At 72.7% G+C, this 55,582-nt stretch carries 60 protein-coding genes; 48 read left to right on the top strand and 12 right to left on the bottom strand.

The features are described 5' to 3' along the window. Positions 1–22 precede the first annotated feature (22 nt). The 9 genes from AB0C76_RS33145 to AB0C76_RS33105 all read left to right on the top strand — a co-directional run bounded on the left by AB0C76_RS33145 (position 23) and on the right by AB0C76_RS33105 (position 9,649). On the top strand, positions 23–202 hold the full coding sequence (locus AB0C76_RS33145) for a hypothetical protein (protein WP_359972730.1): 180 nt from the start codon (positions 23–25) through the stop codon (positions 200–202). Positions 203–640: 438 nt separating this feature from the next. Next, entirely contained in the window at positions 641–3,244 is a 2,604-nt protein-coding gene (locus AB0C76_RS33140; protein WP_359972728.1) for a hypothetical protein, read from the top strand. 586 nt (positions 3,245–3,830) lie between these two features. After that, a complete protein-coding gene (locus AB0C76_RS33135) occupies positions 3,831–5,117 on the top strand; it encodes a 3'-5' exonuclease (RefSeq protein WP_359972727.1) in 1,287 nt (428 codons plus the stop codon). A 288-nt stretch (positions 5,118–5,405) separates the two neighbouring features. Further along, the gene (locus AB0C76_RS33130; RefSeq protein ID WP_359972725.1) at positions 5,406–5,843 is read left to right on the top strand and encodes a hypothetical protein; all 438 of its coding nucleotides are present in this window, start codon (positions 5,406–5,408) and stop codon (positions 5,841–5,843) included. Positions 5,844–5,987: 144 nt separating this feature from the next. Further along, positions 5,988–6,482: a hypothetical protein gene (locus AB0C76_RS33125; protein ID WP_359972723.1), complete on the top strand. Its 495-nt coding sequence runs from the start codon at positions 5,988–5,990 to the stop codon at positions 6,480–6,482. A gap of 73 nt (positions 6,483–6,555) precedes the next feature. Beyond that, on the top strand, positions 6,556–7,191 hold the full coding sequence (locus AB0C76_RS33120) for a hypothetical protein (RefSeq protein WP_359972721.1): 636 nt from the start codon (positions 6,556–6,558) through the stop codon (positions 7,189–7,191). 86 nt (positions 7,192–7,277) lie between these two features. Continuing rightward, positions 7,278–7,448: a hypothetical protein gene (locus AB0C76_RS33115; protein ID WP_359972718.1), complete on the top strand. Its 171-nt coding sequence runs from the start codon at positions 7,278–7,280 to the stop codon at positions 7,446–7,448. 186 nt (positions 7,449–7,634) lie between these two features. Continuing rightward, positions 7,635–8,600 (top strand): ParA family protein, encoded by a 966-nt coding sequence (locus AB0C76_RS33110; protein ID WP_359972716.1) that lies wholly within the window; start codon positions 7,635–7,637, stop codon positions 8,598–8,600. Next, entirely contained in the window at positions 8,597–9,649 is a 1,053-nt protein-coding gene (locus tag AB0C76_RS33105) for a hypothetical protein (protein ID WP_359972714.1), read from the top strand. The genes AB0C76_RS33110 and AB0C76_RS33105 overlap by 4 nt, the downstream gene beginning before the upstream one ends. A 92-nt stretch (positions 9,650–9,741) precedes the next feature. Here AB0C76_RS33105 and AB0C76_RS33100 read toward each other — a convergent pair whose 3' ends face one another. The 7 genes from AB0C76_RS33100 to AB0C76_RS33070 form a co-directional block, all read right to left on the bottom strand. Then, positions 9,742–10,707 (bottom strand): hypothetical protein, encoded by a 966-nt coding sequence (locus tag AB0C76_RS33100; RefSeq protein ID WP_359972711.1) that lies wholly within the window; start codon positions 10,705–10,707, stop codon positions 9,742–9,744. 356 nt (positions 10,708–11,063) lie between these two features. Further along, positions 11,064–11,621: a hypothetical protein gene (locus AB0C76_RS33095; protein WP_359972709.1), complete on the bottom strand. Its 558-nt coding sequence runs from the start codon at positions 11,619–11,621 to the stop codon at positions 11,064–11,066. 50 nt (positions 11,622–11,671) lie between these two features. After that, positions 11,672–12,496, bottom strand: a complete 825-nt coding sequence (locus AB0C76_RS33090; RefSeq protein ID WP_359972707.1) for an ATP-binding protein — start codon at positions 12,494–12,496, stop codon at positions 11,672–11,674. A gap of 106 nt (positions 12,497–12,602) precedes the next feature. Beyond that, a complete protein-coding gene (locus AB0C76_RS33085) occupies positions 12,603–13,019 on the bottom strand; it encodes a hypothetical protein (RefSeq protein ID WP_359972704.1) in 417 nt (138 codons plus the stop codon). Between the two features lie 63 nt (positions 13,020–13,082). After that, positions 13,083–14,090 (bottom strand): hypothetical protein, encoded by a 1,008-nt coding sequence (locus AB0C76_RS33080; protein ID WP_359972702.1) that lies wholly within the window; start codon positions 14,088–14,090, stop codon positions 13,083–13,085. 201 nt (positions 14,091–14,291) lie between these two features. Then, complete coding sequence (locus tag AB0C76_RS33075) at positions 14,292–14,576, bottom strand: helix-turn-helix transcriptional regulator (protein WP_359972700.1); 285 nt, start codon at positions 14,574–14,576, stop codon at positions 14,292–14,294. Between the two features lie 102 nt (positions 14,577–14,678). Continuing rightward, complete coding sequence (locus tag AB0C76_RS33070) at positions 14,679–15,452, bottom strand: GntR family transcriptional regulator (RefSeq protein WP_359972698.1); 774 nt, start codon at positions 15,450–15,452, stop codon at positions 14,679–14,681. A 306-nt stretch (positions 15,453–15,758) separates the two neighbouring features. On the opposite strand from AB0C76_RS33070, the gene AB0C76_RS33065 reads away from it, so the two are divergent. The 19 genes from AB0C76_RS33065 to AB0C76_RS32975 all read left to right on the top strand — a co-directional run bounded on the left by AB0C76_RS33065 (position 15,759) and on the right by AB0C76_RS32975 (position 32,659). Continuing rightward, positions 15,759–16,373, top strand: coding sequence for a hypothetical protein (locus AB0C76_RS33065; RefSeq protein WP_359972696.1), 615 nt, complete (start codon positions 15,759–15,761; stop codon positions 16,371–16,373). Next, a complete protein-coding gene (locus tag AB0C76_RS33060; protein WP_359972694.1) occupies positions 16,373–16,792 on the top strand; it encodes a WhiB family transcriptional regulator in 420 nt (139 codons plus the stop codon). Before AB0C76_RS33065 ends, AB0C76_RS33060 begins: the two co-directional genes overlap by 1 nt. 142 nt (positions 16,793–16,934) lie before the next feature. Further along, positions 16,935–17,291 carry a hypothetical protein gene (locus AB0C76_RS33055; protein WP_359972692.1) on the top strand — a complete coding sequence of 119 codons (357 nt, stop codon included), beginning with the start codon at positions 16,935–16,937 and terminating at the stop codon, positions 17,289–17,291. Next, a complete protein-coding gene (locus tag AB0C76_RS33050; protein WP_359972690.1) occupies positions 17,288–17,539 on the top strand; it encodes a hypothetical protein in 252 nt (83 codons plus the stop codon). The genes AB0C76_RS33055 and AB0C76_RS33050 overlap by 4 nt, the downstream gene beginning before the upstream one ends. After that, positions 17,536–18,363, top strand: coding sequence for a hypothetical protein (locus AB0C76_RS33045; protein ID WP_359972689.1), 828 nt, complete (start codon positions 17,536–17,538; stop codon positions 18,361–18,363). Before AB0C76_RS33050 ends, AB0C76_RS33045 begins: the two co-directional genes overlap by 4 nt. A 162-nt stretch (positions 18,364–18,525) precedes the next feature. Beyond that, complete coding sequence (locus AB0C76_RS33040; RefSeq protein ID WP_359972687.1) at positions 18,526–20,115, top strand: hypothetical protein; 1,590 nt, start codon at positions 18,526–18,528, stop codon at positions 20,113–20,115. Between the two features lie 224 nt (positions 20,116–20,339). Continuing rightward, entirely contained in the window at positions 20,340–20,894 is a 555-nt protein-coding gene (locus tag AB0C76_RS33035; RefSeq protein ID WP_359972685.1) for a hypothetical protein, read from the top strand. A gap of 132 nt (positions 20,895–21,026) precedes the next feature. Beyond that, positions 21,027–23,165 carry a hypothetical protein gene (locus AB0C76_RS33030; protein WP_359972683.1) on the top strand — a complete coding sequence of 713 codons (2,139 nt, stop codon included), beginning with the start codon at positions 21,027–21,029 and terminating at the stop codon, positions 23,163–23,165. Then, positions 23,165–23,539 (top strand): hypothetical protein, encoded by a 375-nt coding sequence (locus tag AB0C76_RS33025; protein ID WP_359972681.1) that lies wholly within the window; start codon positions 23,165–23,167, stop codon positions 23,537–23,539. Before AB0C76_RS33030 ends, AB0C76_RS33025 begins: the two co-directional genes overlap by 1 nt. An 11-nt stretch (positions 23,540–23,550) precedes the next feature. Next, on the top strand, positions 23,551–25,809 hold the full coding sequence (locus AB0C76_RS33020; RefSeq protein WP_359972680.1) for a type IV secretory system conjugative DNA transfer family protein: 2,259 nt from the start codon (positions 23,551–23,553) through the stop codon (positions 25,807–25,809). Between the two features lie 113 nt (positions 25,810–25,922). Then, positions 25,923–26,810 (top strand): hypothetical protein, encoded by an 888-nt coding sequence (locus AB0C76_RS33015; protein ID WP_359972678.1) that lies wholly within the window; start codon positions 25,923–25,925, stop codon positions 26,808–26,810. A 505-nt stretch (positions 26,811–27,315) separates the two neighbouring features. Further along, positions 27,316–27,783 carry a DUF4326 domain-containing protein gene (locus tag AB0C76_RS33010; RefSeq protein ID WP_359972676.1) on the top strand — a complete coding sequence of 156 codons (468 nt, stop codon included), beginning with the start codon at positions 27,316–27,318 and terminating at the stop codon, positions 27,781–27,783. Further along, positions 27,780–28,424 carry a hypothetical protein gene (locus tag AB0C76_RS33005; protein WP_359972674.1) on the top strand — a complete coding sequence of 215 codons (645 nt, stop codon included), beginning with the start codon at positions 27,780–27,782 and terminating at the stop codon, positions 28,422–28,424. The genes AB0C76_RS33010 and AB0C76_RS33005 overlap by 4 nt, the downstream gene beginning before the upstream one ends. Before the next feature lie 33 nt (positions 28,425–28,457). Next, a complete protein-coding gene (locus tag AB0C76_RS33000; RefSeq protein ID WP_359972672.1) occupies positions 28,458–28,820 on the top strand; it encodes a hypothetical protein in 363 nt (120 codons plus the stop codon). Further along, positions 28,817–29,572 (top strand): hypothetical protein, encoded by a 756-nt coding sequence (locus AB0C76_RS32995; protein ID WP_359972670.1) that lies wholly within the window; start codon positions 28,817–28,819, stop codon positions 29,570–29,572. Before AB0C76_RS33000 ends, AB0C76_RS32995 begins: the two co-directional genes overlap by 4 nt. 16 nt (positions 29,573–29,588) lie before the next feature. Next, on the top strand, positions 29,589–29,783 hold the full coding sequence (locus AB0C76_RS32990; protein ID WP_359972668.1) for a hypothetical protein: 195 nt from the start codon (positions 29,589–29,591) through the stop codon (positions 29,781–29,783). A gap of 191 nt (positions 29,784–29,974) precedes the next feature. Continuing rightward, positions 29,975–30,757 carry an SAM-dependent methyltransferase gene (locus tag AB0C76_RS32985; RefSeq protein WP_359972666.1) on the top strand — a complete coding sequence of 261 codons (783 nt, stop codon included), beginning with the start codon at positions 29,975–29,977 and terminating at the stop codon, positions 30,755–30,757. Between the two features lie 278 nt (positions 30,758–31,035). Next, positions 31,036–31,815 carry a hypothetical protein gene (locus tag AB0C76_RS32980; RefSeq protein ID WP_359972664.1) on the top strand — a complete coding sequence of 260 codons (780 nt, stop codon included), beginning with the start codon at positions 31,036–31,038 and terminating at the stop codon, positions 31,813–31,815. A gap of 232 nt (positions 31,816–32,047) precedes the next feature. Continuing rightward, positions 32,048–32,659, top strand: coding sequence for a hypothetical protein (locus AB0C76_RS32975; RefSeq protein ID WP_359972662.1), 612 nt, complete (start codon positions 32,048–32,050; stop codon positions 32,657–32,659). Between the two features lie 163 nt (positions 32,660–32,822). Here the strand turns inward: AB0C76_RS32975 and AB0C76_RS32970 are convergent, their stop codons facing one another. From AB0C76_RS32970 to AB0C76_RS32955, 4 genes are all read right to left on the bottom strand, one after another. Beyond that, positions 32,823–33,071 carry a hypothetical protein gene (locus tag AB0C76_RS32970; protein ID WP_359972660.1) on the bottom strand — a complete coding sequence of 83 codons (249 nt, stop codon included), beginning with the start codon at positions 33,069–33,071 and terminating at the stop codon, positions 32,823–32,825. Continuing rightward, positions 33,068–33,754 (bottom strand): hypothetical protein, encoded by a 687-nt coding sequence (locus tag AB0C76_RS32965; protein WP_359972658.1) that lies wholly within the window; start codon positions 33,752–33,754, stop codon positions 33,068–33,070. Before AB0C76_RS32965 ends, AB0C76_RS32970 begins: the two co-directional genes overlap by 4 nt. A gap of 129 nt (positions 33,755–33,883) precedes the next feature. After that, the gene (locus AB0C76_RS32960) at positions 33,884–34,396 is read right to left on the bottom strand and encodes a hypothetical protein (protein WP_359972657.1); all 513 of its coding nucleotides are present in this window, start codon (positions 34,394–34,396) and stop codon (positions 33,884–33,886) included. Positions 34,397–34,502: 106 nt separating this feature from the next. Further along, complete coding sequence (locus AB0C76_RS32955; RefSeq protein WP_359972655.1) at positions 34,503–34,637, bottom strand: hypothetical protein; 135 nt, start codon at positions 34,635–34,637, stop codon at positions 34,503–34,505. A 76-nt stretch (positions 34,638–34,713) separates the two neighbouring features. Here AB0C76_RS32955 and AB0C76_RS32950 point away from each other — a divergent pair, with 76 nt between their 5' ends. The 3 genes from AB0C76_RS32950 (at position 34,714) to AB0C76_RS32940 (ending at position 38,899) form a co-directional block, all read left to right on the top strand. Beyond that, positions 34,714–35,943: a helix-turn-helix transcriptional regulator gene (locus tag AB0C76_RS32950; RefSeq protein WP_359972653.1), complete on the top strand. Its 1,230-nt coding sequence runs from the start codon at positions 34,714–34,716 to the stop codon at positions 35,941–35,943. Further along, on the top strand, positions 35,940–36,491 hold the full coding sequence (locus AB0C76_RS32945) for a flavoprotein (protein ID WP_359972651.1): 552 nt from the start codon (positions 35,940–35,942) through the stop codon (positions 36,489–36,491). Before AB0C76_RS32950 ends, AB0C76_RS32945 begins: the two co-directional genes overlap by 4 nt. Positions 36,492–36,610: 119 nt before the next feature. Further along, positions 36,611–38,899, top strand: coding sequence for a type IV secretory system conjugative DNA transfer family protein (locus tag AB0C76_RS32940; protein ID WP_359972650.1), 2,289 nt, complete (start codon positions 36,611–36,613; stop codon positions 38,897–38,899). Positions 38,900–39,208: 309 nt separating this feature from the next. On the opposite strand, the gene AB0C76_RS32935 is transcribed toward AB0C76_RS32940, so the two are convergent. Further along, positions 39,209–39,685 carry a helix-turn-helix transcriptional regulator gene (locus AB0C76_RS32935; protein ID WP_359972648.1) on the bottom strand — a complete coding sequence of 159 codons (477 nt, stop codon included), beginning with the start codon at positions 39,683–39,685 and terminating at the stop codon, positions 39,209–39,211. A gap of 193 nt (positions 39,686–39,878) precedes the next feature. On the opposite strand from AB0C76_RS32935, the gene AB0C76_RS32930 reads away from it, so the two are divergent. The 17 genes from AB0C76_RS32930 to AB0C76_RS32850 all read left to right on the top strand — a co-directional run. Then, entirely contained in the window at positions 39,879–41,054 is a 1,176-nt protein-coding gene (locus tag AB0C76_RS32930) for a conjugal transfer protein (RefSeq protein WP_359972646.1), read from the top strand. A gap of 88 nt (positions 41,055–41,142) precedes the next feature. Then, the gene (locus AB0C76_RS32925; protein WP_359972644.1) at positions 41,143–41,397 is read left to right on the top strand and encodes a hypothetical protein; all 255 of its coding nucleotides are present in this window, start codon (positions 41,143–41,145) and stop codon (positions 41,395–41,397) included. After that, entirely contained in the window at positions 41,397–41,951 is a 555-nt protein-coding gene (locus AB0C76_RS32920; RefSeq protein WP_359972642.1) for a hypothetical protein, read from the top strand. Before AB0C76_RS32925 ends, AB0C76_RS32920 begins: the two co-directional genes overlap by 1 nt. Positions 41,952–41,975: 24 nt before the next feature. Further along, positions 41,976–44,519, top strand: coding sequence for an ATP-binding protein (locus AB0C76_RS32915; protein WP_359972640.1), 2,544 nt, complete (start codon positions 41,976–41,978; stop codon positions 44,517–44,519). Next, a complete protein-coding gene (locus tag AB0C76_RS32910) occupies positions 44,516–45,133 on the top strand; it encodes a hypothetical protein (protein WP_359972638.1) in 618 nt (205 codons plus the stop codon). The genes AB0C76_RS32915 and AB0C76_RS32910 overlap by 4 nt, the downstream gene beginning before the upstream one ends. Continuing rightward, the gene (locus AB0C76_RS32905; protein ID WP_359972636.1) at positions 45,130–47,214 is read left to right on the top strand and encodes a hypothetical protein; all 2,085 of its coding nucleotides are present in this window, start codon (positions 45,130–45,132) and stop codon (positions 47,212–47,214) included. Before AB0C76_RS32910 ends, AB0C76_RS32905 begins: the two co-directional genes overlap by 4 nt. Positions 47,215–47,218: 4 nt before the next feature. Beyond that, positions 47,219–47,989 (top strand): hypothetical protein, encoded by a 771-nt coding sequence (locus AB0C76_RS32900; RefSeq protein WP_359972634.1) that lies wholly within the window; start codon positions 47,219–47,221, stop codon positions 47,987–47,989. Continuing rightward, on the top strand, positions 47,989–49,236 hold the full coding sequence (locus tag AB0C76_RS32895; protein WP_359972632.1) for a peptidase M23: 1,248 nt from the start codon (positions 47,989–47,991) through the stop codon (positions 49,234–49,236). The genes AB0C76_RS32900 and AB0C76_RS32895 overlap by 1 nt, the downstream gene beginning before the upstream one ends. 15 nt (positions 49,237–49,251) lie before the next feature. Beyond that, positions 49,252–50,217 (top strand): hypothetical protein, encoded by a 966-nt coding sequence (locus tag AB0C76_RS32890; RefSeq protein WP_359972631.1) that lies wholly within the window; start codon positions 49,252–49,254, stop codon positions 50,215–50,217. A gap of 114 nt (positions 50,218–50,331) precedes the next feature. Further along, entirely contained in the window at positions 50,332–50,580 is a 249-nt protein-coding gene (locus AB0C76_RS32885) for a hypothetical protein (protein ID WP_359972629.1), read from the top strand. Positions 50,581–50,707: 127 nt separating this feature from the next. After that, positions 50,708–50,923: a hypothetical protein gene (locus AB0C76_RS32880; RefSeq protein WP_359972627.1), complete on the top strand. Its 216-nt coding sequence runs from the start codon at positions 50,708–50,710 to the stop codon at positions 50,921–50,923. A 265-nt stretch (positions 50,924–51,188) separates the two neighbouring features. Next, complete coding sequence (locus AB0C76_RS32875; RefSeq protein ID WP_359972625.1) at positions 51,189–53,129, top strand: hypothetical protein; 1,941 nt, start codon at positions 51,189–51,191, stop codon at positions 53,127–53,129. Position 53,130: 1 nt separating this feature from the next. Then, positions 53,131–53,670, top strand: a complete 540-nt coding sequence (locus tag AB0C76_RS32870) for a hypothetical protein (RefSeq protein WP_359972623.1) — start codon at positions 53,131–53,133, stop codon at positions 53,668–53,670. A 152-nt stretch (positions 53,671–53,822) separates the two neighbouring features. Then, complete coding sequence (locus tag AB0C76_RS32865) at positions 53,823–54,098, top strand: hypothetical protein (protein ID WP_359972622.1); 276 nt, start codon at positions 53,823–53,825, stop codon at positions 54,096–54,098. Continuing rightward, positions 54,095–54,469, top strand: a complete 375-nt coding sequence (locus AB0C76_RS32860) for a hypothetical protein (RefSeq protein WP_359972620.1) — start codon at positions 54,095–54,097, stop codon at positions 54,467–54,469. Before AB0C76_RS32865 ends, AB0C76_RS32860 begins: the two co-directional genes overlap by 4 nt. Continuing rightward, on the top strand, positions 54,466–54,639 hold the full coding sequence (locus tag AB0C76_RS32855) for a hypothetical protein (protein ID WP_359972618.1): 174 nt from the start codon (positions 54,466–54,468) through the stop codon (positions 54,637–54,639). Before AB0C76_RS32860 ends, AB0C76_RS32855 begins: the two co-directional genes overlap by 4 nt. 590 nt (positions 54,640–55,229) lie before the next feature. Further along, positions 55,230–55,582, top strand: a 353-nt coding sequence (locus AB0C76_RS32850; RefSeq protein ID WP_359972616.1) for a helicase-associated domain-containing protein, incomplete at its 3' end; no start/stop codon positions are given.

The following is a 55,582-nucleotide window of genomic DNA, read 5'->3' as shown; positions in this document are numbered from 1 at the left end:
ACAGAACGCGAGAGGAGAGCACGTGAAGAACGGCCTCGTTCGATGGGGCGGCGCCGTCGCCGTCCTCGGTGGCGGTGTCGCGATTGCTGGCGCATCCGCGCTGGATCACGTCGCGGCCGGCTGGTGGGTTCTGTGGGGAGCGTGCGCGCTCGCCACGGTTGCCGGCTACGTCGTCCGTCACCGCGCGCGTCGCCGGCCCTAACCCGCCGGCGTTCCGCCGGGCCGGCGCGACCCTGTAGCGCCGGCCCGACCGCACAGCCAGCACGATCCAACGGCCCTGCCATCGGCAGGGCCGTTGCCCGTTTTCGGTGCAGCGGGAAGGCGGCCGGCCTGTGGTCGCGGGTGCTGTCGCGTCGGGCGCAGGGGTGGGGGTCGGGGGTGTTTCCGCAGGTCACACCGCGCGACAGGGGGTGGCGCGACAGCTGGCGCGACAGCCGACGCGACAGTGCCCCCCATCGAATGGCTAGCGGAAGTTACGTAACTTCCGCCGCTTCGAGGATTGCGGAAGTTACGTAATTTCCGCTAACTTGGAGTTGTGCCGCTCCCCGGGAATCCGTCCGGGGTCGAGTTGAGGAGTCGCCTCATGTCCGTTGCATCTGCCGTTCGGTCGTCCCGCGAGATTGCTTCGTACAACCGTGAGATGGCCGAGGTTCCCGCAGACCACTTCACCGACGTTGGTCTCACGTGGCGCAGCTTCTCGGGCAGTCACATCGTTACCGCCACGTGGCGGAGGATGGAGTTCAAGGTCGAGGAGCGTGGGACGCTCAAGGCGAACCGCCTCTACGTCACCCGCAACGGTCGTCCGGTGCGCCTGCCCGGGTGGCGTGAGGCGTACGTCATTGGTCGGGAGGACGCCGAGCGCGCGATCCGGGCGCACATCGAGAAGCGGCGCGCCGTCGAGCTGGACGCCCGTGCCGCGGTTGCGGCGGCGGCCGACAAGCCGGCGAAGAAGTGGCGCCCCGCGCGCGTCACGCCGCTCAAGCTCAGCACCACCCCGGACAGGGACGGGTTCAAGATCAACGAGTTCGCGCCCGGTGACGTCATCCGCTGGGCGAAGACTGACGGCCGGTACTCCGTCGAGTGCATTGGGCAGGTTTGGAGCGAGGCGGGCAGCGACTACACCCGCAACGACCGCACCGCCATGACCGGGTATTTCGTGGTGGTGCAGTCAGAGGGCAAGCGGACGCTTTCCCGCCCGCGCGCCGTGCGCATGATCTTCGCGTCCACCCCTGGGGGCACGGTCGGATGGTTCATCGGCGACGCGCAGGTGACGTCGCTCGGCGACGCCGGACACGCACAGCTTGACCTGTTGGAGGAGTTCACCCGGGCGCAGTCGGCCCCGGTCGAGCCGGTCGTCGAGACTCCGGCCCCGGCCGTCGAGGCGGCCCCGGTGGCGCAGCCGGTCGAGGACGTGCGCGACCGGTTCGAGCGCGGGGCCGCTGTGTGGGTCGCGCCGGAGGGTGGCGCGACTGACGGGCGGTATGTCGGTGAGGTGATGGGCTACACCCGTAACGGGTGCTTCCGGGTGCGTGAGGCGGGTTACGGCACGTCCGTTGACGTCCCCGCCGACCGTCTGTCGTCCGCCACGGAAGAGGAGGCGACGGCGGACCGTGCGCGGCAGCGGCAGGAGTGCGAGGAGCGCGCGGCCGAGAAGGAGCGGCGCAACGCCGAGGCACGGGAGCGCGCGGCGGCGGCCGAGGCCGAGTTCGCCGCGAAGCGCGAAGCGCGGGTTCCCTGCCCGCGGTGCGGCGTGCGACTCGTCGGGCGGGCGGGCGCGGGCATGGAGAAGTGCGGCAACCCCAAGATCGGCCGGTGCGGGTACGTGATCGGGTCGTGGAGCGAGTACACGTGGCGGGACGGGTACACGCTCGGATTCGTGGACGGTTACCTGTCTTACGTGCCCAAGACCGCCGAGGAGCTGGCGGAGGATGCCCGGCTCGACGCCATGGGCAAGACGTTCCGCAGCGCGCGCGTGTGGGCCCGGAAGCGGACCGACAAGGACACCGCGAAGGACTTCGCCAAGGCGTACGCGACGGGCGGCGGGGTGCTGCCGGTGGACGAGTCCGCGTGGCTGCGGTGGTGCGAGGAGAACGGGAAGACCCCGGCCGCGCCGGCGGAGAAGTCCGCGGAATCCGCAGGACTTGACAGGGACACCACCAATGCGCGACCGGCCGAACCGGTGGACGCCGAAGAGGCGGCCCGGGCCGCCCGGGCGTTGTGCCCGGCGTGCAAGTGCCGCGAGATGGTCGTCGAGGATGGCCGGTGCCAGGAGTGCGGGCACGTCCCCGCCCCGGCGGCGGCCCCGGTCGAGCCGGTCGTCGAGGCGGCCCCGGCCGGGGCGGAGCCGACCCCGGAGGCGGTCGCCGAGGAGGAGGCGCGCCGCCGGCGGCGCGCGGCCCACCGGATCACCGCCGAGGCGGGGCGGGCCGCGCGGCTGGAGGCGGGCGCCGCGATCCAGGCGCGGCGGCGCGCCGAGCGCGGCCCCGACCCGGAGTTCCCCGGGGTCTTGGTCGGGGGAGAGGACGTCGAGCCGATGAGTCCCGGTTGGGCTCAGACGTGGTGGTTGCTGCGCGAGTCGCACGGGTTCGGCTACGAGATCAACCAGCGGCGTGACCGCTGGTACGTCATGGCACAGGTGGGCGTGATCCTGGGGACCACCATCCCCGCCAACCTGGCCGACCTCGGCCGCTTCGACACCGTCGAGGAGGCGCTCGCGGCGGCCCGCGAGCACGCGCAGCAGCGGGCGACGGCGGAGGCCGGGACCATGCTCGTCGAGCGGGTCCGCCGTCTGGCCGCTATGCCGGTGCAGTACTCGACGGCCGAGGTCGAGGCGGGGCCGGTCGCGATTCCTGCGCGGGTCGCCCCGGCGGTCGAGGCGGCCCCGCCCGCGGGCGACCGCGCCCCGGTCGGGGGTGCGGCCCGGCCCGGCCCCGTGCGGGCGTCTGACGGCCCGGCCATGGCCCGTACGGACGGCACCGCCTCGGTGCTGCCGGAGGGGGTCGAGGCGGTGATCGAGCGGGCCGTCGAGGCGGCCGTCGAGGGAGTGCTCGCTCGGTTCGGGCAGGGCCCCGGGGCGGTCCCGGCGGCGGCCGGCGCCCCGGCCGAGGGGGTGGCTGCCGAGCCCGGCCCGGGGGTCGCGCGCGCGGGGGCGGGCGCGCCCGGGCGGGCAGGCGGGCGCACCCGCACCCGGCGCGGGCCTGGGCGCCGGCGGGCTCAGCGCACCCGGTGTACCCGGGGCCGGTAGTTCGGCAGACCGTCCCCGCGGCGCCCTGTCGGGGTGCCGCGGGGGCTGAAGGTCCGGAGACCCCCTGATTTGACATGAACTCAGCTGGTCGCGACAGGCCTCGACTGGGCATCGCGGAAGATTCGAGGACTTGACAGGGATGCGCCAAATCGGCGACAGGGGCCAACCTCGGCGCCACTGGTTGCGGGTGCTGTCGCGTCGGGCGCAGGGGCGGGGGTCGGGGGTGTTTCCGCAGATCACGCCGCGCGACAGGGGGTGGCGCGACAGCCGACGCGACAGTGCTCCCCATCGAATTTGGCGGGTTGGCGCCGGAGGCGGCCCGGCGGCGGCGTAGTCGGCTGGCCGGCGGACGGGCCCCGGCGGGGGCCGGTTCCGCCGGGTGCATGCGGTGCCCGGTCCTCTCCGGAGGGCTGGGCATCGGCGCGTTCCGGGCGCCGTCCGGCACTACCCCGATCGGGTGAATCCGGCCTCGCGTACGCGAGCGCAGTAAGGGTGTATTCGCCCAACTTGGTTTCGAAACGCGGTACTTGACGACGATTTTCGCGCAATGTCACATTGCATCCAACCCCGACGAAGGGAGCTCCACATGACCGCCGACCACGACCCGATCCCCACCTTCCGCGGCGCCCCGGTCTACGCCCCGCGCCAGGCGCCCGACCACCTGCACACCCTCCGGCAGCTCGGCGCCCGGCGCCGCCGGGTGCTGTCCGACACCAAGCCGGCCGCCTGGCTCAACCTGCCGATGCCCTACCGCGGCGCCGACTACGTGCCGCTGTTCGACCTGAAGGACTCGATCGGGCTGCGCGCCCTGTCGCCGGCCGAGCTGCGCGCCATGGCCGCTCGGCGGACCTGCGAGGCCTGCGAGACGGTCTTCGAACAGCCCGTGCGCGGAGGCTTCGTGGAGTCGCTGCGCCGGTGGGCGCGGTGGTGCCGGCTGTGCCGCAGCGACGACCTGGACAGGCACCTGCGCACCTGCTCCCGCTGCCGGACGCTGTTCGAACAGCGGGAGAGCGTCGGGTACCGCGGTACCTGCCTGGCCTGCTCCGAGCACCTCGACCGGGCCCGGGCCGTCGTCCGCGCGCTTGAGGACCGGTCCTGTCCGCGCTGCACCGTCACCACCGCCACCGCGGCTGAGGTCGCCGCGGCCCGGTCCGCCGAGAAGGCCCGCGCCGGGTACTCCTGGTGGCCTCCCCGGACCTGCGAGCCTTGCACGGCCGCGCAGGCCGCCGAGCGCGAGGAGGCCGAGCGCCGTGCCTGGCGTCGGCGCTGGGCCGTGGTCGAGCCTGTGCGCGCCTGGGCCCGCGAACTGCTCGCCGACCCGGCAACGGTCATCCTCGACACCGAGACGACTGGGCTGCACGACGCAGCGCGGATCGTGGAGATCGCCGTGTACAGCGCGACCGGCGAGAAGCTCCTCGACCGGTTGGTCGATCCGGGCGAGCCGATTCCGGAGGCGGCGAGCGCGATTCACAGGATCACGGACGCCGACGTCGCCGGTGCCCCCACCTTCGGCGAGCTGCTGCCCGAACTAACCGACGTCCTCGCCGGGCGCCGCATCGTGATCTACAACCGGGCCTACGACCGGGCGCGCCTGGCGTACGAACTCGACCGCTGGCACCGGGAGATGACGCCACTGCACCCGCCGCTGATCCTGACGCAGTGGGACGACCACCCCGCCGTGGTCGAGTGGATGCAGGCGCAGCGGTGGGAGGAGTGCGCTATGGCGCAGTACGCGGTGTATGTGGGCGAGTGGAGCGACTACTTCGGCGACTACCGGTGGCAGCGGCTCAACGGCGGCCACCGTGCCGGCGGAGACTGCCTTGCCGTCGCTGACCGGCTGCGCGAAATTGCCGCTGCCCCCGACCCGCTCTGAGAGCGGCGACCGCTTCCACCAGCACATGTGAACAGGGCTCGCCGAATGCGAGCTCTGTTCACATCGCCTGGTCGCGGGGGGTGCAGCGGCATGGCGGGTACGGGGGCGAAGGGGTGCAGCATTTTGGCGGTCACGGTCCCACCTGCGAAAACGCACGCCGCCCGGCGGGTCCCCACCCCGCCCGTCGACCGGACGCCGCAGGCCGCGCAGCACCGCCACCGGACCGGCTCGTTGTCCCCGGTGCGCCCTGCTGCACCGAACCCGCCACCAAACCCCCCGGAGACCACCGTGACCCCGGACGACAACAACCCCTACGGCGAGGAGATCGAGGTCTCCCCCGAGCACATCGCCACCGTGCTGCGCACCGTCGACCGCTCCGACCTCCTGAGCACCGGCATGGACGCCCACGTGCGCGCCGCCGTCGTCGAACTGGCCGCGTCGGTAGTGACCCGGCCGCCCGGCGCCGAGGTATGCAGGGTTCAGGCCTGGGCCGCGTGCGTGGTCGCGTTGCACGCCGACGCCGCCGAGCTGCTCGACCTGGACGAAGGCGACCGCGACACCTACGTTCACCCGGCGATCGTCGCCGAGGAGGAGCTCCGCCGGGCCCTCGCCGAACAGGCCCCGCGCACCCTGGCCGCCTTCGAAGTCGCCGCGGAGGCGCAGCACATCGTGACGTACGCGGGTTGGGGCGGCGAAGTGGCGGAGGGCGGCGGATTCCTGCAGTGACAGGACGTTGGCCGTCGAGCTGTCGTCGTAGTGCTCCTGGACGGCCTGCACCCTGGGGGGCTGTCCCCTCGCCGTCGCCTTCCCGGGCCCGCTCGCTACGCGGCGCCGGCGGGGAGGCCCGGCGGCAGCCGATACGGTCGGCAGATGAATCCTCGCAACGATGTCCCCCGCGCTGCGTCCCTTAAGGACAGCACCATCGAGGAACTCGTCGAGATCGCGCTCGACGCGACGGTGCGCACGGGTGCGCCGGCTGCCGGCCGACGTCTGGTCGAGGAGCTCGGCCACCGTGGCGACGATGCGCTCTGGAACGCTGCGCTGCTCCTGCTCGGTCTCCTGGCAATCCGGCCGGTCTACGGACTCCGGGAGCATCAGGGCGTCGAGCAGCTGCGGCGCGTCGCGCGGACGGCGGATCCCGTGACCGCCCTCGTGCTGGGAGTGCAGGCCGTGCATCGCGCCGACGGCGCCGCCGCTGCCCGAGAGGCCTGGAACCAGGACAGTGCGGGGATCCGTTCGGCCGCTCTCTCTCAGCTCCTGATCACCACCGCCTTCGTCATCGGCTCGGGCGAGGAGCAGCTCGGCCCCCAGCAGACCGTGCGGTTGATCAAAGAGGTCGTGATCGCGCCCCGCTCACAGCGGTGAATCCGGTATCGGCGGCGCTCTCCAGCGGAAACGGCTCGCACCCGGGACCGGCGGACCTCTACGCTCCACAGCCATGCCAGATGTCTCATGGGCCGAAGGCCTCAGCACGGGCGCCGCCCTCTTCAGCGCCGCCGCCGCCGGTCTTGCCCTGAAAATCTCCAACAGCGCGACCAAGGCCGCCGAGGCCTCGACCACCACGGCGCAAGCCGTCGCGGCGATCGAACGCCAGCGATGGCACCACGACCTGACGCCCCAGATCAGCGCCACCATCACCGAAGCCGGCTCGGACCAGGCCAACCTGCGCCTGACCTTCGAGGGCCCGGCCTCCCTGCTGCGCCTCGACGCGGTCGAGATCAGCATCCGTGACGACGGCTACACCCACATACCGAGCACCGCGGGCGGGCCGAGTCAGGAAGACCTGGACGCCCACGTGTGGGGGCCGTACCGCTTCAAGCCGGGCATCGACGAGGCCTCGGCCGACGGGCGCAGCGTCCCGGCGGTGCCCGTGGAGCTCGGCGCGTGGCGTCAGCTCCTGCTGGAACGCACCCGCCCGCCGCTGTGGCAGGGGCCGAACAGTGACGGCTACTGGCGCAGCCAGTACGACGGAGCCCCGGTGCGGCTGTGGGTCCGCTGCCGGCGGGAGGGGCATGAGCCGTGGCTCCTGACCCTCAACGTCCCGGTCCGCGACGTGCCTCCGCAGGGCGACTAGTACCCCCGGGCGACGTTCCCGCGGGACCCGGGCGCCCGTGGGCGCGGCGCACGCGCCGAGGCGGGGCGCCCGGGCACTGTGGGACCGTGATCTACGACCCGCTGACCGGTCTGCACTACTGCCTCGACCCGTGGTGCGACAACCCCGACCCCGACCGCATCGACGCCCCGTGTGGCTGCGGCATCCTCCCTGAGCGCGAGCTCGAACAGCGCAAACGGGAGTACTTCGAGGCTCGGGGGCGGACCGGCGACGCGTGAGGACGACCGGCGCCTCCGAACCGAGAGGACCCGGACGGGACGGGCGGTGACGCGGTGTCCGGAAATCCGGACACCGCGTCCCGCAAGGGATCCGAGCGCCTCGCCCGGTCTCGATCAGGGGACGAAAGGCCAACTAGCGGGGCGCGGGTTCCATCCCCGGAGCCGATCATGGCTACCGTCTACGCCATGACGACAGCAACGATCCCCATCCCGTCCCTCGACGACGTCGCGCTCGACTTCCTCGACGTGGTCACCGAGTGGGACGTCGAGGCGCCCTACCAGTCGTGGGGCCCGGCCACGCTGGTGCCGGCCACCTTCCAGCCCGCGACCGCGCCACGCGTGTTCGTGGTCGCGAACAACAAGGGCGGCGTCGCGAAGTCGACCACGGCCGTCGAGCTCGCCGCGGCGTGGGCCGCCGCCGGGTTTCGGGTCCGGCTGATCGACGCCGACACGCAGGGCGACTCCCTGAGCGACTGGATCGAGCCGCTCTACCCCGAAGACCTGCCGTACGACCAGCGGTTCAGCCTCCGGCACGTTTTCCTGGGCACCGACGAGGACCCGGTCCGCGGGATCGCGTCGCGCCGGGTGGGCATCGACGAGGCCACGTGGCCCACCCGGTTCGCGAACCTCTACCTGGTCCCGAGCTATGGCGACCTCACCCGGGTCGAGTACGAGCGCAAGGGAACCACCGAGCACGCGCTGAAGCGGGCGCTCGCCGAGTCGAAGGAGCACTTCGACGTGACGGTGATCGACGCGTCGAGGTCGATGTCCCTGGTCGTCCTGGCCGCGCTGATCGCCGCCGACGACGTCATCATTCCCGTCAAGATCGGCGTCTCCGACGCTCGGGCGGTCGGCTCGCTGCACGCCACCCTGGTGCAGGTCCAGGAGTACGACAACCCGAAGCTGCGCGTCGCGGCCATCCTGACGACCATGTGGACGAAGTCGAACCTCGCCCGGCAGGTCGAGGAGCAGCTCGCCGAGGACTACCCGGACGCCATGATCTCCCCGATCCGGGAAATGATCCGCGTCGCCGAGGCGGCCGCCACCGGCATGCCGGCGCGGATGCACGCGCCCCGCTGCACCGCCACCGCCGACTACCAGCAGGTCGCCCGCCTGCTCCTGCCCCGCCTTCCTCGGCAGGCCGGCGCATGACGCCGCCGCGCAGCCGCACCGGCCTGTCGTTCAGCACCAAGTCGCCCGGCAGCGGCCGGACGGCGACCGCCAACGGTCGACAGACGGCCGCCACCGCCACGGACACGAACACCGGGACGGCGCCCACCACCACAGCGACGGCCGAGCAGCCGACCGCCGCGCCTTCGCAGCAGGCCGCCGCCGTCCAGTACCTGCTGAACGTCCCGGCCACGGTCGCCGACCCCTTCGCCCCCCGCCTGCTCGACCCCGAGCAGGTCACCGGTACCCCCGCCGAGCAGCTCGCCGTCCTCGAAGCCGCGATCGAAACCTCCCGCAGCACCGGCCTCGCCAGCATCGCCCGGGCCAAGTTCCGGGCGGAGGTCGAGATCGGCTTCCTGCTGGGCGTCATCCGCGACCGCCCCGACCTCTACGTCCCCGCCTACGGCACCATCGAGCGATACGGCGAACAGCGGTGGGGCTACAAGCGCAGCACCCTCTACGAGCTCATGGACACCGCGCCCGTGCGCCTGGCCATCGCCAACGGCCGCGTGTCCGGAAATCCGGACACCGGCGACCGCAAGGCCATCGCGCCCCCGCGACGCGCCGACGACGCCCCGGCCGCTGCGCCGTCGGTGCAGCCCGCGCCGGTCATAAGGGCGGAGATCAGCAAGTCCGTCGCCCTCGAACTCCTGCCGGCGTGGCGGGACGGCGAGGACACCGCCGTCGAGATCCTCGCCGACGCCATGAAGCGCGCCGAGCAGCGCGGCAAGCGGATGACCGCGGCCGACGTGCGCGCGGCCCGGGAGGACTGGGGCGTCGAGCGCGAGGACCGTGGACTCACCCCCTCGCAGGAGGAGCAGCGTCGGGCCGTCGACAAGACGCTCGGCGACGCCGTCGCCACCGCCGAGAAGCTGATCGACACCCTCGACGGCCTCGCCAAGGCCGGCGTGCCCCCACTCGACGCCGAGGCCGCCGAGCGGCACGTCAAGGCGCTGCGCGCCGCCGGGCGCTGGCTGAACGCCAAGGCCCGCGTCCCCGAGGAGATCCTCGACGCCGAGGTCGTCTCCTGACCGGCCCCGCCAACGACCAGGCCCCCGCCACGGCGGGGGCCTGTCGCGTGTTCGGACCACCGAGCGGCGGGGCGCAGCGCGTCCGCCCGGCATCAGATCCCGGAGGGCTCCGGCCAGGGCGACACGGACTTCGCGACCGGCACCGGCGCGCCGGCGTCAGCCGGACCGGCGGCCGCGGCGGCCAGGGAGTCGCACTCCGCCGAGCAGAACTCCGCCCGGTAACTCACGGCCCACGCCGACAGCGGGAACAGCTCCTCCCCGCACCGCGCGCACTTCATCTCCCGCCGGATCCGGCGCACCTCCGCGTCCGCGACGGTCGACAGGCGCAGTCGCTCACGCTCGATCGCGTGCCGGGCCCGCATCGGCACCTCCTCGTCCCACGTGCCTTCGGCGAGCGCGTCCGGATCGGGGAAGCCGTAGAGGAGGAGGGTGTCGATGACCGCCCTGGAACACCCGCAGGCCGCGGCGGCCTTCACCAGCGTGTCCGCTGTGGCGGCGCCGCCGCACCGCTCCGGGTCCCAGTCGACTTCCTGCTGCCGGTCCGACGCCCAGGACCGCGCCACCGACACCAGGACGTCGCTCTCGCGCCCGGTCAGGTGGTCGGAGCACCACGTGACCGTGAGCCCGGCCGCCGGGCCGTCCCCGCACCCCGGCTCCCGGCACAGCTCGGCGACCCAATGGTCCTGGGAGAGCACCACCTCGAACCGGCGGCCGCCGCACACGAGAACGGCGACTTCCCCCGGGTGCACCGACTCGACGCCGAGCGCCACTCCGATCCCCTCGTGGGCGAGCAGGCCGGCCAGCGTCAGTACGGCACTGTACGGAAGCTCGACGCCCAGCAGCCGCGAGGCGAAGCGCCGGGGAGGGTCGTAGAGAAGGTCCGCGGACGGCACCGACGGCGCCAGCGTCGCACACTCGGCCAGCAGGCCCGCCAGCGTGCACCCGCCGCCGCCCGGCGCCACCGGCCCGTCCAGCTCGCGGGCCAGCGGCGTATACCGGCGGCCGGTCGCCTGCTTCGCGTCGTGCACGGCGCGCTTGCGCTTCTTGTCCCGGGTCATCGACGACTCCCTTCGCGGCACGCCCACGCCCGCGCCTCGGCAGGAAGACAGAAGAAGAAAGGGTGTTCGCACGAGTCCGTGACCCTTGTCCGCTTCCCGGGGCGTGGGTGCTCATCCGGGTGGGAGTCTGGCAGGTGCGCTCTGCCGCGCGCCCACCCTAGCGCACCGCCGAGTGCCCCCGCCCCGCCCGGAGTTGGCGCGGGAAGGACCGGAACGCACGACGGCTCCGGACGCCATGGCGGGCGTCCGGAGCCGTCGTGTACCGCTGTTCCCTGTGCCTGTCGGATGCCTCGGCGGACCCGTCTCGCTGGCGCGGTCGCCGGCAGACAGGGACGAACCCGGCCCGACGCCTGTGGTCAGATACCGGCGAGGCGTCGAACCTCGGGCTCACCCAGGCTGTTGCGCAGGTCGAGTTCATAGGCGACCGCCTCGACCGCCCGCCAGTGCCGGCTTAGCAGCCGGTCCGCGCAGTCGCGGGCGTCGCGCAGCGCCGTGTCGGCGTGGACGCCCTCGGCCTCCGCGGTGCGCCTGAGGTCGTCCATGTCGGTGGCGGCTTGCCGCTGGGCGTAGTCGCGGGCCAGGCGGCTCGCGTCGATGGCGTCGAGCCAGCGCAGTTCGGCCTGAATCCCGGCCGTGATCATCGCGAGGTGCTCGACGACCAGCAGCCCACGAGCACCGTCGTAGCTCGTCTGGGCGTGGTTGAGCCCGTTGCCGGTGAGGCTCATGCCGGTGATGCGGTGGCCGGTGGCGAGGCCGACGACCGCATGCCCGGCCTCGTGGATGGTGACGGCGCGACCGAGTCCGGCCGGCCCCAACTCGTCGATGATCCTGCGCATGCGGTCGTTGCTCGGGAACAGCTCGACGCCCTCCCAGGCGGCCGTGTTGAGGCGCAGTCCGGCGTGCAGGCGTGCCATGGTGATCGTCTCCTCGGTGGTCGGTGCGACGGTCGACAAGCCGTGCCCGGCTAGTGCCTCTGGCCGCACCGGAAGCAGAAGGCCTCGCCCCCGCTGCCGGCGACCGCGGCCGTCAGCTCCCGCAGGCCGTGCCCCGCGGCCCACACCGGCTCCGTGCAGCCGGGGGTGCCGCAGTCGACCCGCACCTCGAAGCGGTCCTCGCCGGGGATCCAGCGCAGCCGGATCTCCTGGCCGCCGGCCGCCACGGTGCCCGTGCGGTACCGCGGTTCCCGGCTCGGCCGGTCCCACTCGAACAGCGCGGCGAGATCGGGCCCGAACACCGTCTCGACGACGCGGTCCTCGTCCTGCTGTTCGGTCAGGCGCTGCAGGACCGTGGTCAGAACCGGCAGCTCGGCCGCCGTGCGGACATGGACGAAGCCCTCCATGCGCAGGTCCTCGGCGGACAGTGCGGACAGCGCCGCGTGCTGCTCGGCGACGACGTCGTCGGGAACGTGCCGGGTGTCCAGGCGCCAGGTGTTGCGGGACCGGGCGGTGTCGAGCGGGGCCTCGACGCGCAGTGCCACCGGCGTCATGCCGTAGTAGCGGGCGGCGGTGACGAACTGGACGCGCACCCACCGCTCGGTGTGGGTGGCGTCCACGACGCACGGGCGTCCGCGGCGCATCCGGGCGTTGAGCCTGCGCTTCAGCAGGTCCCAGGCATCCCCGGAAGCGGACTGGTCGCCCGGGTCGTCCGAGAGGGCCGCGCGGTACTCGTCGGCGGACAGTACCCACCCGGGCGGGAACATCGCGGCGACGCGGCTCTTGCCCGACCCGGCGCAGCCCAGGAGGGCGATCACCGAGTTCGGCGGCAGGTCGAGGTGTGCGAGAACGTCCATGATTCGGCTCCTTGCCAGGGCGTGCGGATACGCGAAGGGGCGGCCGGGCGCGTGTTCGGCGCCTGGCCGCCCCTTCGGCGGCTGCATGGGTTGGGTGGTGACGGGTCTACGACGGGGGAGGCATGCGGTGGTCGGCCTGTTCGAGCATTTCGGCGGCCTCGCGCAGAGCGGCCGCCAGCCCCCGGCGGCCCAGCGCCCCGTACACGCTGAGGCGCAGATAGTCGACTTCCACAAGGTCCGCGGTGGCGGCGACCTGCTGCAACGCGCACGGGTCGCCGGCCACCGGCTCATCGACGAAGTGGCGGCTCCGCGCTCGCATGGTGGACCCCCAGGCGGGGTCGACGTACAGCGTCACGTCGACCTGCTCGCGGTCGGTCTGCTCGGTGGCAGCGACCGTCACCACCCCGATCGGGCCGGGGCTCAGGTCCGAGTGCGCGGCGAACTGCCACCCCTTCGCGGTGCGGTCGGGTGTGGCGTACATGCCCTCGGGGGGCGGATTGTCGATCGGCAGGTACCTGGTCATCGCTCTCCACTTCGACTGTCAGGGGAGACCGGGTCTACCGCGATGCGCACCTTCGGCTGCGGGTCACGCCCAGAGCTGTTGACGTTCATCGCTCTCCCGGTCCCAGGGGGCGGGTGCCACCTGCTCCGTCGCCCGGCCGCTTTCGGCGACCCGGACGGCGTGCAGCGTGAGTTGGGCCGGCAGCTCGGCGAGCGCGGCTTCCCGGCACGGCCCGCACAGCGGCTTGCCGGGGCGCGTCGTCCAGAACGCGCGGTCGCACTTCGGGCAGGTGAGCATCCGCTCCTCGGCCGTGTCCTCGTAGACCTGCCTCGCCGGGATGACGTACTCCCGCGGCAGCTTGCGCAGCAGCTGCGCCAGGTAGCCGTTCGGGTTGTACGCCTGCCGGTTCTCTGCGGCGTCCAGCGCCCGGAACAATGCCTCGTCCGGCCAGCCGTTCCACATGCACCACCGGACCGACTTGATCGCGAACTCGCGCTCCGTCGGGGTGACGTCGGCGAGCCAGCTCACCCGCCGCACCACGGCCGCGGCCCGGGCCGTCGCCGCCTCCCGCTCCGCAGGGTCCTCAATGGGGCGGGCGGTGAGCTGGGACAGGAGCGTGAACCGGTCGACCTTGCGCGTCACGAACCCGGTCTCCGGGTCCGTCGAGGACACCGGCTTGAAGGCGACCAGATCAGCGCGGATGAGGTGCGGTCGGTGCCGCTCCACCGAGCGGGGCGAGATGCCCGCGGCGGCGGCGAGGTCATTGGTGTGGATCTGCCCCTCCCACCCGAGCGCGGCGAGCGCCAACAGGCACTTTGCGCAGGTAGGGTCAGGGGCGACGACCTGAGCCGCCCAATCGAGCGCACCCGGGAGCGTCGGCTCGCTCGACATCAACCCGAGCGGGGTCCGCCGGTCTGCGTCGATCCTGCCCTCGGTCCAGAGGTGGCGCAGGTGCACCTGAGCGGCCCGCGTCTTGAGGCCCGTCATGCGTCCGATGTCCTCGGTGCGCAGCGGATCGGCCGGAGCGGCGTCGTGGTGCTCCTGGAGAATGCCGTAGATCTTGCGGCACGGTTCGCACTGTCGGGGGTCCACCGCCCGGTGTTCGGGCCTCTTAGGTGGCACAAATCGGCCTTTCCGGCCTGCTGAGAGTGCGCCCGGACAGCTCACGGGTACACTCGTTGCAGACCTATAGAGCAGGGTCAGCGGGGGCCTCACCGGCCGGGAGTTACCAGCTCCCGAACCACACGCCGGTGGGGCTTCTCGCCTTTCTGGGGTCTGTGGAATTCGCGTTCCCTACACCGGGATGACCTCCTGGCGGCCGCCGACGCAGGCCATGCGTCGGGCCTTTGGCAGCTTCTCCAGTGCCCAGGTCGGGCCGGCCATCAGGTCGGGTACGGGGATGCCGAAGTGCCGGGACAGGGCTTCGACGTCACCCAGGGACCACCCCGCGCGCCCGCGGAGTTTGTAGCTCACGGCGCTCGGCGTCAGGCCGAGCGCTTCGCCGATCCGCGCCTGACTTTCCCCGGTCACGCTCCGCAGCGCGCTCACGGTGGCGCTGAACAGCTCCTCCGTCGTCATGGTGACCTCCCTTCACGAGTAGTGAATCTGCTTCATCATGTCAGAGCTGGCGGTGGTCCGGCGGTTACGCCGCGCCGACCGTAGATCGAATCCCGCATTGGCCTACTCGATCTCCGTGATCGGCAGGTTGTTGTACGTCAGTTCAAGGCGGTCGCCCGCTGCGATGGTCTCCAGCAGTTCGAGTTCCCGCCCGTCGGCGTCCTTCACTACTCGGTCCACGACCAGAACGGACACGCCGCTTCCTATGCCCAGCTCGGCGGCTTCCTCTGCCGTCGGCTTCCGGGTGGAGACCTTTTCCGAGGCCGTCTTGGGCCTGAGGCCGGCTGAGGTCATTGCCCCAAAGGCGCCGCCGACAACCTTCCCGGGGCCGTCAAGCCCCGCGGCGACCGCAATGTCCTTCGGGTACCAGGCCCGTTGAATCTGGACGACGTCGCCATCTGCCAAGGCGTGGCGATGTCGGTAGACGACGGCAAGCTTGCTGGGCGGAAGGCGCAGTGCCTTCGCCACTCGGTCGGGGGCTTCGGTGTGCTCGACACTGATCGGGCGAACTGCGCCGTCGATGTTCTGTTCCGCGGTCGCGGTTTCCCAGGGGCCGCGCGTGCCGCCGGGCCGTAGAACCTTGCCGTACCTGCTGAGGGGGATTCGGATCACCGTTCGCCGCCTCACGAAGGTTCCGCCCTCCTCTCGGCGCCCCTTCTTCACCACGACATAGCCGCTGTTCGCCAGCTCTCGGTATGCGGCCATGACGGTATTGATCGAGCCAGCACCCTGGGCGACCATCTCGGGAACGCTCGGCAGCTTGTTTCCCACGGGGTACGTGCCGTTGTCGATCTTCTGCTTGAGGTCCTCGGCGAGTCGGAGCCACCTCGGGGCCACGGATGCACCTCCCTTGAGAGTCAACGGATCTGACGCTCAGTGAACCACACGCGACATGGATTTCGAAACACTTGACGCGACTGAGGGAGGAATGTCATTGTCTTCCCGTCGCCACCGAACGGGACCGAGAGGGAACGTGGAGTGACGGCGCTGTACTACTGCTCTGCCCTGATCGGAGCCGTTGCGAAGGCCGTGGAAAGCGCGCAACGCCCGGAAAGCAGGCGAGGCCCCCCTCGAAGGCCGTGGAAAGCGCGAGGGGGACCTCTAGCGGAGCCATCACCTGATCTGACCAGGGAGACAACCGCCATGAGTAGTTTGACGCATGCCGAGCCGCGCCTCGGCACCGGGACGGCGAACGTCGCGATTTCGCCCATCGGCTCCCGGTCCCGCCGGACCCTCGCCGCCGAGATCGCCGCGCTCACCGGGACCGCCCCCGAGCTGTGGTTCCCGGTCGACGACGCCGAGCAGGCCGACCCGCAGCCCGCCGCCGAGAGTGCCGAGACCGCGGCCCGACGGCTGGAACGCGTCGCCGACGTGATCCTCACGCTCGACCAGACCGACCCGGTCACCGCGGCCACCGCCGCCGGCGCCTACCGCACGCTCCTCGACGGCAACCGGCCGCGCGAGCACCGCGCCGAGCGCCCCGCGGACGAGCAGGAACTCCGCAACGCCCGGCGCCGCGCCGAGCAGGCCGTCCCCGCGCCGTGGGAGACCGACCTCGCCGAGGCCCGCCGCTACGCCCGCCGCAACGGCGTCACCCTCGACCGGATCGGGCTGGAGAGGCTCGCCGCCAAGATCCGCGCCCGCCGCATCGCGGCCGAGATCGCGGAGGAGCAGGCCGAGGAGCGCCGCCGGGCCGCCGAGCAGCGCGGGCGCCGGCCGCGAATCACGATCGCGCAGCTCGCCGGGAGCGCGGCGTGATGCGGGCGGCCCACCGTCTCGGCGCGCAGCTCTCCGGGACGTCGTACCGCGCTCACCTGGCCGACCGTCAGGCCCCCTGCTCCGAGACCGACCCCGAGGTCTTCTTCCCCGAGCTGCAGTCGCAGCGTCCCCTGGCCCTGCTGGCCGGGGAGGAGGAGCCGCTCGCGATCTGTGGGACGTGTCCCCTCGTCGACCAGGTGGACTGTCTGCGTCGGGCCCTGCGCGTCGAGCGTTGGGAACAGGACGGCGTCAGCGGCGGTCTCACCCGGGCGCAGCGCGTGTACCTGCAGCGCGACCGGTCCAAGGACAAGGACCCGGACGCCGTTCGCCGGACGGACGAGGCCCTGCCCGCGCAGATCGCGGCGCAGCTCGGCGTCCCGCCGGCGCACGCCGAGGAGCTCCTCGCCCGCGTCGCGTAGCTCTTCCCCGGGCCTGGCGCTGCAGCGCTGCTGCTCCTGCCGCCGGCCTCTGCCAGGCGCGCCCGGCGAGCCACCTCCGGAAGTGCACCGGGCGCCGCCGCCTCCCCCCTCATCAGCTTCACGTCCCGTCAGGGGTACCCCCATGTCCGAGACCACCGAGACCGGCATCCCGGTCTTCGACGCGAAGTTGCCGACCGACCGGCCCGTCGGCGGCCCGACGGTCAAGCGCATCCTCGACGCCTTCCCGACCTTCCTCACCGCGGCGACCGGTGTGCGCCACGAGGACACGCCCACCCGCAACAGCCTGCGCCAGGCGCTGGACGACGCCGCCGCCGAGCTGGAACGCCAGGCCACCGCGCTGCGGTGGGCCGCCCGCTGCGTCGACATCGGCGCCGTCTTCGTCCACTCCGACTACATCGACACCCGCGCCGGCGAGCAGATGCTCTCCTCCGCCCTCGCCTGGGTGCTGCAGGCGCAGCAGGTCGGCGGTGCGCGATGAGCCGCGGACGCGCCGCCGGAATCCGGCGCCACCGCGAGCTGCTCAGCCGTCAGCAGGCGAGCGAGCTCGTGCTCGCCGCCCACGGCTTCGACACGCTGCCCGCCGAGGTGCCCGCCGACGCGGCCGAGCGCTGCGAGCAGCTGCGCACCGCGTACCGCATCCGGCGCTCCCACCGCCTTCCCGCCGCCCCCAGGGCCGGCGCCCACGACACCGAGCACGACCGGACCCCCGGAGGGGTGACCTCATGAACCCGACCCTGCGCCGCGCCGTCACCGACGGTCTGCACCGCGCCCGCCTGCTGACCACCGGCCCCAGGCCGGTCAACCGCGCCGCCCGCCGCCTGGCCCGCGCCGCCCTCGCCCCGGTCGAGCTGCTCCTCGTCGGCACCGCCGCCACCGGCATGGCGCTGATCGAGATTGGCGCCGCCTGGCAGGTCCGGGCGGTCGGCGTGCTCGGCGAGTACCTCCTCGGCCACCCCTCCTACTGGGCGGACCTGGTCGGCCTGCAGATGGAGCGGCTCGGCCGGTTCGTGCCGAGCCCCTGGCTGACCTGGTGGCGCACCGACCCCTACGCCCTCGGGTACCCGCAGGCCGTGGCGCCGTTGGTGTCCGGAATTCCGGACATCCTGCTCGCCGAGGAGGACGCCGCCCACGCGCACGCCTTCGGCCGCTGCTCCTGCCCGGCGGGCGTGCTGCTCGCCGACTGCGACGAGTACAACGACGCGATGGCCGCCGTCGAGGAGGCCCGGGCGCGCATGACCCGCACCGAGCGCGCCGCGCTGCGCCACTACCAGTGGGAGTGCGGCTGCGAGGACGCGTTCGCCACCCCGGAGGCCGACTGCCCGGACCGGCGCCTCGCCGAGGAGGTCGACCGCGCCGAGGTCGAGGCCTACGCCGAGCAGGCGCGGCGGCTGCGGGTGCAGGCGCAGCACGACGACTACCGGATCCGTCCGGGCGACGTCGCGATGTGGCCGGCGGTCGCGGCGCGGCCGCAGCCGACGGCGGAGGAGGACCTCGCCGCCCGCGAGGCCGCGGTCGAGGCCCTGCCCGTCCTGATCGGCGGTCAGTCGTGAGCGCCGAGGGGGCCGCCGCCGAGCTCGCCCGGGCGGTGACGCAGCATATGACGGGCCCGCTGGGCGGCTCCTCCGCCGCAAATCAGGCATTGCTGACCGGCCGGCAGGCCCCGCAGGCGTCCAGCGCCGGCGAACCCGCCCCGACGAACCCCGGGGGTGGCCGTGACTGACCACCCCCACCACCTGCACCAGGAACGGAGCACCACCCGCGTGAGCACCGCCGCACTCCCCCGCACGGCCCCATTCCCGCAGGCGGCCGCCCGTGCCGCCGCCCCGGCGCAGGCCGATTCGGTCTACGCGCCGCCCTCGGACGAGGACTACCGCGCCGCCCGGGAACTGATCGCCGGGATTCGGGAGCTCGCGGAGACGGTCAACCGCGGTGTCCTCGTCCTCGGCCTCGGCGGCCTCATCTTCACGGCCGTCAACGTCACGATCTTCGCGATCCAGCACGACACCTCGCCCTGGATCGCGTGGATGCTCGACCCGCTGGTGAGCCTCGCGCTGCTGCTGTCCCTCCACGCGGACGGGGTGCTCCTGCGTCTCGGGGCGACCAAGCCGAAGGGCTGGCCGCTGTTCCTGCGCTGGTTCGCCTTCATGGCCACCTGGACCATGAACACGTGGCCGTCGTGGTTCCCCCGCGGCATGAACCTCGATCACGTCGACTGGGGCGGGGTGATGCTCCACTCCGTCATCCCGGTTCTCGTCCTCGCGCTCAGCGAGGCGTCGGCCGGCTACCGCAAGCACCTCGCCGCGCGCATCGCCGTCCTCGAAGTGACGATCCGTAACTACGAGGGGCACCAGCACGCGGAGCAGCAGGCCGAGCGTGCGGCTGCGGACGAGGCCGAGCGTGCGGCCGAACAGCGGGCACGCGACGAACAGCTCCGGCGCGACCGTGCGGCGGCCGAGGAGAAGCGCGCGGCCGAACAGCGCGTGCGCGACGAGCAGGCGCACAGGAACCGGCTCGCCGAGATCGAGGCGCAGCGTGCGGCCAAGGACGCCTCGGACCGCGCGGCCGAGGAGCAGCGGCAGGCCGCGCACGCTCGGGAACTGGAGCGCCTCGCCGAGGCCACCCGTGCGGCCGAGGCGGAGACGAACCGTGCGCTCGTCCTCGCCCGCGAGGAGGCGAACCGTGCGGCCGCCGATGAGCGGATCCGGTTCGAGCTGGAGCAGCAGGCCAAGGACGCCGACGCGAAGCGTGCGGCCGATCTGGCGATCGCCCAGGCCCAGGCCGAGGCGCTGCGCATCGAGGCAGAGGCGCAGGCCAGGGCGCAGGAGGAGGCCGCACGGATCGCCGCCCGGCAGGAGGAGGAGCGTCGGGCGGAGGCCGCGCGGCGCGCCGCCGAACGTGCCGCACAGAAGGCCGCACAGAACGTGGCGCGGACTGTCTCCGGGGGCGCGCACGGTGGCGACGAGTTCGACGTCGAGGCCGCACGGACGGCCGCGGCCGAGGCGAACATCTCGGCCGCACGGTTCGCCTGGATCGTCGGCGAGATGGCCGCACGGGAGGGCGAGGGGCCGCGCGCGCGGGCCGCACGGATCCGCGGCATGGCGATCTTCGAGGCCGCACGGATCAAGGACGCGGGCCACGACGTCACCGGCGTCGCGCTCGGAACGATCTTCGGCATGGGCGAGCGCTGGGGTCAGGAGCGCCTCGCCGAGGGCTCGAACCGGCTGGTCGACGACCCCGACTTCGCCACCGAGGTGACCGCGTCGCTGCTGCGCGACCTCGACGCCGAAGCCGCCACGCTGTAACCGTATGTGACTGAACGCCGGGTGCCCGGCCGCCCCCTTGCGGGCGGCCGGGCCACGGCCCGGCCACTCCCCGCGGCGCCACGCCTTCGCGGGCCGCCCTTCTTCACCCCCCCATTTCCTCAGTCCCGCCGTCCGGCAGCCGCCGGCCGGTCGCCGGGTCGCGCTCCCGCACGCCCGGCGGCACCCGAAATCCACCCTTTTGTGACCACGGAGGAGCGCCCAACATGGCCGACAACTCGGTCTACAACGATCCCGCGTACGACATCACTAGCGTGCCGAGCTGGAAGACCCCGCCGCTTCACGGCGCCTACGCCCCCAACGCGCGGCTGACGCCCCGAATGAAGGTGGGGCTCGCCGGCGGCGCCGTCGTGCTGGTCGCAACGGGCATGGTCACCTGGTCGCAGTACGCCTCCGCGGAGGCCGCCGCGGAGGTGAAGAAGGCGCAGATCGCCCTGGACGCCTCCCGGCTCGACCTGGAACGCCAGAAGCAGCAGGCCGCCGACCAGGCCAAAGCAGCCGACCAGGAGACCGCGGCACAGAAGGCGCGCCGGGAGGCCGTGCAGGCCTGCGTGGACAGGGCGGCCGGCGCCTACAACGCCGTCGCCGACTGCGGGAAGGCCTTCCCGCAGGTCGACTCCCCCGGCATGGTCAACACCTCCCAGAGGGTCGCCGGCGGCGACAGCGACAGCGGCGCGCCCGTCGGCGGCCTGGTCGTCCTGGGCGGCGCCGGCGCCCTCCTGGCGGCCGGCTGGGCCAAGAAGCGATACGCCCGTTCCTGACACTCCGTGACCTCCCCCCTCCCTCCCCCCTCTCCCGAAAATCCTCCCCATGCCTGCTCATGCACGCGAGAGGGCGCTTTCCCGGCCGGGAGGGGGGAGGGAGGGAGGTCACCCACAGTAAGGAGAAAAGTGGTGGCCGCTGCCCCCGCACCCCACATCCCGCCCCCGCCGACGATCCCGCCGACGGTCCCCTTCACCCCTCCCGTGCCGGCTTCCGCGGCCCCCGAACCCGCCGAACCGGACCTGCCTCAGGCGGCCTCGGAGCCCGCCGCCGACACCGGCGACGACACCCCGCGCAGCGGCCTCGCCCGGGCCCTGACGCCCGTTCACCCCGCCCGTCCCGTCCTCGGCACCACCGCCACCCTCGACAAGGACGGTGGGGCTGACGAGACCACCGCACACACCAGCGGCAAGACCGACAAGACCGACAAGAAGGACCCCGCCGCCTCGACGGCCGCCGTCGAAGGACCCGTTGCCGCCCTGCTGCGCGCGATGGCGGCGCGCCTTGGCCGAACCGGCACGGCCACCAGCGTCAAGCAGCAGCACACCATCACCGAGAACCGGGTCTCCGGGAACTCCACCAACACCACCAACGCGAACAAGCACGACCGCACGGCCAAGGACGAACGCAGCGCGCAGGACCGTTCCCAGCGCGACACCAAGGTCCACGACCTCGACAACAAGACCCGCCAGCACCAAGGGCAGGACCGCCGCGACGTCAAACGGGCCGACGCCACCGACTCCAAAGCCTCCGACGCGCGCAGCGCCAGGGCCGACACCGGATCGAAGACCGCCCGCGACGACCGCAGCAACAACGACAACCGCAACGCCACCGACGCCAAGACCTCAGGCACCACGACGGCGAAGAACGACACCGCTACCCGGCGCGACAACGCCGACCGCAGCAACAACGACAACCGCAACGCCACCAACGCGCGCAGCGCCAAGAACGACGCGGCGTCCCGGCGCAGCGACGACGGCGTCGCCAAGGGCGACCCGAAGGCGCCGAAGACGGACAGGGAGACCGCGGCCGGCCGCGGGGGCGGGCCGTCGAAGCCGGATACCCCCGACGCCACGGGGGACGGCGACGGCCCGCAGGCCGGGAAGACACCCGACACCGCGGACGCCGGGTCCGCCCGCGGTCTGCTCGGCGGGCCCGACGGCGACCGGACCTCCAAGACCGGGCGCGTGAAGGACCTCGCGTCCAAGGCGCGCCGCTGGAAGAAGACAGGCCAGGAGCGGGCCAACGCCCGCGCGGACACGAGCGATGCCACGGCGAAGCAGCAGGCCGGGCCCGGGGACGGCGGGAAGGGCCTCGACGACAAGGGTCTTGGCACCAAGTGGGACAAGGCGGCCCCGAAGCCGACAGACACGAAGTCGCCCGCCCCGAAGCCGCCGCCCACCCCGAAGCCGTCGGCCGCCGACAAGTTCGCCGGGGCCAAGGCGAGCAGCCTGCTGAAGCCCGACCGGTCCACGGCCGCTGGCGGAGCTGGGCCCGAGAAGGCGCCTGGCAAGCCCGAGGCGTCCGGTACGAAGCAGCGCACCGCGGGCGGCAAGACGCAACCGCCGCAGCACAGTTCCACCGCCCCGCCGGGCGAGGCGGCCAAGGGGCCGCGCTCGCTCGCTGCGGCGGTGGAACCCGCCCGGGTGCCCGCGCAGCCGACAGCGGCCGGCACGTCCGATGGCGGCGAACCAAGGAGGAACGCAGTGGGAATGCAGGGCCCGACGATGGCGCCGGTCAACGGGTCGACCGCCGACCTCGCCAAGAAGAACGAGCCCGTCGATGCGCCCGCGAGGACGGGCCAGGCGGAGCCGGCGCAGGTCCTCGAAGTCTCCGCCGGCTTCGTGGAGTTCGAGACCGACAGCGGGCGCAGGGTGATGTCCCGCGGAGAGATCCGCACACTCAAGGCCTTCGAGCGTCGCATGGACACGCAGGCCGGGCGCCTCGCGAAGGTCGCCGAACGCAGCAAGACCGTCAAGGCGGAGGCGGAGGCGATCGCCTCCGAGGCAAAGGCCCTCGCGGAGAAGGCCCGGGGAGTCAAGGGCGGCGAACGGCTGCTGAGGACCCTGAACCGTCTCGCCGAGACCGCGCAGACCACCAGCACGGAGGCCGTCGCGGTCGAGCGGGCCGCGGTGCGCGGCACCGAGTCCGTCAAAACGCTCGTGACCAACGCCGACACCCGGCACGGGATCATCTACCGCGCCGTGGTCGACAGTCCCCTCACCACTCCCGCCGAGCGGGAGTACTACCAGGACAAGGAAGGCAGCTGATGGCGACCACCCTCACCCACCGCCAGCTGAAGCGCGAAGTGCGCCGGCTGGCACAGCGGGCGCGCCGACAGTCCGACGGCTGCGTGAAGCTCGCCGACGTCCTCGGCACCGAGGCCCGGGAGACCGAGCGCATCGCCGAGCAGATCGCCGCACTCAAGGTCGATCAGGCCACGGTCGCCGAGACGAGGGAAGCGGCGCGGACGATGTCGATCCTCGGCGGCCACGCCCGCGTGTTCGGCGCCGCCGCCGCAGAGACCGGCCGATGGGCGTTCGCCACCGAACGGCAGGCGAAGGAGACGCACGACGGCATTCAGGAGGGCGTCGACCGCTCCCCGGTCCAGATGGCCGACCGCACGTGGTACACCCAGGAATAGGAGCAGAAGCGATGACGACCGACAACACCGCCACCGCCGCGGCGCCGCGCAACCCCGCCACTGAACGCCGCTTCGCGATCGCCGAGGTCGCCGCCCCGCTGGCCGTCGCCGCGGGAATGCCGTTCCTGGACCCCCAGGCCGCGACCACCCTGACCACGTTCCTCGCCGCACCCGTCCTGATCGCCGGCGCGAACGCCACGGGCCTGCTGTCAGACGCCGTGCTCGACGCCATCCCCGGCGGCGACATCCTGCGGGCCCACCGGATCCCCTTCGTCGCCTCCGCCGTCGCCACCGCGACTGCCGCGGCCACCGCCACCCTTCAGGGCACCGTCGGCATCGACGCCCTCGTCGCCGGCTGGATGGCGATGCCGTCCCTGGCCGGACTCGTCTCCACCGCCTGGTGGGGAACCGTCGGCTTCACCGGCTTCACCCTGCGCCGGGTCCTCGGCAACAGCCGCCGCCGCAAGGCCGCACCCGCCACGCAGCCCGCCGGCGCGTCCGAGCCCGAGCGAAACCCCGACGTCGACAAGATCCTGCAGAGGTGGCACGCCCACATCTCCGGCGAGTTCGGCACCCACACCGGACAACACCTCTCCCTGCACGCCCTCGGCCCCGAGGCCTGGGAAGGCGTCATCCAGGCCGACCCGGGCCGGCCGGTCACCGTCACCGCCGAGACCGTCTCCGGCGTCTACCGCCTGCCCGCCGACTGGATCACCATCACCGACGGCCCGCACACCAGCTCCAAGCACATCCGCGTGCGCCTCACCGCCCCCACCGAGGAGGAAGCGCAGTACGGAGAGCTGGAAACACTCTGGCTCAAGCGGGTCGGGCGCGCCGGCGGCTGCATGCCCGGCACCCACCTCGAAGGCCTCGTCCCCGACCCCGCCACCGGCGGAGTCGCCGCATGGATCGTCGCCGACGAGGACACCGACGCCATCACCATGCCCGACGCCCACCGCATCGCCGGCGCGCTGCGCAAAACCGCCCTGCTCGTCAGCGTCGAGGCCACCTCCGACCCGCGCCGCGCCAAGCTGCGGATCATGGAGAAGTCCCCGCTTGAGGAGGGCACGCCGCTGCCCGGCGCGAAGGCGCTGCTCGCCAACGACAACGGCTTCGTGCGCCTGGGCGGCGGGGTATCGGGCCGGCCGTCCCGCGCCCAGCTCTTCGACCCCAAGGGCGGCGCCCGTCACGCCCTGGTCGCCGGCGTCACCGGCTCCGGCAAGGGCGGCGTCCTGCAGCTGATCGCCCTGAGCTACCACGTCAACGGGATCGCGATCATCTACGCCGACCCCAAGGGCAGCAGCAATCCCGACGTCGAGGACATGGCCGCCTACGCCGGCTGCGGCCCCGAGGCTGCCATGGGCGCCCTGCGCCTGGCCTACGCGATCCTGCTCCACCGGGTCTCCGAGAGCCAGGAACTGCGCGCCAAGAACTTCGTCGCCGGCCCGGACCGCCCCTACATCGGCGTCATCCTGGACGAGTTCGCCCAGCTCCTCGGCGACAAATCCGCCTACCGGGCAGAGGCCGCCATGATCGTGGCCGCGATCGCCGAGCAAGGACGCTCGCTGGGCATGGCCATGGTGCTCTGCGGCCAGATCCTCAACCTCGACAAGATGGGCGGGGACACCGCCATCCGCGACAACATCTTCTACGGCGGATGCCTGGTCCTGCTGCGCTCCGACAGCGCGCAGACCCACCGCGTCGACCTGCCGGACGCCTTCGACGGCATCGACCCGAGCAAGATCCCCGCCTTCTGGAAGACCGACGACGAGTCGCTGATCTACGACCCCGACGTCGCCGAGGAGGACCCCCGGCGCACCTTCGGCGTCGGCTACATGGTCGGCCCCGACGAACGCGCGGAGATGATGCGCGCGTGGATCCTGGAGTCCGCCGCCGGACTGTGGGACCCCGACCGGATCGCCATCCCGGCCGACTTCCCCGACTGGGACGACCGCGAGCTGATCGCTGCGACCCCCATCCTCGGTGACGACGCCGGCGACGGTGACGACGACTGGATGCCCTCCCCCGCCACCCGCACCACCCGCCGCGAGCCCACCGCCGAGGAGAAGATCCTCGCGGCCCTCGCGGACCGCCGGGACCCGATGGGCAAGGACATCAACTACCTCCACCTCGACGACATCGCCGACATCACCAGGGTCTCCCGCAAGACCGTCGAGAACGCCGCCGGCCGACTCGTCAAGGCGGGCAAGGCCATCCGCAACCCCGAGCGCTCCGGCGAGTACGCCCTCCCCCTCGACGAGCCCGAGTAGCCCGCAGCCCCACCACCCGCCCTCCGTACGGCCCCGCGCACCAGCCCGGGGCCGTACGCACACCCGGACACAGACCCGGACCCCGCACACACCACCCCGAGAGAGGACCACCCATGATCGGCCAGACCACCACGAACCCCGCCCGCCCCACCGCACCCCTCCTCGACTGGCACGCCGGCACCATCGCCGTCGGCCTGACCGCCGACCAGCACCCCGCCCACTACCGCCTCCACACCCCCCGCGGCGCCGCCCACGGCATCGCCTACGGCACCACCGCCACCGGCCGCAGCACCCTCCTGCACCACCTCGTCACCGCCGAGGCCGCCTCCGGCCACGTCGACACCTGGGTCGCCGACCCCGTCGGCGACCTCTCCGACCTCGCCGAGCACCACACCGGCTACTACGCCGGCGGCCTCGACGAAGCCGCCGCCCTGATGCACACCCTCGACCGCGCGATCGAACTGCGCACCCTCGACGCCCACACCCAGCCCGACGGACAGTGGACCCCCACCGGCCCGCACCCGCTGCTGTCCGTGACCGTCAACGACTGGGACGTCCTGATCGCCGAGTACCCCAGCGTGGTCAACACCGCCGAGCGCATCGCCGCCCTCGGCCGCCGCACCGGCATCGCCCTGCGCATCGCCGTCCACCGCCCCGGCCTTGAGAACGTCGGAACCGCCCGCCTGCGCGACACCCTCGCCGCCGGCACCGTCGTGGCCCTGCGTCTCACCGAACCCTGCTGGATCCCCGGCCTGCGCCCCGGTGACGCGGACGCCAGCGAGCTGCCCGTCGGCGTCCCCGGCCTCGCCTACGTCACCGGCACCGGCGCAGCGGCCGTGCACCTGTGGCGGCCCGAGGACACCGCGGGTCAGCCCGCGGCCGTGGCATCCGCCTTCCCCACCGCCGACGCCGCCGAGAAGCTCGGTGCCGGCTACCTCGGGTGGCGCGACCGGCTCGCCGCCCGCCGCCGCGGCGAGCCCGCCGCCGTACCTGTGGCCTGATCCCCCGTCGCCACCCGCCGGACAGCCGCCCGGCGGGTGGCGCCCCGGTCTGGAGTGCTGCGTGCGCCGCCGTCGGCGCCCTGCGCGCTGCAGGCCGCCGAAGGCCGCGCAGGCGCGGCCGCCGGCCAGGCGGCGCCTGGTGTCCGGATTTCCGGACAGGGGCGAAGCCCGGAAAAAGGATTGCGGAAGTTACGTAATTTCCGCTAGCTTGAGTGTGGGGAGCCTGCCTCCGGGTCAAGGCCCGGGAGGCGGTGCGACCCCCCGTTTTCGCCAGCCGCAACCGCAGTCAGACAGCAGAGGGGCGCACCGGTCCCGGTGTCCGGAAATCCGGGCACCGGGACCACACACCGCCTGACGGCCGCCCGGGTGCACGTCCGATCGGGACGCGCGCCCTGCGAGGCACTCAGTCGCGTGCCCTTCGGAAGCCGACGACGGCGCACAGCGCCGACACTTCGCCCCTGGCCGCCGATGCCGCGGCCCGCTTCGAGACCGAGGAACCTGCCGGATGAACCCGACCCGCATCCAGCGCCGCCGCATCCGCGGCTGGCGCGCCCCCGAGGGCGTCGTCTACGTCGGCCGCGGCAGCCGATGGGGCAACCCCTGGGCGTACCGCACCCGTACCGCGCTCGCCCGGGTGCCCGCCCTCGACGGCTCCGCCTGGGAGATCGAGACCCGCATCAGCAGCCACGACCGCCCCCACCCCTACCGGCACCCCGACGGCCGTATCACCGATCACCACGTCCGCTACATGACCCGCGCCGAGTGCGTCGAGCTGTACCGCACCGCCTTGATCCGGCCGACCGACCGGATCCGCATTCCGCAGGGCCACGACGACCGCCCGCGCCTCACCGTCGAGGACGTCCGCCGCGAACTCGCCGGACGCGACCTCATGTGCTGGTGCCCGCCCACGGTGGAGTGCCACGCCGACGTGCTGCTCGCCATCGCCAACGGCCCCGAGGAGTACGTCCGATGAACCCGTCCCAGTCACACAGTCGGCTCACCGGCGACGTTGTCGCCCGCTGGCATTACGACGTCGACCTGTTCGGCGAGCCGTACCCGACCCGGCACCCGGTGCCGGACCACTTCAGGACCGGCGCCGTCACCGCGAGTGAGCTGATGGGGCTGACGCCGGAGCAGGGGCTCGCCGCCGTCGCCGCCCACGAGCTCGGCCACGCGGTGCCGTGGCTGGCCTGCGGCCTGCGGGTGCGCCGGATCAGCATCGTCCCGGACGGCCGGCTCGGAGGGCACGCCATGGCACTGCCGACCGGGGTGGACGACGAGATCCGTTGGCAGGCGGTCGGCGTGGCAAGCGGGGAGCGGGCGGAGGACCGGTGGCTGCGCGAGGCGGGACTGTGGAGCCCGGACCGGGCTGCCGTCACCGAGATGTCCGCCTGCCAGGACCGTGCCTGGCTGATGGAGCACACCACTCCCCGCCCCACCTTCGGCAGCGGTGACGGCCTCGACTTCACGGTCCTGCACGACATGGCGGACTCGGTGCTGGACCAGGTCTGGGGGCGACTGACGGCGGCGCTGCCGGTCCTTGTCCGGCAGCGGGTCATGTCCGGCGAGGAGCTCGCCGAGTGCACCGGCCTGCCTTTCCCGTCCCGGCGCTGACCGGCCCCGGCGCAGCCTCCGACCGGAGCGACCATGCCGATCCGTCCCGAGAACCGCCACCGCTACCCCGAGAACTGGGCGGAGATCAGCCGTGCCGTGAAGGAGCGCGGCCACTGGCAGTGCGAGTGCCTCGGCGAGTGCGGCCGGGGCACGCACGAGGGCCGCTGTCCCAACCGGCACGGCCGGCCTGCCTACGGCACCGGCTCGACGGTCGTGCTGACGACCGCGCATCTCGACCACACGCCGGAGCACTGCGACCCGGCCAACCTGCGCGCTATGTGCCAGGGATGCCACCTGCACTACGACCGCGACCATCACCGCCGGACCGCCGCCAGAACCCGACGCGCCGCCGCCGAGACCGCCGGCCAACTCGCCTTCTTCGAGGAGCACCCGTGACCCTCACCGCCCCCGGCCGACAGCCGGCCCTGACGGAGCAGCCCCGGCCCGCCGCCGAGACCCTCCTCGACACCCGGACCGGAGCCGTCGCCATCGGCACCCGCGCCCACGGCATCCCCGTGCGCGTTCCGCTGTGGCACGACGGCACAGCCGTCCCCCTGAGCATCACCGGCGACCCCGGCACCGGAGCCGAGCGGATCCTCCGCAACCTCTGGGCCGCCGAGCACGCTTGCGGCCTGACCCGCAGCCTCGCCGCCGGCGACGACCTCGACCCGGACGAGCCGCACCTCGACCGCTGCGCCACCACCGCGCAGGAGACCCGAGAGCTCCTCGCCGCCGTCGCCGAAGTCGCCCGCGCCCGCCGGTCCGCGGCGGTCCGCTTCCGTCCCAACGGCGAGACGCCGCTCCTGACCCTCACCCTCACCGGCTGGTCGCCGTTCGACGCCGCCACCGTCGCTCTCGCCGCCGAAGTCGCCCGGACCGGACCGGCCGCCGGGATCTCCCTGCGGATCGTCCACCGGCGCCACGTCCGCGCCGCCTACGGCTCCGACGCCCTGTTCGCCGCCATGAGCCGCGGAACCCGCATCGTGCTGCGCAGCACCCAGCCCGACATCGACCTCGGGGACGGCCCGACCACGATCCCCGAGCGGGACGCCGGCACCGGATTCCTGAGCACCCCCCGGAACCGCCGGGCCCGTTCGCCGTTCTGCACGTGGCGGGCCGACACTCCAAGGAGTGCGGAAGTTACGTAACTTCCGCTATGCTTGGATGTACTCGCCCATCCAGGCCCACGCGAAGGGGAAGACCACCGTGAACCGCTACGAACTGACCGAAGGCGTCAGCACCCTGATCGGCCACTACCTCGACAACGTCGAGCCCGAGGAGTACGACACCGACGACCTGGCCGAGCAGATCCTCGCGGCCCTTGAGCGCGCGGGCGTCCCCGTGCCCGCCGACGACTGAGAGCCCTCCCGCCCACGCCGAGGCCCGCACCGCCAGCCACACCACCCGAGAGGCCATCACGGCACCGCTGGTCACCCTCTCCGTCCTCGCTTCCGCCCTGGCCGCCCTGGCCGCCGAAGCCGGAGCGCAGCTCTCCTGACCGCCCAGACCAGGGGCGGGCCGTGCGCCCGCCCCTGCTGCAAAGGAGCCCCGTGCAACCCCGTCTCGACCTCGACTTCGACCTTGAACCCCAGCGTCTCCCGGCATTCCTCGACGCCGTCCTAGCCGCGGCCGAAGAGCGGCCCCTGATCGTTGACAGCTTCTGCTGCCAGGGCGGTGCCACCCTCGGCTACGGGCTCGCCGGCCTCGACTCCCACCCCCGCGGCTTCTACGTCGTGGGCATCGACATCGACCCCCAGCCCCGCTACTGCGGCCCGGCGTTCATCCGAGGCGACGCCCTCGCGGTCCTCGCCGCGATGACCCCCTGGATCCGCCGCCACGTCCTCTTCGTCCACGCCAGCCCGCCATGCCAGGGCTACAGCGACACCCAGGTCCTTCGCGGGCGCGACCACCCCAAGCTGATCGGGCCGGTCCGCGAACTCCTCACGGGCACCGGCGTCCCATGGGTGATCGAGAACGTCCCCGGCGCCCGCGCCCACATGAACAGCCCGGTCGTCCTGTGCGGCACGATGTTCGGCCACAAGACCTACCGGGACAGGTGGTTCGAGTCCGGCGGAGGCCTCGTCCTCGACCAGCCGCACCACCCCCGCCATGACCTGCCTATCACCCAGATGGGCAGGCCCCGCCGCGTCGGGCAGATGGCCCACTACGTCGGGAACTTCTCCGGTGTCGCCGAAGCCCGCAACGACCTCGGCGTCCCCACCATGAACCGTGACGGCATCAGGGAGTGCATCCCGCCGTCCTACGCGCGATGGGTCGGACTCCGCGCAGCCGCCCAGTTCCTCCCCCGCACCCAAGCCGGAGCAGCAGCATGACCGCCGTGATCTACCGCGCGATCCAATGCGAAACACCGGACTGCGACACCGAATGGGGAAGCCCACTGCCCGCCCCCACCATGACCGAGCTGCGCGCCTTCCTCCGCACCCGCGGATGGAGTCGCCGAAAGCGCCGTGACTACTGCCCGACCTGCACCGCGCAGCCCACCGCCCCGCCGCCGCCCGCCCCGTCGTAGGGTGCCAACCGCACCGGCAACCGCGGTGCGCGTGGCCAGCGAGCCGACCACCCGCCGACCCCGAGAGGCAGACGAACGACCATGACCGACGAGCAGCCCAAGAAGGCAACCATGCGGCCCCGCAGCGCCCCCAAGCGCTACGCCGCCACCGCCGGGGCTCCGCCGGTCAAGGCGACGACGGCGGGCAAGGAGCGCAAGACGGTCAACGTCCTCGGGCCGGTCTGGGAAGCGTCCGCGGACCGGGCGAAGGAGCTCCGCCTCTCGGTCTCCGCGGTCGTCGAGCAGCTCCTCTCCGAGTTCAACGAGGGCACCTTCGAGTTCTACGAGTCCGGCCTCCTCGTGCCCCCGAAGCCGACCGCCGATCAGGCCCGTAACGTCCTGCACGACGCCGCCCGAAAGGTCGTCAAGAAGGCCGGGATCGAGAAGGAGACCGCGGCCGCGCTGGTCGAGTCCCTCGTCGGTGAGCTGGCTGCCGCGCTCCAACAGGCCGGCTACCTTCGTGCCGTCCTGCCGCTCGACCGGATCGACGCCGACCTCGCGGCCATCCGCGGCCACGTCGAGCAGACCTTCGTTCCAGCCCTCGGCTGGACCGAGGTCCCGACCGTCGTCCACACCGGACAGGCCGCCCGCCGTAGCGCCGATGCCCTGCAGAACGCCGGCCACGCCGTCGCCCTGCTGCGGGACGCCGTCGCCGGTGACACCGTCCGTCGGCACCTGGCCGCCGCGGCCGGCCTGCTCGACGATGCGCGCCGCGACGCTCCCGACGGCGTACCGGCCGCCGCCGACCGCATCGCCGACCGCATCCACCAGGCCGCCGACGAGGTTGCCAAGGCCGCGAAGGCACAACAGCGCGTCTCCTGACCCACCCCAGCCCCGAACTGGGCCCGGTACCAAGCGGACTGCCTGAAACTGCCCCGCTGTCGGTGCCGGGCCCTAGTGTTGTCTACGGCAGAAACGCCTGCCCGCACCGCCGCCGACGCGACCACGCCGCACGGCCCGACAGCGAGTGCAAAGGTTCCCCGAATCGCGATGATCCATCCCTTGACCCGTCACCACGGGCGGGGAAGCGTGGGCCCCGCCAGAAGGAGACGGCATGACCCGCAATCGCGCCCGCAAGATCGACACCCGCCGGAACGCCGCCGACAACGGCCTCACCTACGCCCAGGCCGCCCAGGTACTCGCCGCGCAGGTGAAGCGTCGGCCGGAGATCCCCGAGGGCGGCTTCGTCCTCGACCTCTGGGACGGCAGCGAGGACGACGAGGCCACGTACCCCGAGCCGCGGTGCATGGGCTGCTTTTGCGACCTCCCCATCGGCGTGCCGAACGTCGTGCTCCCCGAGGTCCTCCGGGTGCCGGGAGGAGGGTCCCCCTACGGCCTGTGCCGCCGCTGCCTGCCGGACCTGCGCGAGAGGCTGCAGGAAGCCGAGCGGATCCTCGCCGCGCAGGTGAAGCGTCGGCCGGAGATCCCCGAGGGCGGCTTCGTCCTCGACCTCTGGGACGGCAGCGAGGACGACGAGGCCACGTACCCCGAGCCGCGGTGCATGGGCTGCTTCCTCCCCGACCTGCTGGTCGGCGTGCCGAACGTCGTGCTCCCCGAGGTCCTCCGGGTGCCGGGGGGACGGTCCCCCTACGGCCTGTGCCGCCGCTGCCTGCCGGACCTGCGCGAGAGGCTGCAGGAAGCCGAGCGGATCCTCGCCGACAACTGAGATGTGAGCCCGGGCCGGCGAAGTACTGCCGGCCCGGCATCCTCCCGAAGGTGCCCGACCCCCGACCAGGGGTCGGGCGCCTTGCTGTTTCAGGGGTTGTTCACGGGGAGGTCCCGCAGCACGTCGAGCCAAGGGCCGAGCCCCCGGCGAGACCGCGCCGCTCTCACGCCTGCCGCGTCGCACCGCCGCCGGCCCGCACATCCGGTGCCGGGTGCCTCCCGCAGCGGCAGGCGGGCCACCTGGCGTCGGGGTGGTAGGCGAGCGGGTCGGTCACGGCACCGAGCTCGACGGCCGGCGGCGGTGCGCTGCGGGTACCGTCGGCGGCGACCGTGTACGAGGTGATGCGAAGGCCAGGGCGCCGCGCCGCCAGCGGGACGAAGTCCGCCGACACCGCGCTGCGCTCGGCGCTCACGCCGCGCTCCCGCCGACCGTGGCGCGGTCCCCGCTCACCAGCACCGTCAGCCGGAACGACGGCACCCGGCCGGGGACCCGTGCCCAGAGCAGCCCGTCGAGCGCCATGGCCGGGACCCGCCCGAGGAACTCGGCCGCGGCCTCAAGGGCCCCGTCCTGGGAGAGACCGGAGCGCTCGACCGCGGCCAACGCCCGGCCGGCACCGCCCTCCCGGTTGACGTACACGGCGGTCCGGCACTCCCTCGGCTCCGCATGATGGGTCGCCCCCGCCGCCTCGCCGAGCACCGGGTCGACGGCGGAGACCAGTACGGTCAACCGCTGCTCCCACTGCCCGTCGACATCGGGCACCCGGGCCCACAACAGCCCGTGAAGCTCCATCTCCGGGGCCGCCCGCAGGAACTCGGCGGCGGCCCGCAGAGCGCCCGGAACGGTGGCGCTCAGGCACTGGACGGCGGTCAGGGCACCGACGGCGACGTCGTGTTCGCCGCTCTCCTCGACGCGGGCCACCGCCCGCCCCGCCCCGGCGACCGTGCGCACCAAGTCGCGGCCGAACCCCGGCAGCGCCGCGTCCCGGTCCGCTTCGACGGCCGGCGCCGCAGCGCCCCGCAGGACGGGCAGAACCTCGGCGGTCTCCGGCTGCAGCTCCGAGTCCCCGGCCGGCTTTGCACTGGGAATGATCGTCATGACCGGAATGTAGAGCTGGCCCGCAGGTCCGGACCCGCACGAAGCGTGCGGGTCGAGCGCGGCAAGAGAACAGCCGCTCGGCTGGCGCCGGCCCCGTTGAGCATCGGTGCAGGCGTCATACCGGCCCGGTCAGAGCTTGAACCCCTGGCGTCGCAGCTGTTCGCGCATCTCGCCGAGGTTCTTCCTCGCCGCCTTGAGGTTCTGGTCGGCGTAGGCGATGGTGCTGGTCACGGTCTCCTGGTCGATCTCGGAGCGGTTCAGCAGGTTGAGCAGGTTGGAGGCGACCAGCATTGCCGGGCCAGCCACGTCGGTGAACATGCGGCCCTCGCCGTCCACCGCCTCGTGCAGTTCGACCGCCGTACGGTTGATCCGGTCGCCCAGAACCACCGCCCAGCCGCGGGCGGCCCCGCGAGGGTCGCCGCCGGCGTAGGCGATGAGCACGGACAGAAAGCCCTCGGCGGCCTTGTCCAGCTCGGTGCGCTCCAGCTTCCGAGAGTGCGTCTCGGCCATGGCCAGCAACGCGCCGAGCAGGAACACCCGGTCGCTACCGCCGGGGTGGTCGCCCAGATTGCTGAAGCCCAGGGCAGCCAACGCGGTGCGCAGTTGTTCCACAGTGGGCAGCCGGTCATCGTCGTGCGTCATGGCAACTCATCGTGGCACAACCGGTGCTGGGGACACGCCGTCACCGCCTGGCGGCCCTTCGCCGGGCAGGGCGCACCTTGCCTGGCGCCATGCTGGTCAAGCTCCTTCACTCCCACACCGCCTCTCCGACACCTCCGATGTGGACGAGGTCGTCGAGCAGCGCCGCGCCGCGCGGTTCGCCGAACTCCGACCAGGAGCGCGGCGCCGAAGGAGGGTTGGGGATGTGCGGGGACTGTGCCATGGTCGGACGGTAGCCGCGCTACAACTGAGAGTGCCCACACGGACCGTGTGGGCCGACTCGCACCCAGGGACACCGCATGGGCTCCGACATCGGCCGCCGCGTCGCCTACTGGCGAAACCGCCGCAACATGACGCAACAGCAGCTCGCCGCCCGGATGCGCCGCTCACTGCGGTGGATCGAGGCACTGGAAGGCGGGCACCGGCAGGCCGACCCCCAACTGTCGGTACTGGAGAGCGCAGCCCGGGCCCTCGGGGTCCCGATCGAGCGTCTCATCTCCGACGACCCCGGCCGCGACTGCATCGACGCGACCGAGCTCGACGCGCTGCGCGCCGTCCTGCAGCGCTACGACGTCGTCACTGGCGCCGCCGACCCCGACCCTTCCGAGCCGGCGCCGGTCGCGGACCTGCTCGCCCGCTACGCCCATGGCCGGCTCGCCTTCCAGGCCGGGCACTTCGGCGCGCTGGGGCGCCTGGTGCCCGACCTGCTGGTCGACGCCACCCGGGCCGCCGCCCGGCACGACGGCGACGAGCGGCTCGGCGCCTACCGTGTGCTCTCCCTGACCTACGGCCTGACCGAGGCCGCCGCGGCGAAGTACGGCGCGGGCGACGTCGCGCTCGTCGCCGCTCACCGGGCGGTGCTGATGGGCGAACGCTGCGGCGATCCGGTCGTGATGGCGAGTGCCGCCCGGCAGTTGGCCGACGCCATGACCCACGGCGGCCAGGGCGAAGCCGCCGTCGCGGTCGCGCTCGGTGCAGCGGACCGGCTGGAGGCCGACCTCCTTGCCGCCGGCCCCGACGGGCTGTCCTGCCTGGGGATGCTCTACCTCAAGGCCGCCATGGCGCAGTCCGGCGCCGCCGAGCTCGGCGACGACCGGCTCGCCCTCGCCGTTCCCGGTCTCCTCGACCAGGCGGACGAGCACGCCGAGCGCCTCGGCTACGACGGCAACCACATGTGGACGGCCTTCGGACCGACCAACGCCGCAATCCACCGCGTCGCCGCCCAGGTCCAGCTGAGCGCCGGCGCCGAGGCGGTCGCCACCGCCGCCGCCATCCCCGCCCCGGCCCGCGCGGCCCTGCCGCGCGAGCGCCGAGCCCATCACCTGGTCGACCTGGCACGCGGTCATCTGCAGGCCGGGCAGCGGACCGAGGCGGTCGACGCCCTGCTCGCCGCCGAGTCCGAGGCGCAGCAGGAGGTGCGCTGCCGCCCGCGCACCCGCGCCCTGATCGAGGACCTGCGCACCCTCGGCGCCGGCAGCGCCGAGGGGCGGTTGCGGGCGCTGGCCGGGCGGTGTGGACTGCCCGGGTGACCACAGCCCGCACGCTCTACCTGATCGCCTGCGCCGCCCCGCCGGCCCGTGACCTCGAAACCCCGATCCGCGCCGCCCAGGCGGCCGGTTGGGACGTCTGCGTGATCCTCACCCCCTCCGCCCACCGCTGGGCAACGGAGGACCCCGGCGCCGGAATCGACCTCGCGGCCCTCGCCGACCTGACGGGCCACCCCATCCGCCACAGCTACAAGCTGCCCTCCCAGCCCGACGTGCTGCCCTCCCCGGACGCGATCCTCGCCGCCCCCCTCACGTCTAACAGCCTCAGCAAGTGGGCGGCCGGCATCTCCGACACCCTCGCCCTCGGCCTGCTGACGGAGGCGATCGGCCTGCGCATACCGATTACCGCCCTGCCCCACTTCAACGCCGCGCAGGCCGCCCACCCGGCCGTCACGCGCAGCGTCGAGACGCTACGCGGCGCCGGCGTGACCGTCCTCCTGGGCCCCGGCGGCTTCGAACCGCACCCGCCCCGACAGAGCCACCTGCACGCCTATCCCTGGCCGGCGGCCATCGCCGCCCTGCCCGCCTGACACACCCTCCGACGGCGCCCGGCCCCTCACCTCGGGGACCGGGCGCTCCTCGTGCCTGCGAGGATCGCTGCACGGTGCGCCCGGTGCAGGGCGCACACGGCACGACGAAAGGGGGAGGAGTGACCGAGGTGGACGCCCTGGCGTTGCCCGGCCCGCTCGACGGCCTGCCCGGCGGGATGCTCGCGGGCGGAGGAGGGCTGCTGCTGGTGCTGCTGGTGGTCCTGGCGATGTTCGCCAACGCGAACAAGAGCCCGCAGGCGCAGAAGGAGTTCAACGAGGCGATCGAGCGGGTCCTCGGCACGCTCGGCCGCGGCATCGGGCGCTACGTCTCCGGCCGCGATCTGACCGGCGAGCCGCGCAGCGCGGCGACGTGGTGGCGGGCAGGCCCGCCCGCACCCGACGACCGGCGCACCGAGACCCCGGTCGCCCTCCTCGGCCTCGATCCGGCGACGCCGGCGGCGGTCTCCCTCGCCAAGCCCCGGCCGCGCGGCCGCGCAGCCCGGACCGCCTTCGCGCTGACGGCGCCCGTGCGGATCATCGCGGGCGCCGCGGCGGGCCTGGGCAGGGTCCTGCGGATCTGGCACCGATGGCCGCGCTCCGCCCGCTCGGCGCTGCGCCTGGCGCCGCTGGTCGTCGCGTGGGGCTGGTGGCGATTCCCGCAGGAGACCAGGCTCGTCCTGATCGCGATCGCGGCCGCGGTGGTGCTGGCCGCGCTCACCGGTCCGTCGGGCCTGCGGTGGTGGCCGGCCCCGAAACCGGTGTGGACAGATGGACAAATCTACGGACCCGGCGTGTGGACCGGTCTTCGCCAGGCGCTGCGATTCGAGGACGGCGAACCCGACCGGCGGTGGCTCCACATTCCCGACGACACCACCGCGCAGGGCGCGAGAATCGTCCTGCGCATTCCGATCAAATGGCCGGGAACGCCGGAGGCCCGGGCGTTCGTCGAGCGGGTCGTCGAGGAACGGGTTCCCGGCGAATGGGTCGCCCAATGGGAGCGCACCACGCGCGAGCACTACGTCGTATGGACGCCGAAACCCAAGCCGAAGCAGAAGCCGAAACTCCCGGACTACGTTCCGTGGAGGTCGACCGGCGACCCGCGCCGGGTCTTCATCGGCCTTGCGATCGAAGGTTTCGACATCGTGGAAGTCGTGATCGAGACTCAGAGCGCAACCCCGCACTGGGGCGTGGCCGGTGCCACCGGTTCCGGGAAATCAACCGTGCTCTACATTCCGGTGGTCCACGGCCGCCAGAGCGGCGAGCTGATCGACGTCCTGGACACGAAGCGCAATTCGCTGATCGAGGCCGACGGGCATTCGGGTGTCCGTATCCACAAGGACGCCAAGGCCTGTATCGCGGCCTTCGCCGAATTCCTGGTCAGCATGATGGCGGCGGAAGCGGCCATGGAGCGCGGGGCCGACCCGGCGCTCCGCGCCATGCTCGTGCCCCGGACCCTCGTTGTCGACGAGCTCCCGACGCTCATCAAATTGGCGTACACGTGGTGGCGGTACGGGCTCAAGGGCAAGGGCACACCGCCTTTCCTGGACTGGCTCGGCATCATCCTGCTTCAGGGCCGGTCGAGCGGTCACCGGGTCGTGGTGGGAACGCAGCAGTTCGCCAACTCGTATTTCGGCGGCACCATGGAACGGGCGCAGATCGGAACGCGCATTGCGGTCGGTCAGCAGGACCGGATCAGCTGGGGAGTTGCTTTCGGGCAGTCCACTCCGGTCCTCGGGATCGACTCGTCGGTGAAGGGCCGCGGCGCCTATACGGACAACCGCCTCCACCCCGACGGAGATCACCTGTACGTCCGCGAGGTCCAGCCCTGCTACATCACCCCGGAAGTGTCCCGCCTTCTTGCGCAATGCCCGCCCGCGCCCGGGTGGTTCGACGCCGGGGAGATGGCTCCGTGGGTCACGCCGGAGGTTCTGGCCACCGTCAACGAGATGGCCGCGACCGGCGACTTTCTGCCCGGCGGCCGGTTCGGGCCGGGGTCGCGCAGGGCTGTCGCACCGGCGGCAGGCGGGGCGATCAGCGCGGGTCTTCCCACGTCACAGCACACGACACCGGCGGACGCGACAGCCGAGGCGACAGCTGGCGCGACAGCACCGGGCCCGCAGGAGGCGCCGGCCGAGGACGTGCTCCCGGTGACCTACTCGCTCGCCGAGGCCTACGAGAAGCAGATCCTCCCGTGGAAGGCTTCGACGGCGCGCACGTATTTCAAGCGGGGCGTCGAGCGAGGGATCGAGCCGCCCGAGGGAATCAGCGACGGCAGCACGCAATTCTTCAGCGAGGAGGAACTCCGCGGCTGGCTCGCCCGGTGGGAGCAGTGGCAGAAGGACAACAAGATCCGCAACCAGCGAAAGCCTGCCGATGACGCGAATCAGGAGGACGGCGTAGCCGGATGACCGACGGGGCCGGACACAGGGGAGACCCTGGTCCGGCCCCCTGCATTACCCCACCGATCCCGGGCGATCCCGGCCCCCGCCGGCGGTCGCCCGGAAATCCCTGGGCATGGGCCGCTTTACTCGCGGTCGGCCGAAGCGGGGACTGGAGGGCGAGACAAACGGACCACGGCGGATGTCCCGGCCGGAACGGCGCCGTGAGACGTCCGAGCAACGGTCGAAGAAGATCCGAGGCGGGCCCAGCCGGTGGCCTTTTGGAACAGGCTCCGGGAAGATCCGGTAAGGGCGGCGACTCCTCGCGCCGAATGCCCCTCAAGAATCTCCCGGAGCGCCGAAGTCGGGACACTGCCGCTGCGCCTCGACGGATAACGGACCGCCTGGTTTCACGGCGGGGCGGGGAACCCGTAAGGACGTCAGGAACCCGGCTGATACCCGGAATTCGGCGGCCAGGATGGGAACCCACCGAAGCGGGACTCTCTGCCGTCCGGTTTCGACGTCACAGTAGGTCGACGCCTGGACGTGCAGCCGCCGTGCAATATCAGTCTGACGCATCCCGGCCGCGACGCGCAGTTCCCGCAAGGTGGGGAGAATCCCGCCTTCAATGATCTCCCGAACGGAAACGCCGAAAAGATCCGCCAGCCGCCCCAGACGAGACGGCCGCGGCGGTCTTCCCGTGGTCTCCCACGTCGACACCGCCGAGCGCGAACAGTCGAGCGCATCGGCAACCTGAGCCTGAGTCATTCCGTGCTGAATCCTCAGCTCGCGGAGTCGACCACGACGTATCCGCATACGGCCACCTCTCGTTGTCCGACCGGCCGGGGGCCGCACTCTATCCGGCACGCACCGAACCCGGATGCGCATCCCGCACCTCCTCCCGCTACGCCGGAAGCGTTACGAAGTTCTTTGACGAGGCGTTTACAGAGGGCCTATGGTCGATCACCTGTGCGTCAGGGGTGGCGCAGGGGGACGGGGAGGACGGGTCATGCCCAGCGTTGCCAGGATTTTCCGGCTGCTCGCCGGACTGCCGGAACCCGCCGCCCCGGGACCGGCCGAGCAGCCCCCTCACGCGCCGCTCCCCCCGCCGGGCACCGGCGCCGTACCGTCGCCGCCGTCGAACCCCTGGGATGCAGCCGGGCGCGACCTCGCCGCCCGGACGAGCCGTCAAGGCGCCGCCTCCGCGACCGAGGTGCGGCCGCCGGTCCCGGCGCCCGCTGTGCCGTGGGTGCCGCAAGACGAGAAGTCCGGGGCCGTCTTCGCCCGTCGCCTCGGCCGTGGACTGCTGTGGACCGTGGTGGGGCTCGCCGCCATCACCGGAATCCGGTCGTGGATCATCCCGCCGAAGGCCCCCATCGCCGCGGCTCCGGCCCCGGCGTCGACCGGCCCCGCATACCCGGTCGAGGCCGCGCAGGCCCTCGCCGGCCGGTTCGCCCGCGCCTACCTGACGTGGGATGAGGCGGCCGCACCGCAGCGGGCGCAGGCCCTGGCCGGTCTGCTGCCCGCCGGTGCCGACACGGGGATGGGCTGGGACGGCAAAGGCCGTCAGGACGTGGTGGACATCGTCGCCGACGCGGTGAGCCCCGGCCCGCAGGGCCAGGCCCGGGTGCGGGTCGACGTGCTGGTCCGCCCCGCCGCGACCGCACCCGCAACCCCGCCCCCTGCCGCCGGCGCCCCGGCTCCGGCGTCGGCCGCCACGCCCGCCGCCGCGTTCTGGGTGGCCCTGGAGGTTCCGGTCGCCACCGCCGCCCCCGGTCGCCTGGTCGTCAGCGGGCAACCCGGTCTCGTCGGACTGCCGGAGCACGGCCCCGCCCTGCAGCGCCCGGCCGCCGTCGAAGCCGACTCCCCGCTCAGCACCGCCACGCAACCCGCCGTCGAGGCGTTCTTCAAGGCGTATGCGACCAGCGGCAGCGGTGGGGCGCCCGCGGTGACCGCGCCCGGCGCCGTCCTGCCGCCGCTGCCCGCGGGGATCGAGTTCCGGTCGATGGCCGCGTGGACGATCGACAAGGGGGACGGGACGGACCGCACCGGCACCGCCCGCGTCTCCTGGGCCCTGGCCGGCGCCCAGATCGAGCAGACGTACCGCGTCACCCTCACCCGGGTGTCCAGCACGGCCGCTGCGACGTGGCAGGTCTCGGCCGTCAACGGCGGCGCCACCGGCTGACCGGCAACGTCCCGGCCGGCGGAGCCACTTGGGCGCAGTCCCGCGTCATAATCCCTGATCACTTGCACCTGCTCGAAGGGGAATCGAAGTGCAACACCTCGCCGCTACACAGCTCGCGCTGACCGACTTCGGCGCATTCAAGACGTGGGGTCTCCTGGTCGTCGGGAACGCCTTCTTGCTTTTCTGCGCCTTCCGGCTGGTCGGCCAGTTCATGAAGGAGGAGTGGGGGAAGATGACTTCCACCATCGTGGCTGCCGTGATCGTCGTCGGCTTCGTCTGGTTTCCGGACACGGCTAAGACCCTGCTCGGCGACATCTTCACCAAGATCACCGGGAACACCTGATGGCCCGCACGGGGCGGACCTACACCCGGCACTTCCAGCTCGAAACGCGCCAGCACGAGCTGTTGGGCGTCGACCTGGGCGAGGGCGCGCCGCGCCGCGCACTGATCCTCGGTCTGATCCTGTTCGCTGCGTGGGACGGCCTGTTGCTGCTCGTCCTCGGTCTGCCAAGCCGGTTCACGTTCACGCTGTACGTCGCCCCGCCGGCGCTGGCCGTCGGATTCGGGGCGCAGCACAGCCGCAGCCTGGACCGCCGGTGGAACCTCACCCGGTGGGCCATCACGCTCCGGTACCTGCTCCTGGGGCACCGCCCGATCATCTGCGGCGGACGCCGCGCGGCGCACCGCTCCGAGTGGCTGGGCCGCCGCGCTCGCTGGGGCAGCCGCCTCGACCTCCTCCTCCGCTCCCCGCTCGGCGGCCTGGTCGAGCGCTGGCTCGGGCCGGAGGACCGCATCCCCTCCGCCTCCGGCGTTCCGCTGCGGCTGGACGCCCGCCCGCGCCTGTACGGCCCGGACGCGGTGGGCAAGGCCTACGGCCGCAAGGCACTCCACAACTAGCCAGAGCTTCAAGGGGGCACGCGCATGACACTCGCGCAGAAGATCGGACAGTTCATCGGCATGGGCGGGGAGCGGTCGGCCCCGCCGCCGCGCTACACCGCCCTCGCGGACGGCCTGATCCTGACGGACGCCCACGCCGAGGCCTGGTACGTGCTGGGCAGCTCGAACACGGACCTCATGTCCGAGCCCGCCCGGGACGCCGAGCTCGACCAGGCGATCGCCGCCCTGACCCACACCCTGTCCGGGATGGACTGCCACCTGCGAGTGCTGTGGTCACCCCTGCACGCCGCCGACTACATGAACGAGGCCGAGGCCATGTTCGCCGCCGGCGACTGGCAGCGGTGGGCCGCCCTGCGTGTGCGCCGCCTCGAACAGATCGGCCTGCCCTCCCGTCACCTGCTGCTGGGGGTCAAGCTCACCGAGCGCACCGGCGCCGCCCAGTCGGCCGGCCGCCGCACCGTACAGGAGGGCCTCGGGATCGGTGCCCCCTCGCTCAGCAACCGGGAGCTGGCGAAGCTCGACGCCACGATGCGCCGCCTCGGCCGCCGGCTCGAAGCGTCGCCGTGGAAGGCGCAGCCCGCCAGCGTGGAGATGCTGGCGTGGATGATCTCCCGCGAGCAGCACCGGGCCGCCCCGATCCCGGCCGCGCCCCGCGGGCAGATCACCGGCGCGCAGCTCGCCACCCTCACCCGCGGGCGCATCCTTCCCTATCCGGACCACCTGCGGGTGGTCGGCGCGGACGGCAAGGTCGTGGCGTGGACCGCCACGCTGACCATGACCGGGTTCCCCGAGGAGATGACGGTCCCCGGCGCCGGCGAGTGGCTGCGGGTGCTCTCCGAGATCAACTACGTGCCGGAGCCCACCGGCGACGACGACGATCCGGACGCGCTGATCCTGCCCGTGAGCCCCGAGGCGAGCGTCCGGTTCAAGGTGCAGCACAAGAGGGACGCGATCAAGACCGTGGAGGACGCGCGCCGCGCCGCCAAGGAGCAGCGCCGCTCGGCGGCCCGGCACAGCGCGGAGGACCCCGGCCGGGAGATCGCCGAGACCGAGGACACCATGGCCGGCCTCACGCGGGACATGCGTCGCGACGACGTGACGCTCGTGGAGGATCACCCGCGACTGGTCGTCACCTCTACTGTCAGCCTCGCCGACCTGCGCGCCCGGATCGACGCCGTGGTCGACTACTACGGCGGCACCGGCATCGACATCGACCCGGCGGAGGACGAACAGAGGGAACTGTGGCTGGAGACGCAGCCCGGCGACCGACTGCGCATCCCCGACCTGGGGCACGTACGGGACGTCACCGCGCTGGCAGGGTCCTGGTTCTGGGGTGGTGCCCGCGTCGGTGACGACGAGGGGCCGATCGCCGGTTACCTCACCGGCAGCACCCCGGGGCCTTTCAGGAACGACGTCACCGGCGGGTCCGACCGCGGCGACGCGACCACGACCGCCTACGTCGGCCGGTCCGGGCGCGGCAAGTCCACGGCGGTCATGCTCAGCACGTTGGACGCGGCCTTCCGTGGCGCCTTCACCCTCGCCCTCGATTTCAAGGGGGACCTTGGCGGGCTCACCGTGGCCGCCGCCGAGTACGGCCTGCCTTCCCGTCTGGTCGAGACCGGTTCCAGGTACGCCGGGTTCGCCGACCTGTTCGTCCTGCTCGCCGGTGAGGCGAGCGAGCGCGCACAGATCGAAGTCCCGGCACAGCTCGGCATCGCCCTGCCCCCGCACCTGCGCGCCCGCGGCGCCGAGACCCCGATTCAGAAGGCAGTCAACGCCGTCGTTGCCGAAGGAAACCCGGCGACATGGCGTGTGATCGAGCACCTGCGCGCCTCCTCCGACCCGCTCGCCAAGGAGGCCGGCGACGCGCTGTTCGAGCTGGCACAGACCGGCGTCGGCGCCCCGTTCATGGGTCGGCCGACATCGGAGACGATCCCGCTGCGCCCCGAGCCCGGCGTGTGGGTGGTGCAGATGCCGGGGCTGAGCCTGCCCGATCTGGAGACGGACCGCGAGGACTGGAACGTCAGCCAACGCCTGTCGGTGGCGTTGATGCACAGCATGCTCGCGTTCGGCGTGGTGACGGCCGGCCGCAAGGATCTGCGAGGCCTGCGGAAGTTGGTGGCAGTGCCCGAGGTGCACGTTCTCACCGCGACCCGTGAGGGTTCGGCCTTCCTCTCCTACGTCGCCCGCGTCGGCCGAGCGCTCGGGACGTCCCTGCTGCTGGACACGCAGGACCCGGAGTCGCTGGCCCGCCTCACCGGCGTGGTCGAGCAGCTCACCACGGTGGCCGGCTTCCAGCTGACGACGGCATCGCAGCAGGACGCCCTGGCCGAACTGCTCGGCCTGCCAGCCGGCCCGCACACCCGCTCCCTGATCCGCTCGGTCGGCCTGCATGCGGACGGCGAGATCCGGCACGGCCACTGCATCGTGCGGGACCGCCGGGACCAGGCGGCCACCGTGCAGTGGGACATTCCGTCCTGGGAGCTGAAGCAGCTGCTCGACACCTCCCCGAAGGCCGCCGCCGACTCCGGCGACGGAGCCGTGACCATGGACAAGGTGACCGTATGACGCTCCGCCGGATCCACGCCGCCGCCCTCGCCGCCGCTGCTGCCGCCGTCCTCACGGTGGCCGGCTGCGGCTCGGACGGCGCCAAGACAAAGAAGGCCGACGACCCGTCGGCCGCCGTACTCAAGGCCGCGCGGGAGTACCAGGAAGCCGCCAACAAGGGTGACTGGCCGAAGGCGTGCACGCTCATGACGGCGCGCCTTCGCGGCGGCAGCGTCGCCGACTGCGAGAACGACCACGCGGCCAACCCCGTCACGGTCGAGCACTGGTCGCCCAGCCCCACCGCCTCCCCGACGCCGACGCTGCCGCCGCCCGTGTACGCCGACGGCTCCACCCCGCCCCCGATCGCCACCGCCACCCCCACCGGCCCCGACTTCGCCGACACCGGCAAGGTCGACCTCAGCAACGTGACCGCCGTCCCCGCCGCCGGCAACCACCCGGCCGGCTGGGCCGTGTACGCCACCTGGTCCGTCACCTGGCCCGACAAGCCCGTCGACACCGACCGCCGCGCGCTGCGCCTGGTCCAGGAAGACGGCGCGTGGAAGGTCGACCAGCACGAGGACGCGATCAACTCGCCCGCAGAGCTGACGGCCATTCTCGGGAAGGTCACCCCGTGATCCCGATCTTCCCCCTGCTCAGCAGGGTGCCGCGGCTGCGGAACCTGCTGATTCCGCTGCTGTTCTTCCTGTGCCTGGGCACGATGCCCGCGCACGCCGCCAACATTGCCCCGGTCGGCCTCGGCGACCTGATGCCGTCTCCGAGCACCAGCGTCCCGCCCGGGGGTACCACGCTCTTCGAGACCTACAACAACATGCTGCTGTGGCAGCTCGACAGCGACCTCGGCGTGAGCGACGTCCTCGACTCCACGCTCGAAGCTTTCGCCGACCTGGTCATGATGCTGATCGTGGTCGTCGGCCGTGCGGTCGTCGTCATCGTGCAGTGGCTTTTTGCACTGACCAGCATCCCTGAGCTGGAGAAGGCGGTCACGCGGAGCATCGGTGGCGCGGCCACCGGGCTGGCGGAGACCCTGCTTCCCACCGCCCTGGGCTTCGGCATGTTCATCGCCTTCGTCGACCAGAAGAAGAGCGGCAACAGCCTGTCGCAGATCGCATGGGTCGCCGTCTCCGGCATCGTCTCCATCTCGCTGCTGACCTCGCCCGGTACCTGGGTCTCCGGCGTCGACACCGCGCGCACCCTGGGGGCCGGCATCACGATGCAGGCCACCAGCGCGGGGCTCGGCGACGGCACGCAAGACTTTCCGTTCAAGCTGAACCATGCCCCGCAGTTCACCGGGAACGTGCGGGACGACGCCTTGCGCAAGAGCTCCGACAGCGTGTGGCGCGCCTACGTGGTCACCCCGTGGTGCCTGGCCGAATTCGGCTCGATGGAGGTGTGCCGGAAGTTCGGAACCCAGGTGCTGGACAAGGGGACCGACGCCGACAAGCGGAAGGAATGGCTGCAGGACAACGTGACCCGGGACGCGGTCGGCAAGGACAGCGTGTCGTGGCGTCAGGGGCACCGTCCCGCCCAGCGACTGGCCGTGCTGATTCCCTGCCTGATCTCCCTGTTGATCTTTGCGGTCCTGGTGATCATGCTCTGTTTCACCTCGCTCGCCTCGCTGCTCGGCGCTTTGATGTTGTTGTTGACGGGCGTGGTGTTCGCGTGCCTGTGGGTGATCCCGGGCCGGCCCCGCAGGTGGGGCCTGGCGTGGTTCGACCAGCTGGTCGGCCGGGTGCTGGAGTCCATGATCGCCACCCTGGTCCTGGGCGCCGTGCTCAGCCTGCAGACGGCCTCGACCCAGATGTTCGGCACCTATGGGTGGCTCCCGAGCTCCGGGCTGTCCATCGCCGTTGCCGTCGTCGGAATCAAGTTCCGGTCGACGGTGGCGACGATCTTCGGCGTCTCCAGCAGCGGCGGCAGCGCCATCGGCGGCATCCTCGCCATGCGGGCTCTCAGCAAGGTGGGCCGGCGCACGTTCAAGCCCCCGCAGTCGTCCACCCCGCCCCGCAAGGACCCCGGAGGCAAGGGCGGCGGCGGCTCCGGCAGCGGCGGCAGCTCCGGCACGGTCGGCGGCAGCGACAGCGGGAGCGGACGCTCCGGCGGCGGCCTGCCCCCGACGCCCACCCGGCCGCGGCCCATCCCCCCGCCCCCGCCCCCGCCGCAGGAGGCAGCGGCGGCCGAACCCGGCCCGGCCTACGAATGGGGCACGCGTACGGGCAGCGACCACCGCACGTCGCCCCGGCCGCTTCCGCGCCCGCAGCCGCAACCGCGCCCGGTCCCGGCGGGCACCGGCGCAGGCACCGCCCGCACGCCGCTGCCCGCCGGCTCCGCGACCACGTCCCGCCCGGAGATCGGCAGCAGCGACAAGCCAGCCGCCGCCATCCCCGAGACCCGTCGGCCCGAGCTGCCGCCCGTTCGCACCACGCCGCCCACCACTGCGCAGACACCGCGCACCGGACAGCAGCGTGCGGCGCAGCCGGACGCACCGGGACCGGAGTACGGGTTCCGGCAGGCCCCGCCCCCGGCCGCACCGGGCGAGCCGCGCGTCATCCGCGGCGAGGTGATCAGCCGCACCCCGCCCGTCGTCGCCGACCGGCCGCGCCGCCGCAGCGGCGCCACGACGCCGCCGCCCGCCCGCAAGGTGGCACCCGCCGCCCGCATGCAGGGGCCCACGCCACGGGCCACAAGGAGGGGATGACCAGATGTCCGCCGACCGTGAGCGCACCCCCGAGGAGTGGCGGGAGATCCTCGCCCGCGGCCTCACCAGGCCCGAGGAGGCTCGCACCGGAAGCCGCCGCGAGCGCCGCGCGGCCCGCGCCGAGCACCGCCGCGACAGCAAGCGGCAGACGAAGGCGTGGATCGAGGAGGAACGACGCCGCGACCAGGTGAACCCCGTCGGGGCGATCCTCGCCGTCGTGCTGATCCTCGGCCTCGGTCTCGGCGCCCGGTGGCTCTGGCCGAGCGGCGGCGGACACCAGGCGGCCGGCCCCGCGCCGGCCGCCTCGGCGGCACCCTCCCTCTCCCACGACGACCAGCCGCCGACCGCCACGACCACCGCACCGGACACCCCCGAGCCCACCCATGACCGCACCAACCCCGACACAGTGGCGCAGGAAGCCATCCGGCTCTACCTCACCCGCGACACCGTCAAAGACCAAGACCACAAGGCCAGCGTCGAGCGGGCCGCGCCCTACCTGACGCCCGCCCTGACAGCGAACATGGAAGGCCACAGCGACCCCGGCTTCACGAAGCTGGTCAGCCAGGGTGCAGCCGCGGCGAAGGTCACCACCGTGACCACCGCCCCCGCGGACTCCACCCTGCCGCCGGACACCCCGCTGCGCGTCTGGCGCAAGGTCACCGCCACCATCACCGTGACCGGCTACGACACCACCACGCAGACCACCGTCCTGAGCGCCGAGGTCACCCTCACCGACGACAACCAGTGGCGGGTGTCCGCCCTGCTGGGGCTCTGATGGACGGCCGCGACGTCGCCCGCTACGCCGCGCAGACGGCGGGCCGCGGACTGCTCCTCAAGGCCGGCGGGATCGCCGCCGCGATCGGCATGATCGGCCTGTTGGTGCTCGGCATGATCGGTGGCGGCGCCGGAAGCGCGAGCGCCACCGGCACCCCGTGCGGTGGCCTCGGCACCCCCGGCGCCCCGCTGCCCGGTGGCAGCAGCGGCGGTTCCACCGGTGGTGCCAGCGGTACCCCGCACTACCCCGGCGGCCCGATGCGCGACAAGCAGGTGGAGAACGCCAAGACGATCGACCGCGCTGCGCAGGAGGCCGGCCTTCCCGGCCGCGCGACCCTGATCGGCCTCATGACGGCACTGCAGGAGAGCACTCTCCTCGACCTCCCCGGCGGCGACCGCGACTCCATAGGTCTCTTTCAGCAGCGCCCCTCGACGGGCTGGGGGAGGCCCGACCAGATCCGCGGGCACCCCGACTACCAGGCCCACGCGTTCTACAACGGCGTCGACCACGACCACGGCGGACCCGGCGGCCTGATCCACGTCCCGTACTGGCAGGACAAGCCGCTCGGCAAAGCCGCCCAAGCCGTGCAGGGATCGGCCTACCCCGACCTCTACGACCGGCACGAGCAGGCCGCCCGCGAAATCGCCGCTCAAGCCGGAATCGACCTCAATCGCGCTGGCGCCGCCGCCACCGCAACCGCCGCGGCCACCCCCACAACCGCCGGCAGCACGCCCACAACCGGCAACGGGAATTGCTTTCCCGAGCAGCCCCCCACCACGCCCGGCGGCGCATTCCACGACAGTTCCTCGACCTGGCCCGACATGGTCAAGAACCGGCGCTCCATCGCCGACGCCATCGCGTGGGAGAAGCACGAGGCCGCCAGCGGCGCCGGAACGTGGAAGGCCATGTGCCTGGCCTCGACCGCCGCCGCCTACGGCTGGAGCTACGCCGGGTACACGAACCCCCCGGCCAACACCCACGCGTGGGCCATCGAGCACTACCGCAACATCATCCCGGCCGCATGGCGGCACGACGGGGACCGCAACCCCCCGCCCGGCGCACTCGTCTACTGGGACACCGGCGGACAGTACGGACACGTAGCCGTCTACATCGGAGACGGAAAGGTGGCCTCGACCGATATCCTGAGGCCTGGTCATATCGACATCGTCCCCGCCGAAACAATCGAAACAAAATGGGGAGCAAAATACCTTGGATGGGCGCCGCCCTATTACCCCGCCGGGGGATAAAGGGAGAAAGAACCGATGACCACCGACCCGACGACCGTCCCCGCCGCGCCCCTCTACACCGTCACCCTCACCAGCGCCGGCGGCGCCCTCCTCAACGGCGAGGAGGTGCCCGTCCCGCCGAACACGGACCTGCACGAGGTCCGCATCGCCGCCCTACGGGAAGTCCAGATCAAGGCGGCACTACTCGACCGGCCCGTCCGCGTCACCGCGAAGGAAGTGGACGGCACGGCGTGGTACCTGATCGTCCCGGTCGACGGCCCGCCCGTGACCCTCGCCCACCCGCACCCCCGACCGGCCGCAGTCCTGCCCACCCCGGCCCCGGCCCCGCCGCCCGCCGTCGTCCGACCGACGCTGCCCACACCCGCCCCGCCCCCCGCTGCGCCCGTCCGGCAGTTCGCCACCGGGCCCGTCCAGCCTGCCGCCGCGCCGCCGCCGTTCACCCCGCCCGCGGGCCCGCCGCACGAGGTTCCCGTCGTCCGTCACGCCGTCACACCGCAACCCCCGGCGCCGACCCCGAACAGTGCCGCGGCCCCTGACAGCGAATGGGCCGCGATCCCGCCCGTGTACGAGTCCCTGCTCGTCCGCATCCGCGCCCAAGACGAAGAAGGCGACCTCGAAGGAGCCCTTGCCACGGCCGAGATGCTCGACTCCGCCCTCACCAGCCTCTACGGCGAACACCACCCCCACGCCCTCAACGCGATCGGCCTGCGGGCCTGGCTCACCCTGCGCCGCGGCGACTGGCCCGAGGCGGCGGACCTGCTGCTCCTCGCCGTCGAACGGCGCCGGGCAGTCGCGGCGCCCGCCGAGGACACCGACCGCCTCGCCCGCGACGCGCACCTCGCCTGGCGTCGCCTCACCTCCGAGGACCCCGAGTACGCGCTCGAACTCGCCGACCGGCTGCTCGCCGCCCTCGACGGCGACGAGAGGCGCCGTCGGCACGTGATCGACTGGGTCGGCAGCGGCGCGGCGCGCTCGACGTGAAATCGGTGGAGGGGCGCCAAGGCGCGGCCGGCGGCCGACAGCTGACGGCGAGACACGACACGGGATTTCAAGTGGGGGCTTGAAAGCGTGTCGTGTCGGCCGTACCCTCACCCCATGGCAACCGACCTTCGCCCCCACCTCGACGCCCTGCTCGCCACCCTCGGCGGGATCAAGGACCCGATCGCGCGCGAGGTCGCCGCGCGCGAGCTCCTTGACGACCTCCTGCCGGCGACCGTCAAGGAGGCCAAGCAGATCCGCCGGGAAGCGGTCGAGGAACTGCGGTCCGGCCGCACCCTCAAGCAGGTCGGCGAACTGCTCGGCCTGTCCACCGCCCGCGTCGACCAGATCCTGAAGGGCCGGTAGAGCGGCGGTCCGCCCGGAGCGCCGCCTCGCCGGATCACTCCATAGAGTGCTTTAGACTGCCGCACACTAGTGGGCACTAATGGAGTCCGCTACAGTGCCCAATAGAGATGCTGGACGGAGCTGACCCATGGCCAAGAAGTTCACCGCCGTCAACGTGGAACCCGCCGGCCGCGACGCCCTGCGCGTCGCCGCCGTCAACGTAAGCGCGATCCTCGGCCGCCGCGTAAGCATGTCCGACACCCTCCGCGTCCTGGCCGCCCTCGCCGCGGCCAACCCGCAGGAAACCGCCAAGCACGCACACCACGTGCTCGACGACGACACCGACCACGAGAACAACGCCTGACCGCACCTCCGCCCGACCCCGGCACCCCGCTGCGCACCGTGGCGCGATCGCCGGACGGACCGAGACGCGACCGACGCCGGCTAAGCCGGCAACAGAAGCGGGGCCCTGGTGGCTAGACCAGGACCCCGGGAGAGGCAGGAACACGATGCGAGACGACCGCAACGTGAATGCCCCCGGCCAGCCTATCCGGCTGGCAGGGTGCTCCGAGTGCGCGGGCCATGCCGTCCCTGGCTACATCACCGTGTGGGAGCAGCACGGCCAGCGCATGGTGCCCGTCCAAAAGCGCTGCCCCGCCGGGTGCACGGCCGCCAGCCGGGCCGACTCCGTCCTGCGCCAGCAGGCGCGAGCCGCGGCCCCGACGATCGAGCAGCCCGCCGCCCCGGTCCCGGCCCCCGCCCGCCAGGAGCCGGCCCCCCGCCGCGAACCGGCGAAGGCCCCGGCCCGGCGCCCCGTCACCAAGACCACCCGCCCGACCCGTACGGCGCCGGCCAAGACCGCGGCCGCCGTCGCCGTGGACGTCGTGGACGGGGAATGGACGGTGGACACCGACATGCCCGCCCCGACCGGCAAACTCACCTGGGACGCGCTCCTCGCGTGGATCGGCGCCGGTCTGCCGATGCTCGGCGTCGACCGGCTCCACAGGGACGGCACGGACGCCGACGGCACGGTCTGCCTGACCGCCGCCGCGGCCGCCGCGCTCAAGATCCCGGCGAAGCTGCCCGCCACCGCGGCCGCGCTCGCCCGCTTCGACGCCAAGGTCCGTAAGGCCGCCACCGCCGCCAACCTCGAACTCTCCGCCACCATCGGCGCGGGCTTCAAGGTCTACCGCCGCCGCACCGCCGGACGCCACGTCTCGGTGAAGCTGCTGATCGTCCCGTGGCTCGGCCAGGGCGACAAGTCAGCGCAGAAGGCCGGCGAGCTCGTCACCGCCCTGTCCCTCGGCCCCGACGACACCCCCAACGGCCTGACACTGGCCCACCGCCTGCGCTCCTTCGTCGGCGACCTCGGCGTCGCCCCGGGCGCCACCGCGGCCGTCACCAGCATGCACCTGATCGACGCCCTGCGCCCCCGTACCACCCGCGTACAGGGCGAGGACGGCAAGCCCCGCTCGGTACCGCGCGAAGGCGCACTTCCCTCCGGCGACCTCGCCGTCCCGCCGGCCGCCGGCGCCCGCCACCCGCTCACCCTCGCCGAGCGCCGCGCCGGCAACCCGGTGTGCGAAGAGGAGGACTTCCATGCGTGGGCCCGCCCGCTCACCGCTGCCGAGCGGGCGATGCCGTGGGCCGTGGCCGTCGACGTCTGCGCGAGCTTCCTGTCCGTCACCGAGACCCTGCGCCTCGCCGTCGGCCCACTCGAACCCGTCGAGTCGCCGGCTTGGAGCACCGCAACGGCCGGGATCTGGCTGTGCGACTTCACCGACATCCAGGTCGACGACGACCTTCCGCACCCCGCGACGTTCCACGGCCTGCCGCCCACCGGGCCGGGCTGGTACGCGACCCCGACCGTCGCCTACATGGCCGCCGAGTACGGCTTCGACCCGGCAACCATCACCCGCGCCTACCTCTCCACTCACTCCGTCGCGATCCTCAAGGACTGGACCGCCCGGATCCGCGGCGGGTACAAGCGCTGCTACGCCGTCCTCGGCATCGTGGACGGCATGAGCGACGAGGACTTCCTCGCCGCCTACGAGACCCTCAAGGCCGACGCCGCCACCAACCCCGCCAAGGCCGACGCCCTGGTCCTCCTCGCCGCCTACAAGGCGGTCTACAAGGGGGGAATCGGCAAGTGGAGCGGCAACGCCAGCTACATCCACGACGACGACCAGTGGGCCGAGCAAGTCGCCGCGGCCTGGACCTACCGGCCCGAGAACCGCTTCGCGATTCACTCCGCCGCCCGGACCGGCGCGCACCGCCGGATGCGCAAGACCAAGAAGCTCACGGGCCGCACCCCGATCGCCATCAACGTGGACTCCTACCTCTACGCCACCGCCGCCCCCTCACCCCGCGAACTGCTCCCCAAGACCGACGACGGCAAGCCCGTCCCCGGCGCGCTGCGCCTCGGGGCTGCCCCCGGCTCGTTCAAGCACGAGTCCTCGGTCCCCATGGAGGCCGTGGCCGCCGCCATGGACGAGCAGCTCCACCCCTCCCGGCTGACCCACGACTACGACACGGCCGGGAACCCGCTCACCGAGACCGAGGAGAGCTGACATGGCCGGGCTCTTTCGCCGGATCACCGAGAAACTGTTCTCCAGCAAGACCACCCCCAAGCAGACCAGCACCCAGGCCCGCCACGTGCGGGACAAGGTCTACGACGGCGACACGAAGGCGATGGCGGCCGACTACGGAGTCACCCCGCGCACCGTGCTCCGCTGGATCGACGGCACCCGCAAGAAGCTGCCCAAGGAGACCGCCGCCCGCCTCGAAGAACAGGCCACCGCAGCGCAGGTCACCGACCGCGGCCGCGAGCGCAAGGCCAAGGAGATGGAAGCAGCCGGCCACGGCGCCGTGCGGATCCGGGTCGACCGCGCCCACGACTTCAAAATCCGCAGGTCCGACGCGATGCGCGCCCGGGCCATCGACCTGTACCTCACGCCGGAGCAGGCTGCCGAGCTCGCCCGCGCCGAGGACGAACTCGGCGCCCACGACGCGGTCGAGGGCGCCCTTCTCGACTACTTCAACGGCGGCGCCTACGTCGGCTTCCAGCGCGGCGACCTCGGATTCTCGAACGACGACGTCGAGATCCTCTGAACCGGCGGGCCACAGAGCCCCACCCGGCCGCCACAGAACGGCACTTGAGCGCCGCCGGTAGTCTGGCGCTCACCATGAGCGACGGGCCGTCCCCACGGCAGATGGGGACGGCCCGCAGCCGCTCATCATCCCCCACCAGGAGGGACCCCCCAATGAGCACCCCCGAAGACGAGAACGACGCCGCCGACGCAGCCCGGCGAGCCGCCCGGGTCGCCCGCATCCACGAACTGATGCGCAAGCACACGAAACCCGAGCTGCTCCGCCAGGCCTACGCACTCGGCCTCGCCCGAGCCAACGCCCCCGAACAGTGGCGCAAGGACGAGATCGCAACAACCCTCGCGGAGCTGGAACAGCGGGCTGCGCAACGGAAGGCCGCCAGCACCCACCCCGGCCGGACGCCGAACACCCAGACAGGAGAAACCCGATGAGCCAGCGCGAAGCCGCCGGCGGGCAGGCGAGCCGCTTCCTGCCGAACCCCTCGATCCCGGTTGCCCCGCTCGGCGACCAGGTACACGCCGCCCTGGCCGCCGCCGCCAACGTCCGCGCACCGCTGCTCGCCCTCGCCTACCCCAACGCCGACACCCCGGGGGCATGGGTCATCACCATGCTGACGACCGACACCGCCGACGTCCACGACCACTTCCACCTCACCATGGGTGAGTGGGACCGGCACACCGTGGAGAAGGAACTACGCACCCGCGGCTACGCCTCGTTCGCGGTCAGCATCGGTGACGAGTGGACCACCCTCGCCGACGGCGGCCAGGTGACCCCCCTCTACCGGGATTGGGACGACGAGTGAGCCACACCGAGCCCGCCGGATTCCACTGCGGCGGCGTCAACTGCGAAAGCCGCCACCAACTCCCCGAAGCGCCGGACGCGGCGGAGCGCCGGAGCGCCTACGGACAGCCGTGCGTCAACCGCCCCGTTCGCCGGCCGCTGTACCGGCACGAGGACCCGCTCGACGGCTAGCACCCCCGGCGGTTTGTGAGAACACGGCCCCCGCACTCCTCCCGAGTGCGGGGGCCTCACTCATCTCACGCCAGGCCACCAGGCAGCGGCCCTGCATAGACCGGCCCCGGCAGCCGAGGATCCGCAGGCCCGTCAGCCGCCGCTGGCCACCAATCCGCACCCCGCCACACCCAGTCAGGAGAGATCAGCTCAAGCCACCGCCGTCCCGGCCGGCCAGCCCGGCACGCTGCGCACAGCGAGACGTACCGGGGAGCACGGGCGGCGGGCAGCCACACCATGGGCCCGGCGTCCGCCGGAACCGTTCCAGGGCAGAGGTGGCAGGCAGGAGCGCAGGCTCCCAGGTGCAGCCTGCCACCAGGCAGAGAAATCGGCCGGGCCGGCAAGCGGGGCGCAGGAGAGGGATTCACCCCCTGCCAACGACGAAGGGGGCGCGCCGTTCTGAGCGAAGCGCAGCGTAGCGAGGGGGAACCCGAGATGAGGGGGGATCACCCGACAGCCACAAACTGATACAAAACACCAAATACCATGAGGAAAGGCGCTACACTGAGGAAGAACCTAAAAACCGTCAACAGACCTAAGGAGAAAGCGAGTTGACCACCAACGAGCCGACGCGGAGCGTCGGCGCCCGCACCGACTTGCCGAGCGGAGCGCAGCGAAGCGGGCCCCCACCACACCCCCCACGAACCCCAGGACGCGGAGCGGGCCGAAGCGAAGCGAAGGCCAACCCGGCGCGAAGCGCCGGCGTTTTCCATTGGCGGCGGTGCGAAGCGCCGCCGCCCCGCCGAAGGGGCGAAGCCCCGAAGGCGGTAACCGAGCGCCAGCTCGGTTACCCTGCGTCAGCAGGGGCTCTGGAGCAGCACTCGCGCACGCCCGTCCCGCAGCCGCTGACCTACCTGATCGACGACGTCGCCCGCCGACACGGCGTCCTGCGGGTCGGCGCGGC

Origin of the sequence: Kitasatospora sp. NPDC048722 (assembly GCF_040650235.1) — a bacterium.
Classification (GTDB): domain Bacteria; phylum Actinomycetota; class Actinomycetes; order Streptomycetales; family Streptomycetaceae; genus Kitasatospora.
The sequence above is the reverse complement of the archived record's forward strand: the minus strand, read 5'-3'. Positions and strand labels throughout refer to the sequence as shown.

What these genes read in the sequence shown, in the direction of transcription:
- AB0C76_RS33110 (WP_359972716.1), top strand. Translation starts at nt 7,635, where the DNA reads ATGACGACAGCAACGATCCCCATCCCGTCCCTCGACGACGTCGCGCTC.
- AB0C76_RS33055 (WP_359972692.1), top strand. Translation starts at nt 16,935, where the DNA reads ATGTCCGAGACCACCGAGACCGGCATCCCGGTCTTCGACGCGAAGTTG.
- AB0C76_RS33085 (WP_359972704.1), bottom strand. Translation starts at nt 13,019, where the DNA reads ATGACCAGGTACCTGCCGATCGACAATCCGCCCCCCGAGGGCATGTAC.
- AB0C76_RS33140 (WP_359972728.1), top strand. Translation starts at nt 641, where the DNA reads ATGGCCGAGGTTCCCGCAGACCACTTCACCGACGTTGGTCTCACGTGG.
- AB0C76_RS33135 (WP_359972727.1), top strand. Translation starts at nt 3,831, where the DNA reads ATGACCGCCGACCACGACCCGATCCCCACCTTCCGCGGCGCCCCGGTC.
- AB0C76_RS33090 (WP_359972707.1), bottom strand. Translation starts at nt 12,496, where the DNA reads ATGGACGTTCTCGCACACCTCGACCTGCCGCCGAACTCGGTGATCGCC.
- AB0C76_RS32865 (WP_359972622.1), top strand. Translation starts at nt 53,823, where the DNA reads ATGAGCACCCCCGAAGACGAGAACGACGCCGCCGACGCAGCCCGGCGA.
- AB0C76_RS33035 (WP_359972685.1), top strand. Translation starts at nt 20,340, where the DNA reads ATGGCCGACAACTCGGTCTACAACGATCCCGCGTACGACATCACTAGC.
- AB0C76_RS32920 (WP_359972642.1), top strand. Translation starts at nt 41,397, where the DNA reads ATGGCCCGCACGGGGCGGACCTACACCCGGCACTTCCAGCTCGAAACG.
- AB0C76_RS32935 (WP_359972648.1), bottom strand. Translation starts at nt 39,685, where the DNA reads ATGCGGATACGTCGTGGTCGACTCCGCGAGCTGAGGATTCAGCACGGA.
- AB0C76_RS33000 (WP_359972672.1), top strand. Translation starts at nt 28,458, where the DNA reads ATGCCGATCCGTCCCGAGAACCGCCACCGCTACCCCGAGAACTGGGCG.
- AB0C76_RS33095 (WP_359972709.1), bottom strand. Translation starts at nt 11,621, where the DNA reads ATGGCACGCCTGCACGCCGGACTGCGCCTCAACACGGCCGCCTGGGAG.
- AB0C76_RS32870 (WP_359972623.1), top strand. Translation starts at nt 53,131, where the DNA reads ATGGCCGGGCTCTTTCGCCGGATCACCGAGAAACTGTTCTCCAGCAAG.
- AB0C76_RS32990 (WP_359972668.1), top strand. Translation starts at nt 29,589, where the DNA reads ATGTACTCGCCCATCCAGGCCCACGCGAAGGGGAAGACCACCGTGAAC.
- AB0C76_RS33005 (WP_359972674.1), top strand. Translation starts at nt 27,780, where the DNA reads ATGAACCCGTCCCAGTCACACAGTCGGCTCACCGGCGACGTTGTCGCC.
- AB0C76_RS33075 (WP_359972700.1), bottom strand. Translation starts at nt 14,576, where the DNA reads ATGACGACGGAGGAGCTGTTCAGCGCCACCGTGAGCGCGCTGCGGAGC.
- AB0C76_RS33125 (WP_359972723.1), top strand. Translation starts at nt 5,988, where the DNA reads ATGAATCCTCGCAACGATGTCCCCCGCGCTGCGTCCCTTAAGGACAGC.
- AB0C76_RS33045 (WP_359972689.1), top strand. Translation starts at nt 17,536, where the DNA reads ATGAACCCGACCCTGCGCCGCGCCGTCACCGACGGTCTGCACCGCGCC.
- AB0C76_RS33010 (WP_359972676.1), top strand. Translation starts at nt 27,316, where the DNA reads ATGAACCCGACCCGCATCCAGCGCCGCCGCATCCGCGGCTGGCGCGCC.
- AB0C76_RS32875 (WP_359972625.1), top strand. Translation starts at nt 51,189, where the DNA reads ATGGTGCCCGTCCAAAAGCGCTGCCCCGCCGGGTGCACGGCCGCCAGC.
- AB0C76_RS32915 (WP_359972640.1), top strand. Translation starts at nt 41,976, where the DNA reads ATGACACTCGCGCAGAAGATCGGACAGTTCATCGGCATGGGCGGGGAG.
- AB0C76_RS33065 (WP_359972696.1), top strand. Translation starts at nt 15,759, where the DNA reads ATGAGTAGTTTGACGCATGCCGAGCCGCGCCTCGGCACCGGGACGGCG.
- AB0C76_RS32860 (WP_359972620.1), top strand. Translation starts at nt 54,095, where the DNA reads ATGAGCCAGCGCGAAGCCGCCGGCGGGCAGGCGAGCCGCTTCCTGCCG.
- AB0C76_RS32910 (WP_359972638.1), top strand. Translation starts at nt 44,516, where the DNA reads ATGACGCTCCGCCGGATCCACGCCGCCGCCCTCGCCGCCGCTGCTGCC.
- AB0C76_RS32980 (WP_359972664.1), top strand. Translation starts at nt 31,036, where the DNA reads ATGACCGACGAGCAGCCCAAGAAGGCAACCATGCGGCCCCGCAGCGCC.
- AB0C76_RS33120 (WP_359972721.1), top strand. Translation starts at nt 6,556, where the DNA reads ATGCCAGATGTCTCATGGGCCGAAGGCCTCAGCACGGGCGCCGCCCTC.
- AB0C76_RS32890 (WP_359972631.1), top strand. Translation starts at nt 49,252, where the DNA reads ATGACCACCGACCCGACGACCGTCCCCGCCGCGCCCCTCTACACCGTC.
- AB0C76_RS32895 (WP_359972632.1), top strand. Translation starts at nt 47,989, where the DNA reads ATGGACGGCCGCGACGTCGCCCGCTACGCCGCGCAGACGGCGGGCCGC.
- AB0C76_RS33050 (WP_359972690.1), top strand. Translation starts at nt 17,288, where the DNA reads ATGAGCCGCGGACGCGCCGCCGGAATCCGGCGCCACCGCGAGCTGCTC.
- AB0C76_RS33015 (WP_359972678.1), top strand. Translation starts at nt 25,923, where the DNA reads ATGATCGGCCAGACCACCACGAACCCCGCCCGCCCCACCGCACCCCTC.
- AB0C76_RS33100 (WP_359972711.1), bottom strand. Translation starts at nt 10,707, where the DNA reads ATGACCCGGGACAAGAAGCGCAAGCGCGCCGTGCACGACGCGAAGCAG.
- AB0C76_RS32930 (WP_359972646.1), top strand. Translation starts at nt 39,879, where the DNA reads ATGCCCAGCGTTGCCAGGATTTTCCGGCTGCTCGCCGGACTGCCGGAA.
- AB0C76_RS32960 (WP_359972657.1), bottom strand. Translation starts at nt 34,396, where the DNA reads ATGACGCACGACGATGACCGGCTGCCCACTGTGGAACAACTGCGCACC.
- AB0C76_RS32955 (WP_359972655.1), bottom strand. Translation starts at nt 34,637, where the DNA reads ATGGCACAGTCCCCGCACATCCCCAACCCTCCTTCGGCGCCGCGCTCC.
- AB0C76_RS33060 (WP_359972694.1), top strand. Translation starts at nt 16,373, where the DNA reads ATGCGGGCGGCCCACCGTCTCGGCGCGCAGCTCTCCGGGACGTCGTAC.
- AB0C76_RS32950 (WP_359972653.1), top strand. Translation starts at nt 34,714, where the DNA reads ATGGGCTCCGACATCGGCCGCCGCGTCGCCTACTGGCGAAACCGCCGC.
- AB0C76_RS32885 (WP_359972629.1), top strand. Translation starts at nt 50,332, where the DNA reads ATGGCAACCGACCTTCGCCCCCACCTCGACGCCCTGCTCGCCACCCTC.
- AB0C76_RS32900 (WP_359972634.1), top strand. Translation starts at nt 47,219, where the DNA reads ATGTCCGCCGACCGTGAGCGCACCCCCGAGGAGTGGCGGGAGATCCTC.
- AB0C76_RS32975 (WP_359972662.1), top strand. Translation starts at nt 32,048, where the DNA reads ATGACCCGCAATCGCGCCCGCAAGATCGACACCCGCCGGAACGCCGCC.
- AB0C76_RS33020 (WP_359972680.1), top strand. Translation starts at nt 23,551, where the DNA reads ATGACGACCGACAACACCGCCACCGCCGCGGCGCCGCGCAACCCCGCC.
- AB0C76_RS32880 (WP_359972627.1), top strand. Translation starts at nt 50,708, where the DNA reads ATGGCCAAGAAGTTCACCGCCGTCAACGTGGAACCCGCCGGCCGCGAC.
- AB0C76_RS32965 (WP_359972658.1), bottom strand. Translation starts at nt 33,754, where the DNA reads ATGACGATCATTCCCAGTGCAAAGCCGGCCGGGGACTCGGAGCTGCAG.
- AB0C76_RS33105 (WP_359972714.1), top strand. Translation starts at nt 8,597, where the DNA reads ATGACGCCGCCGCGCAGCCGCACCGGCCTGTCGTTCAGCACCAAGTCG.
- AB0C76_RS33025 (WP_359972681.1), top strand. Translation starts at nt 23,165, where the DNA reads ATGGCGACCACCCTCACCCACCGCCAGCTGAAGCGCGAAGTGCGCCGG.